Origin of the sequence: Pedobacter sp. Leaf170, assembly GCF_920984665.1 — a bacterium.
Classification (GTDB): Bacteria; Bacteroidota; Bacteroidia; order Sphingobacteriales; family Sphingobacteriaceae; genus Pedobacter.
Genome location: NZ_CAKLBP010000009.1, coordinates 57,672 through 112,958, shown reverse-complemented (window position 1 = coordinate 112,958; position 55,287 = coordinate 57,672). Strand labels below are relative to the sequence as shown.

At 34.6% G+C, this 55,287-nt stretch carries 53 protein-coding genes (1 of these 53 cut by a window edge); 26 read left to right on the top strand and 27 right to left on the bottom strand.

Translation table 11 applies throughout. The features are described 5' to 3' along the window. Positions 1–87: 87 nt before the first annotated feature. Both LUA90_RS18390 and LUA90_RS18385 read left to right on the top strand, forming a co-directional pair. Positions 88–489: a DUF5615 family PIN-like protein gene (locus tag LUA90_RS18390; RefSeq protein WP_370635374.1), complete on the top strand. Its 402-nt coding sequence runs from the start codon at positions 88–90 to the stop codon at positions 487–489. 1 nt (position 490) lies between these two features. Then, positions 491–1,390 carry a DUF72 domain-containing protein gene (locus tag LUA90_RS18385; RefSeq protein WP_231492056.1) on the top strand — a complete coding sequence of 300 codons (900 nt, stop codon included), beginning with the start codon at positions 491–493 and terminating at the stop codon, positions 1,388–1,390. Positions 1,391–1,470: 80 nt separating this feature from the next. Here the strand turns inward: LUA90_RS18385 and LUA90_RS18380 are convergent, their stop codons facing one another. Further along, positions 1,471–1,968, bottom strand: a complete 498-nt coding sequence (locus LUA90_RS18380; protein WP_231492055.1) for a DUF1579 domain-containing protein — start codon at positions 1,966–1,968, stop codon at positions 1,471–1,473. 82 nt (positions 1,969–2,050) lie between these two features. Between LUA90_RS18380 and LUA90_RS18375 the strand changes: the two genes are divergently transcribed. The 5 genes from LUA90_RS18375 (at position 2,051) to LUA90_RS18355 (ending at position 8,748) form a co-directional block, all read left to right on the top strand. Continuing rightward, on the top strand, positions 2,051–2,764 hold the full coding sequence (locus LUA90_RS18375) for a 3'-5' exonuclease (RefSeq protein WP_231492054.1): 714 nt from the start codon (positions 2,051–2,053) through the stop codon (positions 2,762–2,764). Then, positions 2,764–4,467 (top strand): ABC transporter ATP-binding protein, encoded by a 1,704-nt coding sequence (locus LUA90_RS18370; RefSeq protein WP_231492053.1) that lies wholly within the window; start codon positions 2,764–2,766, stop codon positions 4,465–4,467. Before LUA90_RS18375 ends, LUA90_RS18370 begins: the two co-directional genes overlap by 1 nt. Continuing rightward, positions 4,448–5,506 carry an exo-alpha-sialidase gene (locus LUA90_RS18365; RefSeq protein ID WP_231492052.1) on the top strand — a complete coding sequence of 353 codons (1,059 nt, stop codon included), beginning with the start codon at positions 4,448–4,450 and terminating at the stop codon, positions 5,504–5,506. The genes LUA90_RS18370 and LUA90_RS18365 overlap by 20 nt, the downstream gene beginning before the upstream one ends. 93 nt (positions 5,507–5,599) lie before the next feature. Then, positions 5,600–7,732 (top strand): ribonuclease R, encoded by a 2,133-nt coding sequence (gene rnr, locus LUA90_RS18360; RefSeq protein WP_231492051.1) that lies wholly within the window; start codon positions 5,600–5,602, stop codon positions 7,730–7,732. A gap of 41 nt (positions 7,733–7,773) precedes the next feature. Beyond that, a complete protein-coding gene (locus tag LUA90_RS18355; protein WP_231492049.1) occupies positions 7,774–8,748 on the top strand; it encodes a polyprenyl synthetase family protein in 975 nt (324 codons plus the stop codon). A 121-nt stretch (positions 8,749–8,869) separates the two neighbouring features. Here LUA90_RS18355 and rpmA read toward each other — a convergent pair whose 3' ends face one another. The 4 genes from rpmA to LUA90_RS18335 all read right to left on the bottom strand — a co-directional run bounded on the left by rpmA (position 8,870) and on the right by LUA90_RS18335 (position 11,972). Beyond that, the gene (gene rpmA / locus LUA90_RS18350; RefSeq protein ID WP_231492047.1) at positions 8,870–9,280 is read right to left on the bottom strand and encodes a 50S ribosomal protein L27; all 411 of its coding nucleotides are present in this window, start codon (positions 9,278–9,280) and stop codon (positions 8,870–8,872) included. A gap of 53 nt (positions 9,281–9,333) precedes the next feature. Continuing rightward, positions 9,334–9,645: a 50S ribosomal protein L21 gene (rplU, locus tag LUA90_RS18345; RefSeq protein WP_010601215.1), complete on the bottom strand. Its 312-nt coding sequence runs from the start codon at positions 9,643–9,645 to the stop codon at positions 9,334–9,336. Between the two features lie 389 nt (positions 9,646–10,034). Beyond that, the gene (locus LUA90_RS18340; RefSeq protein WP_231459829.1) at positions 10,035–10,484 is read right to left on the bottom strand and encodes a hypothetical protein; all 450 of its coding nucleotides are present in this window, start codon (positions 10,482–10,484) and stop codon (positions 10,035–10,037) included. A 111-nt stretch (positions 10,485–10,595) separates the two neighbouring features. Then, positions 10,596–11,972, bottom strand: coding sequence for a dicarboxylate/amino acid:cation symporter (locus LUA90_RS18335; protein ID WP_231492045.1), 1,377 nt, complete (start codon positions 11,970–11,972; stop codon positions 10,596–10,598). A gap of 162 nt (positions 11,973–12,134) precedes the next feature. Between LUA90_RS18335 and LUA90_RS18330 the strand changes: the two genes are divergently transcribed. Genes LUA90_RS18330 through LUA90_RS18320 form a run of 3 tightly spaced genes read left to right on the top strand, consistent with a single transcriptional unit; the run spans position 12,135 to position 13,815 of the window. Next, the gene (locus LUA90_RS18330; protein WP_056872501.1) at positions 12,135–12,632 is read left to right on the top strand and encodes an RNA polymerase sigma factor; all 498 of its coding nucleotides are present in this window, start codon (positions 12,135–12,137) and stop codon (positions 12,630–12,632) included. Next, on the top strand, positions 12,619–13,212 hold the full coding sequence (locus LUA90_RS18325; RefSeq protein ID WP_231492044.1) for a hypothetical protein: 594 nt from the start codon (positions 12,619–12,621) through the stop codon (positions 13,210–13,212). The genes LUA90_RS18330 and LUA90_RS18325 overlap by 14 nt, the downstream gene beginning before the upstream one ends. A gap of 36 nt (positions 13,213–13,248) precedes the next feature. Beyond that, a complete protein-coding gene (locus LUA90_RS18320) occupies positions 13,249–13,815 on the top strand; it encodes a DUF922 domain-containing protein (protein ID WP_231492042.1) in 567 nt (188 codons plus the stop codon). On the opposite strand, the gene LUA90_RS18315 is transcribed toward LUA90_RS18320, so the two are convergent. The 6 genes from LUA90_RS18315 to LUA90_RS18290 all read right to left on the bottom strand — a co-directional run bounded on the left by LUA90_RS18315 (position 13,804) and on the right by LUA90_RS18290 (position 21,029). Further along, entirely contained in the window at positions 13,804–14,175 is a 372-nt protein-coding gene (locus LUA90_RS18315; protein WP_231492039.1) for a diacylglycerol kinase, read from the bottom strand. The genes LUA90_RS18320 and LUA90_RS18315 overlap by 12 nt on opposite strands. Positions 14,176–14,179: 4 nt before the next feature. Further along, the gene (locus tag LUA90_RS18310) at positions 14,180–14,785 is read right to left on the bottom strand and encodes a PliI family lysozyme inhibitor of I-type lysozyme (RefSeq protein WP_231492037.1); all 606 of its coding nucleotides are present in this window, start codon (positions 14,783–14,785) and stop codon (positions 14,180–14,182) included. A 63-nt stretch (positions 14,786–14,848) separates the two neighbouring features. Then, a complete protein-coding gene (locus LUA90_RS18305) occupies positions 14,849–16,759 on the bottom strand; it encodes a beta-N-acetylhexosaminidase (protein ID WP_231492035.1) in 1,911 nt (636 codons plus the stop codon). A gap of 344 nt (positions 16,760–17,103) precedes the next feature. Next, a complete protein-coding gene (trxB, locus tag LUA90_RS18300) occupies positions 17,104–18,060 on the bottom strand; it encodes a thioredoxin-disulfide reductase (RefSeq protein ID WP_231492034.1) in 957 nt (318 codons plus the stop codon). Between the two features lie 127 nt (positions 18,061–18,187). Beyond that, positions 18,188–19,348 (bottom strand): dipeptidase, encoded by a 1,161-nt coding sequence (locus LUA90_RS18295; protein WP_231492033.1) that lies wholly within the window; start codon positions 19,346–19,348, stop codon positions 18,188–18,190. Positions 19,349–19,400: 52 nt separating this feature from the next. Next, positions 19,401–21,029, bottom strand: a complete 1,629-nt coding sequence (locus tag LUA90_RS18290) for an acyl-CoA carboxylase subunit beta (RefSeq protein ID WP_231492031.1) — start codon at positions 21,027–21,029, stop codon at positions 19,401–19,403. Positions 21,030–21,316: 287 nt separating this feature from the next. Here LUA90_RS18290 and LUA90_RS18285 point away from each other — a divergent pair, with 287 nt between their 5' ends. Beyond that, positions 21,317–21,760 carry a DUF2721 domain-containing protein gene (locus LUA90_RS18285; RefSeq protein ID WP_231459839.1) on the top strand — a complete coding sequence of 148 codons (444 nt, stop codon included), beginning with the start codon at positions 21,317–21,319 and terminating at the stop codon, positions 21,758–21,760. A gap of 47 nt (positions 21,761–21,807) precedes the next feature. Here the strand turns inward: LUA90_RS18285 and LUA90_RS18280 are convergent, their stop codons facing one another. The 4 genes from LUA90_RS18280 to guaB form a co-directional block, all read right to left on the bottom strand. Next, positions 21,808–22,272 (bottom strand): MaoC family dehydratase, encoded by a 465-nt coding sequence (locus LUA90_RS18280; protein WP_231459840.1) that lies wholly within the window; start codon positions 22,270–22,272, stop codon positions 21,808–21,810. A 50-nt stretch (positions 22,273–22,322) separates the two neighbouring features. After that, entirely contained in the window at positions 22,323–22,916 is a 594-nt protein-coding gene (locus LUA90_RS18275) for a TIGR00730 family Rossman fold protein (RefSeq protein ID WP_231492028.1), read from the bottom strand. 182 nt (positions 22,917–23,098) lie between these two features. Then, positions 23,099–25,675: a TonB-dependent receptor gene (locus tag LUA90_RS18270; RefSeq protein WP_231492027.1), complete on the bottom strand. Its 2,577-nt coding sequence runs from the start codon at positions 25,673–25,675 to the stop codon at positions 23,099–23,101. A gap of 880 nt (positions 25,676–26,555) precedes the next feature. Beyond that, entirely contained in the window at positions 26,556–28,025 is a 1,470-nt protein-coding gene (gene guaB / locus LUA90_RS18265) for an IMP dehydrogenase (protein ID WP_231459843.1), read from the bottom strand. A 183-nt stretch (positions 28,026–28,208) separates the two neighbouring features. On the opposite strand from guaB, the gene LUA90_RS18260 reads away from it, so the two are divergent. Beyond that, positions 28,209–28,490, top strand: a complete 282-nt coding sequence (locus LUA90_RS18260; protein WP_231492025.1) for a pyrimidine/purine nucleoside phosphorylase — start codon at positions 28,209–28,211, stop codon at positions 28,488–28,490. Between the two features lie 74 nt (positions 28,491–28,564). Here LUA90_RS18260 and LUA90_RS18255 read toward each other — a convergent pair whose 3' ends face one another. Then, positions 28,565–29,836: a pitrilysin family protein gene (locus LUA90_RS18255; protein WP_231492022.1), complete on the bottom strand. Its 1,272-nt coding sequence runs from the start codon at positions 29,834–29,836 to the stop codon at positions 28,565–28,567. Further along, complete coding sequence (locus LUA90_RS18250) at positions 29,829–31,073, bottom strand: pitrilysin family protein (RefSeq protein WP_231492020.1); 1,245 nt, start codon at positions 31,071–31,073, stop codon at positions 29,829–29,831. Before LUA90_RS18250 ends, LUA90_RS18255 begins: the two co-directional genes overlap by 8 nt. A gap of 169 nt (positions 31,074–31,242) precedes the next feature. Between LUA90_RS18250 and LUA90_RS18245 the strand changes: the two genes are divergently transcribed. From LUA90_RS18245 to LUA90_RS18235, 3 genes are read left to right on the top strand one after another with little or no spacing between them, the layout of a single operon-like run. After that, positions 31,243–31,872 (top strand): hypothetical protein, encoded by a 630-nt coding sequence (locus tag LUA90_RS18245; protein WP_231492017.1) that lies wholly within the window; start codon positions 31,243–31,245, stop codon positions 31,870–31,872. Position 31,873: 1 nt separating this feature from the next. Then, a complete protein-coding gene (locus LUA90_RS18240) occupies positions 31,874–32,542 on the top strand; it encodes a hypothetical protein (protein ID WP_231492015.1) in 669 nt (222 codons plus the stop codon). Between the two features lie 59 nt (positions 32,543–32,601). Further along, positions 32,602–33,726, top strand: coding sequence for a CofH family radical SAM protein (locus tag LUA90_RS18235; protein WP_231492012.1), 1,125 nt, complete (start codon positions 32,602–32,604; stop codon positions 33,724–33,726). Between the two features lie 319 nt (positions 33,727–34,045). Here the strand turns inward: LUA90_RS18235 and LUA90_RS18230 are convergent, their stop codons facing one another. Both LUA90_RS18230 and LUA90_RS18225 read right to left on the bottom strand, forming a co-directional pair. Continuing rightward, entirely contained in the window at positions 34,046–34,903 is an 858-nt protein-coding gene (locus tag LUA90_RS18230; RefSeq protein WP_231492010.1) for a ferritin-like domain-containing protein, read from the bottom strand. An 18-nt stretch (positions 34,904–34,921) separates the two neighbouring features. Continuing rightward, positions 34,922–35,638 (bottom strand): ferritin-like domain-containing protein, encoded by a 717-nt coding sequence (locus LUA90_RS18225; protein WP_231459851.1) that lies wholly within the window; start codon positions 35,636–35,638, stop codon positions 34,922–34,924. A gap of 128 nt (positions 35,639–35,766) precedes the next feature. Between LUA90_RS18225 and LUA90_RS18220 the strand changes: the two genes are divergently transcribed. The 5 genes from LUA90_RS18220 (at position 35,767) to LUA90_RS18200 (ending at position 41,807) form a co-directional block, all read left to right on the top strand. Next, on the top strand, positions 35,767–36,552 hold the full coding sequence (locus LUA90_RS18220; protein ID WP_231492008.1) for a LytTR family DNA-binding domain-containing protein: 786 nt from the start codon (positions 35,767–35,769) through the stop codon (positions 36,550–36,552). Further along, positions 36,539–39,517 (top strand): sensor histidine kinase, encoded by a 2,979-nt coding sequence (locus LUA90_RS18215; RefSeq protein WP_231492006.1) that lies wholly within the window; start codon positions 36,539–36,541, stop codon positions 39,515–39,517. Before LUA90_RS18220 ends, LUA90_RS18215 begins: the two co-directional genes overlap by 14 nt. Before the next feature lie 253 nt (positions 39,518–39,770). Next, on the top strand, positions 39,771–40,337 hold the full coding sequence (gene scpB / locus LUA90_RS18210; RefSeq protein ID WP_231492004.1) for an SMC-Scp complex subunit ScpB: 567 nt from the start codon (positions 39,771–39,773) through the stop codon (positions 40,335–40,337). An 87-nt stretch (positions 40,338–40,424) separates the two neighbouring features. Further along, the gene (locus LUA90_RS18205) at positions 40,425–40,616 is read left to right on the top strand and encodes a hypothetical protein (protein ID WP_231459855.1); all 192 of its coding nucleotides are present in this window, start codon (positions 40,425–40,427) and stop codon (positions 40,614–40,616) included. Positions 40,617–40,688: 72 nt separating this feature from the next. Then, on the top strand, positions 40,689–41,807 hold the full coding sequence (locus tag LUA90_RS18200; protein WP_231492002.1) for a GNAT family N-acetyltransferase: 1,119 nt from the start codon (positions 40,689–40,691) through the stop codon (positions 41,805–41,807). A gap of 102 nt (positions 41,808–41,909) precedes the next feature. Here LUA90_RS18200 and LUA90_RS18195 read toward each other — a convergent pair whose 3' ends face one another. From LUA90_RS18195 to LUA90_RS18170, 6 genes are all read right to left on the bottom strand, one after another. Beyond that, positions 41,910–42,230 (bottom strand): helix-turn-helix domain-containing protein, encoded by a 321-nt coding sequence (locus LUA90_RS18195; RefSeq protein WP_231492001.1) that lies wholly within the window; start codon positions 42,228–42,230, stop codon positions 41,910–41,912. Further along, positions 42,230–43,582: a UDP-N-acetylmuramate--L-alanine ligase gene (gene murC / locus LUA90_RS18190; RefSeq protein ID WP_231491999.1), complete on the bottom strand. Its 1,353-nt coding sequence runs from the start codon at positions 43,580–43,582 to the stop codon at positions 42,230–42,232. Before murC ends, LUA90_RS18195 begins: the two co-directional genes overlap by 1 nt. A gap of 76 nt (positions 43,583–43,658) precedes the next feature. Beyond that, positions 43,659–44,498, bottom strand: a complete 840-nt coding sequence (gene prmA / locus LUA90_RS18185) for a 50S ribosomal protein L11 methyltransferase (RefSeq protein WP_231491998.1) — start codon at positions 44,496–44,498, stop codon at positions 43,659–43,661. Further along, on the bottom strand, positions 44,499–45,260 hold the full coding sequence (gene tpiA / locus LUA90_RS18180) for a triose-phosphate isomerase (RefSeq protein WP_231491997.1): 762 nt from the start codon (positions 45,258–45,260) through the stop codon (positions 44,499–44,501). A 38-nt stretch (positions 45,261–45,298) separates the two neighbouring features. Beyond that, a complete protein-coding gene (locus tag LUA90_RS18175) occupies positions 45,299–46,471 on the bottom strand; it encodes a putative sugar nucleotidyl transferase (protein ID WP_231491996.1) in 1,173 nt (390 codons plus the stop codon). A gap of 72 nt (positions 46,472–46,543) precedes the next feature. Next, entirely contained in the window at positions 46,544–46,792 is a 249-nt protein-coding gene (locus tag LUA90_RS18170; protein WP_025142617.1) for a type B 50S ribosomal protein L31, read from the bottom strand. 384 nt (positions 46,793–47,176) lie between these two features. Here LUA90_RS18170 and LUA90_RS18165 point away from each other — a divergent pair, with 384 nt between their 5' ends. Then, positions 47,177–48,808, top strand: coding sequence for an ABC-F family ATP-binding cassette domain-containing protein (locus LUA90_RS18165; RefSeq protein ID WP_231491995.1), 1,632 nt, complete (start codon positions 47,177–47,179; stop codon positions 48,806–48,808). A 401-nt stretch (positions 48,809–49,209) separates the two neighbouring features. Here LUA90_RS18165 and LUA90_RS18160 read toward each other — a convergent pair whose 3' ends face one another. Next, positions 49,210–49,485, bottom strand: a complete 276-nt coding sequence (locus LUA90_RS18160; protein ID WP_231491994.1) for a hypothetical protein — start codon at positions 49,483–49,485, stop codon at positions 49,210–49,212. A 292-nt stretch (positions 49,486–49,777) separates the two neighbouring features. Further along, the gene (mce, locus tag LUA90_RS18155; protein ID WP_231459864.1) at positions 49,778–50,185 is read right to left on the bottom strand and encodes a methylmalonyl-CoA epimerase; all 408 of its coding nucleotides are present in this window, start codon (positions 50,183–50,185) and stop codon (positions 49,778–49,780) included. A gap of 119 nt (positions 50,186–50,304) precedes the next feature. On the opposite strand from mce, the gene LUA90_RS18150 reads away from it, so the two are divergent. The 5 genes from LUA90_RS18150 to LUA90_RS18130 form a co-directional block, all read left to right on the top strand. Beyond that, complete coding sequence (locus tag LUA90_RS18150) at positions 50,305–51,516, top strand: IscS subfamily cysteine desulfurase (protein WP_231491993.1); 1,212 nt, start codon at positions 50,305–50,307, stop codon at positions 51,514–51,516. A gap of 150 nt (positions 51,517–51,666) precedes the next feature. Further along, complete coding sequence (gene iscU / locus LUA90_RS18145; RefSeq protein WP_025142622.1) at positions 51,667–52,080, top strand: Fe-S cluster assembly scaffold IscU; 414 nt, start codon at positions 51,667–51,669, stop codon at positions 52,078–52,080. 100 nt (positions 52,081–52,180) lie between these two features. Then, a complete protein-coding gene (locus tag LUA90_RS18140) occupies positions 52,181–52,507 on the top strand; it encodes an iron-sulfur cluster assembly accessory protein (RefSeq protein WP_025142623.1) in 327 nt (108 codons plus the stop codon). Between the two features lie 274 nt (positions 52,508–52,781). Then, positions 52,782–54,698: a long-chain fatty acid--CoA ligase gene (locus tag LUA90_RS18135; protein ID WP_231491992.1), complete on the top strand. Its 1,917-nt coding sequence runs from the start codon at positions 52,782–52,784 to the stop codon at positions 54,696–54,698. A gap of 145 nt (positions 54,699–54,843) precedes the next feature. Then, positions 54,844–55,287, top strand: the 5' portion of a protein-coding gene (locus LUA90_RS18130) for a MaoC family dehydratase (protein WP_231491991.1). Its footprint extends 15 nt past the window's final position; the window shows 444 of its 459 coding nt (coding positions 1–444); it begins with the start codon at positions 54,844–54,846; its stop codon lies beyond the right edge, outside the window.

The window sequence follows — 55,287 nt, the reverse complement described above, 5'->3', positions numbered from 1 at the left end:
AATCTGGGATTCCGTAAACTTGATTCTTTTCATATTGCCAATTAAAATTAATAGTTTTTCTAATAGCCTCGCTGCGCTCGGTCTAGAATTCTACTTTTAAATGGTCTGAATTTTGGGAAGTGCACAAATACATTTACGAATGATTGGGAGTTTTGGTTAGATGAAAATATCTCACCGATTATCGCTAAATGGTTAATGGATGAAATCAATATCAAATGTGTTTCATTTCATTTTTTAAAATTGAATAAGACGTCAGACATTGAAGTTTATAATATTGCCAGAAGCAAAGCGAAAGTTATTATTATATCAAAAGATTTAGACTTTCGTGAACTTGTTTCCTGGAAAGGAGTTCCCCCAAAATTAGTTTTTCTTGAATTTGGAAATTGTTCAAATAAGTTGCTTTATGAAAAACTTAAATATAAAATTTATGATGCAATAGAACTACTTATCTATGGAGATTTGGATATATTTGAAATAAATAAAGATTAACATGCAATTCGGTAAAGTAGACGACCCATCAATTATAGATTTCAAACTTCCTGCGGATGCTACTGAAACAGAAGCTATCCTTAAAGCAAATAAATCAAAACAAAACTTTCAGGCCTTTATTGGTTGCGCTAAGTGGAATAAAGCAGATTTAAAAGGCTTTTATCCAAAGGGAACAAAAGATGAATTAACCTATTACTCTACTCAATTTAATTCGATTGAATTAAATGCAACCTTTTATGGAATGCCTAGTAGTGAGCAGGTAATTACTTGGACTCAAAAAACACCAGAAAACTTTAAATTCTTCCCTAAATTAACAAACACAATTAGCCACTTTAAAAGGTTAATTAACGTTAAAGAGCCCGTAGAACAATATTGTGATGCCATTAGCAACTTTGAAGAAAAGTTAGGAATGGCTTTCCTGCAATTGCATGATAATTTCAAACCTAAAGATTTTGACCGTTTGAAAATTGTAATTGAAGAATTTCCAAAGGTTATCCCTTTAGGTGTAGAAGTTAGAAATGGAGAATGGTTTTCAAATCCCAAAATTGCTGAAGAATTTGAAAAATTATTCGAAGATAATGGCATTACCAATATCATTGTAGATACGGCCGGACGCAGAGATATGTTACACATGCGTTTAACAACACCTACCGCTTTTGTTCGTTACGTAGGCGCTAACCACGAGAGTGATTACGCAAGGTTGGATGAGTGGGTTGAGCGTATAGTTAAATGGAAAAAGCAAGGCTTACAAAACCTATACTTTTTTGTACACCAGAATGTAGAGTTGGCTTCACCATTACTATCAGCTTATTTTATAGAAAAACTGAACAAAGCTATTGGAACTGATTTAAAAGTCCCGGTAATGGGAAATGGTACCACACCAAATCCAACTCTTTTTTAAACCAGCTGTCTTAATGAGCTTGCCGAAGATTTAGTTAGAATATTTCGACAAGCTCAAATACGACAAACGATTGAAGGAGTTTAAATTCTCTTTAATATCGTTTCTGTTGCTTTTGCTTCTTCACCCTCTGGTGAAATATTATAAGCAGAGAGTATAATTTCATCTTTGCTTATTATCTCTAACGCAGTTCTCCAGCCCCAAAGCTTTTCACCATATTCCGGGTTGCCATAGGTACCTAAAACAGAAAAACCCTTTTCAGTTGCATTTCCGCTTGAAAGCATTATTTGTGTGCCCATGTGGAAACTATCTATCCAGCTTGCTGTAAATTTTTGATAAGGTATATCAAAACCGATTATCATTTTGCCTGTAAATGGTTTCCCGTCAAGGCTTCCATCATAATCATAAGAAATAAATCTGTTTTCTAACAAAGCGGTAATTTTTCCAGTAGTGGTTGATTCGTCTGCAAGCACATCTTTCTCAAACCAGGTTTTCGTTTGTCCTTGCCATTCGCCAATTAAGTTTTTTAAAATCCTATGCGAACCATCTTCAAGTGATATTTCAAATTTACTTTTTGCCATAACCAAACTTAAAAAATTATTGTATCAATTTATCGAACTCAATAATTGTTTTTTGATAATTATTATTTCGCTATCTTGTTGTATGTTAAAGACATTGGACCTTAATCAAATTATGGTTATCGATATCGAAACCGTTCCTCAGTATGCACATTACAGCGATGTTCCACAGCACTTACAAGATCTTTGGGAACAAAAAACACTTTACCAACGCTCGGCAGAGCAAAGCCCTGAAGATTTTTACGAGAAAGCAGGAATTATGGCCGAGTTTGGCAAAATTGTATGTGTTAGTTTAGGCATATTTTATACGCAAGATAAAAAGCAGCACTTACGGATTAAATCATTTTATGGACATGATGAATTAGATCTTTTAAAAGATTTTAGTATGCTTTTACAAAAGCAACCTGCCTCGCTAATGTTCTGTGCTCATAATGGTAAAGAATTCGATTTTCCATACTTATGCAGAAGGTTTTTAATTAATGGTCTCGACATTCCAAAACAATTAGAGTTATCGGGTAAGAAACCTTGGGAAGTGAATCATATTGACACGATGGAATTGTGGAAATTTGGCGACTACAAGCATTACACTTCTTTAAATTTGCTGGCGGCAATTTTAAATGTACCAACACCAAAGGATGATATTGATGGCAGCATGGTTAGACAAGTTTATTATGAAGAGCAAAACCTACCGAGAATTGTAACTTATTGCCAAAAAGATGTGATTACAACCGCACAGGTTTTATTAAAATTAAAAGGTGTTGAGGAAATTTCGGCAGAAAACATTACCATTGTAACCTGATGCTAAACGTAAGTAATTTAAAAATTGATTTTTATAACAGAGACGAAAAATCGTGGTTTGATGCGGTTAAAACTATAAGTTTTAAGGTTAAAGAAGGAACGGTTTTAGGTATTGTTGGTGAATCTGGTTCGGGCAAATCTGTAACCTCTTTTTCGATTATGCGTTTGCACGATGAACGCTCTACAAAAATATCAGGGGAAATTGACTTTGAAGCCACCAGCCTATTAAATTTGAGTTCAAATGAAATCCGTCAAATCAGAGGTAATCAGATTTCGATGATATTTCAAGAACCTATGACTTCCCTGAATCCGGTTTTTACTTGTGGAGAACAGGTTGCAGAAGCCATCATTCTTCATCAAAAAACAAATAAGAAAACCGCAAGAGAAAGAACGATTGCACTTTTTAATGAGGTTCAATTGCCTCGTCCGGAAAAAATATTTGACAGCTATCCACACCAAATTTCTGGCGGACAGAAACAACGCGTAATGATTGCTATGGCTTTAAGTTGCAATCCAAAACTTTTAATTGCTGATGAACCAACTACTGCTTTAGACGTTACGGTTCAAAAAACAATTCTGCAGCTGTTATTAAAATTAAAAGAAGAGAGAAATATGGCAATGATATTTATTTCGCACGATTTAGGTGTAATAAATGAAATTGCTGATGAGGTTGCTGTAATGTATAAAGGTGAAATTGTAGAACAAGGTGCTGCAAAATCTATATTCGAAAACCCACAACATCCCTACACAAAAGGCTTACTGGCTTGTCGGCCCACGCCTGCTTTACAATTAAAAAAATTACCTGTAGTTGCTGATTTCTTAACCGGAGAAGTTAAAGATGCTAATGCCCATTTAAATGCAGAAAATCAAATTACAGATAAAGAAATTTCGAGCCGAAGGGCGGCTCTGTATGCCCAACCTCCTTTATTAAAAGTTGAAAAACTTTGCACGTGGTATCCAATTAATAATGGTTTTTTCTCTAAAACCAAAGAATATGTTAAGGCTGTCGATTCAATTAGTTTTGATGTTTTTCCAGGTGAAACTTTAGGCTTAGTTGGAGAGTCTGGTTGTGGTAAAACTACATTGGGCAGAACCATTTTAAGACTAATCGAACCAACATCAGGGAATATTTATTTTGAAAGTAATGACATCACAACTATCGACAGAATATCTCTAAGAAAACTTCGTAGAAATGTACAAATCATTTTTCAAGATCCTTATGCTTCATTAAATCCTAAACTTACTGTTGGCCAATCTATTTTAGAGCCGCTAATTGTACATAAGCTACATAATAATGATGCGGAAAGGAAGCAAAAAGTTGTTGAATTATTACTCAAAGTAGGATTAAAAGAAGAGCATTATGACCGATATCCACACGAATTTAGTGGCGGCCAAAGGCAAAGAGTGGTTATAGCAAGAGCATTGGCTTTACAACCTAAATTTATTATATGCGATGAGTCTGTTTCTGCTTTAGATGTATCTGTACAGGCACAGGTTTTAAATTTATTAAAAGATTTACAAAGCGAATTTGGTTTAACCTATATTTTCATTTCTCATGATTTAGCCGTGGTAAAACATATTTCAGATCGTATTTTGGTTATGAATAAAGGCAAAATTGAAGAAGAGGGTTTTGCTGAAGATATTTTCTTCGCACCTAAAGCAGATTACACAAAAAAATTAATTGATGCCATTCCCGGGAATTAAAAAACTTCGACTTATATTAATTATTGGATTGTTTTGCATTGAATATTTTCAGGCTAATGCACAGAGAAATAGTGTTCAAATTATCTTATCAAAATACATTTTTGAAAATGCTCCTTTTGATGCTTGCCATGCATCTACCCTTGTGGAGATAGATAAAAATTCAATTATAAGTGCCTGGTTTGGTGGTAAGTACGAAGGCAGCAATGATGTTTCCATTTGGTCATCTGTTAGCAAAGATGGCAATTGGAGTGCGCCAATTGAGATTGCAAATGGTATTCAAAATGATAGCTTGCGTTTTCCATGTTGGAATCCGGTATTATTTAAAGCCAAAAATGGTATTTTGTATCTTCATTATAAAGTTGGTCCAAATCCAAGAGCATGGTGGGCAGAATTTAAAACATCAAAAGATAATGGCAAAACATGGTCGAAAGCTAAGAAACTGCCTGAAGGTTTTTTAGGTCCGATAAAAAATAAACCCATTCAAATTGCTAATGGAGACATTCTATATCCATCGAGTACAGAAAGTCTGGATGAAAAAAAATGGCTGATTCATATCGAAAAAACAGATGCAAATGCCCGAAACTGGAGAAAAATAGTTATCGATTGCGATACTTTTGGTGTAATTCAACCTTCAATATTAACCTATCCAGGCGGTAAACTTCAGCTTTTATGCAGAAGCAGGCAAAACGTTATTATTGAAAGCTGGTCTGCAGATAACGGTGAAAGCTGGACGAAATTAAAACCAACAAATTTACCCAATCCAAATTCTGGTAGCGATGCGGTTACTTTAACAGACGGCAGGCAGCTCTTAATTTACAATCCGCTAGAATCTGGTAAAAACTGGTGGGAAGGCCGCTCAGTTTTAAAATTAGCCATTTCTAAAGATGGAAAAAGCTGGACAAATATTTACACATTAGAAGAACATCCCAAGGGAGAATATAGTTACCCAGCAATTATTGAGGCAAAGGATGGAACTATTCATCTCAGCTATACATCTTTAAGAAAAAAAATAAAGTATGTTAAATTGAGATTGAATTAATGAATGGATATAACATCATCAATCTGACATTTTACATCTATAAACCGCCTCTTTTGCATCTTTTCTGTATCTTCGGTAAAATACAATTAGCATATGGCAAAGAAAAAATCTGCAAATATAAAATTAGTTCTGAATCAACTGGTTAGCGATGTTTTCGAAAAAAACAGCAATCAACTCCTAAATTATAAACAGGTTTCTGCCAAATTAAATTTAACCGATCAAGAATCAAGAGAAACCATTCTCGAAATTTTAAAAGAAGGCAAAAGCGCAGGCATTTATCTGGAACCTGAAAAAGGAAAATTTAAACTTAAAGACCTGCAAAGCTTTATCATTGGTACTGTAGATATGACTGCCGATGGTTCTGCCTATATTGTTCCTGAAGATGAATTTGAAAAAGACGTTTACGTTGCACCGCGTAAATTAAAAAATGCGCTGCATGGCGATAAAGTTAAAGTTTATGTTTTTGCGAAGAAGAATGGCAGAAAAAATGATGGTGAGGTTATCGAAATCATTAAAAGAGCAAAATCAGATTTTACAGGCGTAATAAAAATATCGGATAGGTTTGCATTTGTAATTGCAGATGACAAGAAAATGCTTCATGATATTTTTGTTCCGTTGAGTGATATTTTAGGTGCGAAAAATGGTCAAAGGGTTTTAGTTAGCTTAACGGATTGGCCTGAAGGTGCAAAAAATCCAATCGGTACGGTTAAGCATGTACTTGGCGACCAAGGTGAGAATAATACCGAAATGAATGCTATTCTTGCACAATATGGTTTTCCCCTATCATTTCCTCCACAGGTAGAAAAAGAAGCCAACGCTATTCCTGAAGAAATTCCTTCAGCAGAAATTGCCAAAAGAAAAGATTACAGAAACGTATTAACTTTTACAATTGACCCTGCTGACGCTAAAGATTTTGATGATGCCATTTCTTACCAAAAATTACCAAATGGGAATTATGAAATTGGTGTGCACATAGCCGATGTTTCTTATTATGTTGAGCAAGGAAGCGAATTAGATAAGGAAGCTTATAGCAGAGCAACTTCGGTTTACTTGGTTGATAGAGTTATCCCAATGTTACCTGAACGTCTAAGCAATGGTGTTTGTTCGCTTCGCCCCAATGAAGATAAACTTTGCTTTGCAGCTGTTTTTGAGTTAGATGAACAGGCAAATATTCAATCTGAATGGTATGGCAGAACCGTAATACATTCTGATAGAAGGTTTAGTTACGAAGAAGCACAAGAAGTTATCGAAAATAAAGCTGGAGATTTTGCTGAAGAAATTTTAAAATTAAATGAGCTTGCATATATTTTAAGAGATAGAAAATTTAAAGATGGTGCCATCAGTTTTGAGAGCACTGAAGTTAAATTTAAACTTGATGAAAATGGCAAGCCTATCGGAGTTTATGTAAAAGAACGAAAAGATGCACATAAGCTGATTGAGGATTATATGCTTTTGGCAAACAGAAAAGTAGCAGAATTTATTTCAAAAAAAGTTAAAGGTAAAAACAAACTCACCTTTGTTTATCGCGTTCACGACTCACCAAACATGGAAACGCTGAATACTTTTGCCAACTTCGCATCCCGTTTCGGTTATAAAATTAATACAAAATCTGATAAAGAAATTGCCAAATCTTTAAACCATTTAATGGCCGATGTTGAAGGTAAGAAAGAGCAGAACATATTAACTTCATTAGCCATTCGCTCAATGGCTAAAGCTATTTACACCACAAAGAAAACCAGTCATTACGGTTTGGCTTTTGAATATTATACGCATTTCACTTCCCCAATCCGTAGATATCCCGATGTTATGGTACATCGTTTATTGCAAACTTATTTAGATGAAGGAAAATCTGCAGATGTAGAATTTTATGAAGTTGCGAGTGCACATTCATCAGCTATGGAAAAAAGAGCTGCTGAGGCAGAAAGGGCATCAATAAAATATAAACAGGCTGAATATTTAGAAGAAAACATCGGCACAGCTTACAAAGGTGTTATTTCTGGTGTTACAGAATGGGGGATGTATGTAGAAATTGAAGAAAATAAATGCGAAGGTATGATTAGGCTTCGCGATATATCTGATGATTTTTATGTATTAGATGAGAAAAACTATTGCATCATAGGTCAGCGCAAAAAGAAAAAGTACCAGTTGGGAGATGAAGTAATGATTAGAGTGAAGAAAGTAGATTTAGCAAAACGCCAGATTGACTTCAGTTTGATTCAGGATTAATAAAATTAAAAATTTCAGACTAATCCGTTAGTAAAAATAAAATGCACAATACAGTAGAATTACAGCAAATTTTAGAAACAGCAATACAAAACCTAAAATATCCTGAAAGCCCCAAACAACTTTACGAACCAATAACATATATAATCAATTTAGGGGGCAAAAGAATCCGCCCTCTGCTGGTTTTAATGGCAACGGAGTTATTTGGCGAAGATGCTAATAAATCTATCCATGCGGCTATGGCAGTAGAGGTTTTTCATAATTTTACACTGGTGCATGATGACATTATGGATAATGCACCCCTACGCAGAGGCCAGGCTACCGTTCACGAAAAATGGAGCACAAATGTTGCTATTTTAAGTGGCGATGTTATGATGGTTGAAGCCAATAAAAATCTTGCAAAAGTAAATCCAATTTTTCTTAAAGATGTTCTGGATACTTTTAATGCCACAGCTCAAGGTGTTTGCGAAGGGCAAACATTAGATATGGAATTTGAAACTCGTGATGATGTAACTATCGAAGAATACATCAACATGATTCGGCTAAAAACCGCTGTTTTATTGGGTGGTGCACTAAAATTAGGTGCCATAATTGCAAATGCATCTAAGCAAGATGCAGACTTAATCTATAATTTTGGCGAAAATATAGGTATCGCTTTTCAATTGCAGGATGATATTTTAGATGTTTATGCTGATCCTGATAAATTCGGAAAACAAGTAGGCGGAGATATCATTGCCAACAAAAAAACTTTTTTACTTTTAAAAGCTTTGGAATTGGCAGATAATAATAATTCAAATACATTACAAGATTGGATTTCTAAAGAAAACTTTGATAGCAGAGAAAAAATTGAAGCCGTAACAAATATTTATAATTCATTAGATATACCAAATGTTGCGAAACAAGCAATGGAGGGCTATTTGAGCAAAGCACTATCATACATGGAGCAAATAAGTGTGGCAGACAAGCAAAAAGAAGCCATTATGAGCTTAACAATGAGCCTAATGGCCAGGCAATACTAAGCATTGTATTATAAAAATATCGCTAAATTAGAGTTTAGCGATATTTTTTTGTCTTAAAATTTACTAGAACAAAAAAAACCATTCTGGAATTCAGAATGGTTTTTTTTATCAATAGTACTAATTATTCTGCAGTTGCAGCTTCTTCAGTAGCTTCGTCTTTTTTAACAGCTTTTTTTGCTGGTGCTTTTTTAGCCGGTGCTTCTGCAACAACTTCAACAGCAGCAGCTTCTTTCTTTGCAGCTGGTTTCTTAGCTAATGCAGCTTCAATTTCTGCATCAGTGATAGGAAGAATAGATACATAAGATTTGTTATCTTGTTTCTTTCTAAAAACTACAGTACCATCTACTAAAGCAAATAATGTATGATCTTTACCTAAACCAACATTTTTATCTGGATGGTGTTTTGTTCCGCGTTGACGTACTAAAATGTTTCCAGCGATAGCTAACTGACCACCGAAAATTTTAATACCTAAACGCTTACTATGCGATTCACGTCCGTTTTTCGAACTACCGGCTCCTTTTTTGTGTGCCATTTTCTTATATTTTGTAACCCGCCAAAAAAGCGAATTATTAGGTTAACAATTAATTATAGAGTGATGTCAGAAATCTGAATCTTGGTGAAAAACTGGCGGTGACCATTTTTCTTTTTGTAACCTTTTCTACGTTTTTTGTGGAAAACGATTACTTTATCACCTTTTAAATGAGATACGATAGTAGCTGAAACTTTAGCACCTTTAACCGCAGGAGCACCTACAGTGATTGCACCACCATTATCAACCAACAATACATTATCAAATTCAATACTAGCGCCTTCATCTCCTTGTAATCTGTGTACAAAAAGGTGCTGGTCTTTAGCAACTTTAAATTGCTGCCCTGCTATATTTACTATTGCGTACATTGTTTAAATATTAGTTTTATAATTTTTATTTAACGAGGTGCAAATATAGAATAAATTCATTTAACACACAAACAGATATAGAAAATATTTAATAAAAATCTTTTACAGATGCAGTCCTCTTAGTTTTAAGTTCAGATAATTCCTAATCGTTATAATTTGAAAAGCAATAAAAGTACAATTTAGCTTACCTCTGCCCTGCCATTCGCTTTACTTGCCTCATAAAAAGAATTCGGCTGCGTGCTCGCTGCTGTCAGGTTTAATTTACGCAGGTTGGTAGTTCTATTATGGTTAGCGCTATGCAAATTGGGTCACACAAGTACAAAAACAAAAAGCCTAAATAAAATAACTAATTGTATTTTATTTAGGCTTTTAAGTAAGATTGAAAATATCTACTTACCGCTGCGTCTTTCTGCTTGGTTAATGGTTTCCTCTAAAATCTTTCTCATTTGCATTGCTGCATCTAAAAGTTTAGGATTACCATCAAAATCACCATAAACAACTACGTGTTTACTCTTTTCTTTATACTTAAAAAACATATCATAACGTGGCACCGACATCGATTTAGTGCTTTTCTTACCAATTGTATCCGGAAAATTCCATAACCCCAATTCGTTTGCTTTGCTGTGTATATATAAAATATCATCGCCCTTTAAGCCAACTTTTTTTACAATAACAGAATCGCGACTGTTTACGTAACGATAAGAACTATCAGCCGAATTGTATTCATTTTCCAATGTATCTTTTATCCCCCATTTGTAATCCAAAGAAACAAAATCCTTTTTTCTAAACGGAGCATTCTGAATGATTGGTTTGTAATATATGTAACAATAAATTATCATTGGTACAATGATGGTTAACGCTAAGAATATCTTTTTCCCTCTACTTGACACTTTTTTTTAATTATTGAATGAATGAATTTTTTAATGATTAATTTAAGATGAAGCGCAAAATTATGCGTCTTTTAACTCTCCCTCCCACTTGCTTACCACAGCAGTGGCAATACTATTACCTACAACGTTCGTAGCCGAACGGCCCATATCTAATAACGGATCGATACCGATTAATAACGCTAAGCCAGCCTCAGGAATATTGAAACTTGCGATTGTACCTGCAATAACCACTAATGATGCTCTTGGAACACCTGCAATACCCTTACTGGTTAACATCAAGATTAACAACATCGAAATTTGTTGCTCAAAACCTAAGTGAATGCCATAAGCTTGTGCAATAAACAAGGAAGCAAATGTCATGTACATCATCGAACCATCAAGGTTAAAAGAATATCCAAGTGGCAAAACAAAACTTACAATTTTATCTTTACAGCCGAAACGCTCTAGAAGCATCATGGTTTTTGGATAAGCAGCTTCGCTACTTGCGGTACTAAAAGCTAAAATAGCCGGCTCTTTCATATCATTAACAAGTTTAAAAACTCGCTTTTTGAGGATAAGAAAGCCCAGAAATATTAAAATACACCATAAAATGGCCAATCCAAAGTAGAATTCACCTATAAAAATGGCGTAGGTATTTAAAACAGATAGACCTTGTTTAGCCACGATGGCTGTCATAGCGCCAAAAACCGCTAAGGGTGCAAAATTCATTACATAGCCGGTCATTTTTAAGATAACATGTGCAATTGCATCAAAAGCTTTGATTACCACCTGACCCAAATCGCCTATGGCCGCTGTAGCAACACCAAAAAATAGGGAGAAAACAACAATTTGAAGAATTTCATTTGTTGCCATTGATTCGGCTATACTTTTAGGAAAAACGTGTGCAATAAAATCTTTTACACTCATTGCCGTTTTTTGAATTCCGGTATTCACTAACTGATCTGGAAGTGTCAGTTTCATGTGTTTTCCGGGTTCGAAAATGTTAACGAGGATTAACCCCAAAACAAGCGACATAAGCGACATAGCTACAAACCAACCTAATGTTTTACCTCCGATTCGGCCTACTGCTTTTATATCACCAACTTTTGCAACGCCAACAACTAATGTAGTAAACACTAAAGGCGCAACAATCATTTTAATTAATCTTAAAAAGATGTCACTTAGCAATGTAAAGTATTCAAGTTTTTTCTCGCGAATTTCTTCGTTTTCTTTCTTGATTTTAGCATTTACCTTTCTATCGGTTTTAAGTTGTGCAAAAACTGCAGTTGTGGTATCTGTAGATTTTGCAATACTAACCTCAATGCTTTTCACTTTAGCATCAGCATTTAGGATATTTTGGTTATAAACATCTATAGAGTTTACGTTTAGAATATATCCTAAAGCAATACCTGCTACCAGCGCTACAAAAATGAAAATTGTGAGTCTGTTTTTCTTCATAAAATAATAAAGTTAGTGGCTTTGTTAATTTGGTAAAACTACGATATTTACAGCGTGTAACAAATTCTCATTTTTCAACGATATTAAAATCTGTAGTTTTTTGTACCTCGGCTGTAACAAAAATTGAAATCAGCTATCTAAAACGCAATTACAACCCATTAAATGGAACAAAAAGACAAGTTATTTAAGCAGATCTTCGATTCAAATTCCAAAAAAATATTCCATTTGTGCTATGGTTATACAGGTGATACAGATGCCGCTAATGATCTCTTACAGGAAACTTTTTTAAAGGTTTGGCAAAACTTAGATAAATTCAGAAACAAATCGCTCATCTCTACCTGGATATACAGAATTGCAGTAAATACTTGTTTAACTTATTTACGCTCAGAAAAAAGACAGGCAAAAGACGAATTAACGGAGAATATTATTGAAAATAAAATCGAAGAATTCTCTGAAAAAAATGAGCAGGTGGCACTTTTGTACACATGTATCTCAAAACTTGAAGAAAACGATCGTTTGATTATAACTATGGTATTAGATGAATTACCATACCATGAAATAGCAGATATTTCGGGCATAAGTGAAGGAAATTTAAGAGTAAAAATTCATCGTATTAAACAAAAATTAACAGAATTATATAATCAGTATGCAAGCGTTTGATCAATTACAGGAGTTGTGGCAAAAGCATGATGTAGAACTTAAAGTTTCTGCAGATGAGATGTTACAACAGGCAAAGAAAGAGGTGAATGGATTAAAGCTAAAATCTGCTTTAAATATTTTGGGCATGCTTGCATCATTTATTGCAATTGCAGCACTATGGATATTTTTCCATTTCGAATCGTGGACTACACATGTTGGTATCAGCATAACCATTGTTGCCATTGGCGTTTATACCCTTATACTTTACCGCGATTACAGGTTAATTTCTAAAACAGACTTTACAGTTCATCCGAACGAATATTTAAACAACTTAAAAACCTATCAACTAAACCGTTACAAACTTTACAATTCTCTTTATTGGTTTTATACGGTAGCACTTTCATTAGGTATTTTATTTTATTTTATTGAGATTTTAGCCTATTTAAGTATCATACAAAAAACGTTGGCCATTGCATTAACTGCACTCTGGATTATCTTTTGTTCAACAATTTTGAGAAAGGCCGTTATTAAACGCGAAAAGGAAAGAATATCATTACTGATTGAAAAATTTGAAAGAATAAGTATGCAAATTTCTGAATAGAAATTATTAGGCACGGTTTTTTCAAGGAATTTTATTATGAAAAGCTTTGCTCTATTTTTATTAGTTACCGTTTCAATTTTTGCACTTTCGTTTAAGCAAGACTTTACTGAGCCTATTCAATTAAATTTTGAAACTCATTTTAAAGGCAAGCCTGATGAAAATTCTCCATATTTTGCGCTTACTGCCATGACCTGGAAGTACAGTTATGAATCTACTATTTACAGAAACCGAGTAGCCATTAATTTAAAAAATGAAGTTTCTGTTGATAAAAGCCGCTCGTGGGTTAAGTGGGATAAAATAAAAAATGAAGAAATTAAAGCCAGCTTGTTGCACCACGAGCAAGGGCATGTTAATATACATTACATTTTATTGTTAGAATCTGATAGAGTATTAAAAAACAGAACCTATTCAGTAAAAAATTATAAAAATCAAATTTCTGATTTAGCCAATCAAATAAGTCGCTACTTTGATACCATGCAACGCAATTACGATGAAGAAACCGAACACGGGAGTAACCATAAAATGCAGGCTCGTTGGGATAAAATTATTGATGATAAAATTGCAGAATCAAAGGCTGCAATGGTAGCTGAATCAGGAAAATAATTTCGGCAAGAATATAATCGCTCCAATAAAAATCGCCACTATAGCAGCTACCAAAACTGCGCCGGCAGCCAAATCTTTAACAACTTTTATTTTTGGATTTATTTCTGTAGATACAACATCTGCAAGTTTTTCTATTGCAGTATTTATAATTTCGGCAACAAACACCAATGCTATTACAATTAAAACTGCTATCCATTCTATTGCTGAAATTTTAAGCCAAACTGATAATAATATAGCAAAAATAGCCCCGATAGCGTGAATCCTGGCATTATGTTCTCTTGCAAAAAAAAGGGCTAAACCATTAAAAGCATATCCAAAACTCTTAACTCTATCTTTTATCGAAAATTTTTTATCGTTCAAAATTTTAAGGTTTATTTTCTACAGTGGAGAAACTATTTCCCCTTAGTTTATATTGATAAGTTTTAGTAATTGTTTTGGTTGTATCTTGAGCATCTTCCACTGGAAATGAGCGGTACAATTCGCCACCTTTAACAAAAATTTTATCGTTGCCTTTATATCCTTTTTTCTGATTAGATGTTAATGATGGAAAATTAATTTTGTTAAAGCTTCCACCAGCGTATTCAAAAACATTTAAATCTAAAGCAGTTTTATTTTTTAAAATTTGAACATAAATTTCAGGGTTACCATCATTATCTAAATCCATATTCCAGGCGTCGTTTACAATGCCATTGCGTTCTACAGATAATGAACGATAATCTTTTTTAAGAGAATCAGACATTAAAATCTGATAACCTCCGATAGAATCTTTGCCTTTTCCCCAACTAAAAACTTCAAAATTAAGTCCGGGTTTAACTTCTATATCTGTATAAAAAGGAAATGGATTTTTCCTTACAACTGGCGTTTCAACTGCAACTTCCTTTGTTTTTTCAGGTTCGGTAGTGCATGCAAAGCAAAACAGCATCCCTGCTAAAAGCAAAAGATGCTGTTTTGTTAAAGTTCTTATTTTCATTTCTTTTCGGACTTTGGTTCTAAAAACCAAATTAAGAAAATAAGATTTTCAAAGCAAGATAATTTATTTCTTTGCTTCTGCTTTTACAACAGGTGCACCATTATCTAAAATTGTTTCTGTTGTAACACTTCTTTTGCCACTTGGGGCAATAACAATAGTTTTCAAAGTTCTTTTTTCACCTTGTGGAACTTTTACCGAAATGGGTTTTGTGTATAAAAATGCATTTTCCGAAGGACGAGATTCATCTAATGAATAATAAATTTTACCTCCTTTAATCGGTACTTTCAAATCAATGGTAAAATCGCCTCCGCTTAATGGTTTTTCGCTCTGACCAATTGGTGTTGGCACCCATAAATTCCAACCTTTTTTATCCAATTGAGCTAAATGTGTTGGCAAACGTTCTTCAGTAAAATTTTTTAAGTCCTTACGCTCAACTGGCGACCATGCAATTTCAGATAAAGCCAACAAACGTGGAAAGGCATGATTTTCGGCTTTTTCTGGAGTTTTAATATATTCAGACCACATATTTGCCTGAACCCCTTTGATATATTTCCTTTGCTCGGCTGTTAACACTTTTGGAATAGGATCATAAGCATATATTTTTTGGTACGGTGCATAACCACCAATAGTTACAGGTTCATCTGGCGAATTTGATTGTTTATGGTCGATGTATAAACCCATCGAACCCGGCGTCATAATCACATCGTGATTTTGTTGAGCAGCTGCAATACCTCCATCTTCACCTCTCCAACTCATAACCGTAGCGTTTGGTGCTAAACCTCCTTCTAAAATCTCATCCCAACCAATTATAGAGCGACCTTTGCTATTCACATGTTTTTCTATCGTTTGGATAAAATAACTTTGCAATTCGTGCTCATCTTTTAAACCTTTTTGTTTCATTAAAGCCTGGCAAAAAGGTGATTCTTTCCAATAGGTTTTAGGCGCTTCATCGCCACCAATATGAATGTATTTTGAAGGAAAAATAGCAATAACTTCATCTAAAACATTATTTAAAAATGTAAATGTATTTTCAGATGGAACAAAAATATCATCGAAAACACCCCAGGTTTGTTGTACCTGTTTACCTTTTCTGCTTCCAGACCAAGGAGTTTTATCGCTTATAAAAGTATCTCTATCAGGAAAACAGCTCAATTCTGGGTAAGCTGCAATTGCTGCAGATGCATGCCCGGGTAATTCTATTTCTGGTACAACGGTGATAAATCTTTCTAATGCGTAGCGAACAATTTCTTTAGCTTCATCTTGAGTGTAGAAACCTTTAACTTCTGTTAAATAATTGCCATTGCCTGGATAATGACCGATAATTGTTCCGTTTCTTGACGACGCAACAGCAGTAAGTTTGGGATATTTTTTAATCTCTAACCTCCAACCCTGGTCGTCAGTTAAATGCCAGTGAAAGGTGTTGATTTTATAATAAGCTAATTGGTCGATGTATTTTTTAATGAAAGATATTGGGAAATAATGGCGGCTTACATCAAGCATGGTTCCACGGTAGCTAAAGCGAGGGTAATCGTTAATGGTTACTGCCGGAATACTAATTGCAGCTGTGCCTTTAGCTGGCATCATTTGCATAAAAGATTGTACAGCGTAAAATAATCCCGCTCCTTTACCTACCAACTTGATTTGATTGGGTGTTACGATAATATTGTAACCTTCTGCAGGAAGTTTATCTGCACCTACAGAAGTTAAGACTATTGATTTTTGACTTGGCTGAGCAACCTTTGCCTCTCTTAAAGCAAAACCAGCATTACTAACAATAAATGCATTAAGCAAATCGGCAGATTTAGCGCCATCAATACTTTGATTAACTAAAATAGCTGTTTTATCTAAAGTAAAACTTCCACTACTTTTTGTAATAGAAACCGGAGCTGGTATAATACCCAAATTTGGATCTGACTGAGCCAAAACTGATGTACTGATTAACAGGCCAGTGAAAATCGAAAATACTTTGTTCATAATAGAGATTAGGTTTTTTGTTAGGTTTTACCAAGATATAGATTAAACAAAGATTATAAATAACACATTTTTGTTACATTAAAAATCAAACGTTTGTTTTGCTATACTATTGATGCTAAAATAATGAATGGACTAAATTAACCCAAAACCTCCTGTTTGTGGTTAAATAAACCGGATTGAAGTGATATCCTTTTTGATGCAGCATTGTTAATTTCTGCCGGTACAATAACAAAAAGATTTAACGCAAAGCCGGACTGAAATAAGCTATGAAAAAGAAAATTGCTTTACAAAAAAAGAGAAACCTTTGCTGATTTCTCCTTTTAAAAATATTTTATTAAAAAACTTTATGCTTCTACAGGATGCTCTTTAGCAGCAAGATACCTTTCGGCATCTAAAGCGGCCATACAACCAGAACCCGCAGCCGTAACCGCCTGGCGGTAATACATATCTTGTACATCCCCACAAGCAAAAACGCCTTCGATATTGGTTAAAGTTGAACCAGGTTTAGTAGATAAATAACCGGTTTCGTCCATATCCAACTGACCTTTAAAAATATCAGTATTTGGTTTGTGTCCGATGGCAACGAAAAAACCCTCGACCGGAATTTCGGAAGTGATATTTGTTTTATTATCAATAACTTTTACAGCGGTAACATTCTTGCCGTTACCTAAAATCTCTTGTGTTTCGGTATTATAATGAACTATAATGTTTGGTGTAGCTAAAACACGGCTAACCATCGCTTTCGAAGCTCTGAATTCGTCTCTACGAACCAATAAATGAACGGTTTTACAAAGTTTAGCTAAGTACGTTGCCTCCTCTGCAGCGGTATCTCCAGCACCAACAATTGCAACATCTTGGCCTTTAAAGAAGAAACCATCGCAAACAGCACATGCTGAAACCCCAAATCCGTTATATTGTTGCTCGCTTGGTAAACCCAACCATTTTGCGGTTGCACCAGTTGCAATAATTACGGTATCAGCTGTAATGGTTTTAATTTCATCAACTACAATTTTATGTGGGGTTGATGAAAAATCAACCGAACTAACGTAACCAAAACGAATATCTGTACCGAAACGTTCTGCTTGTTTACGGAAATCTTCCATCATTTCTGGTCCCATTATACCTTGCGGATAGCCTGGGAAATTTTCAACATCAGTTGTTTGTGTTAACTGACCACCAGCTTGCATTCCGGTGTACATAACAGGTTTTAAATCTGCTCTGGCTGCGTAAATTGCCGCAGTATAGCCTGCCGGACCAGAACCAATAATTAAACACTGAACGTGTTCGTTTTTTTGTGACATTATATCGTGTGTTTGAAATTCAATAATCGAAGCGCAAATTTAACGCTTTATATAATTGTTGGCAAGTGCGCATTGTCAACATAGTTTACTTATTAACAACTGAAAATTTTCTAAAGCATTATTTAAACTAACTGCCTTTATTCTCCCTAATCAATCTTATTACATTTTCACCAAGAATTTTCTTTATATCAGCCTCCGAATAACCATTTTGTAATAATGCTTTGGTAATTTTAGGATAATCAGCAACGCTATTCATTCCTAGCGGAAAAGATTCTGCACCGTCGAAATCTGCCCCCAAACCAACATGGTTAATTCCAATTAGTTTAACTATATGGTTGATATGCTTTACCAATAAGGAAATTGTCGGACGAATTTCATCAGCTTCTTTTTTGTGTTTTGCAATTAAAGTATCGATAGCGATACTTCGCCCAAATTTTGATGATAAGGTTTTAAGTTCTGCATCATACTTTGCTAAAAAGGCCTTTTGTTTACTTTTATAAGTTGAATCTAAAAATCCGCTGTAAAAATTTACGCTAATAACACCGCCGTTTTTACCAATTGCTTTTATTTGATTATCTGTTAGATTTCTTGGTACGGGATTTAATACGTAAACACAACTATGCGATGCAATGACAGGCTTTTTGGTGACCGCTAATGCATCAAAAAAAGTTTTTTCACCAACATGAGATAAATCGACCAAAACACCAAGTTTGTTCAGTCGCATTACCACTTGTTTTCCAAAATCATTCAATCCGGCATTTTCAGGCTTTACTTTTCCCGATTTTTCTTCGGCTGCAGAGCTAGACCATGATGTACTATTGTTCCAGGTTAGTGTAAGGTAAGCCATGCCGCGTTTTGCTAAACTATCTAAATAATCTAAACGGTTATTTATCATGTGTCCGCCTTCTACACCAATCATTGCAGCTAACTTTTTGTCGTGTACTGCCTTTTCCAAATCAGTAGCGGTTCTTACTAATTTTATCCTATCGGGATATCTTTTTATCAAGCTATAAAGGGAATCAATTTGGCGATTGGCGATGGCATAATCTCCGGTTTCATCACACCAAACAGAAAAAAACTGAACATCTAAACCGCCTCTTTTAGCCCTTATTAAATCGAAATTACCGGTTGACTGGAGTTTGCCGATATCAATTCCAGACATAATTTGATTGTACAAAATATCGCCATGCGTATCAATTACAATCGCCTCCTGATGAATCTTGTTTGCATTTTGGGCAAATACATAGTTTTCAACAAGCAAAAAGAACAAGAGTATAAAATACTTCATCAATTAATATTTAATTTAAACCAAATTTAGGCAAAAGAACTGGTGGAAATTTTTAGGTTTGAATTATACCTACATTGAACCTCTTTTTAATTGGAGATTGATTGGCAGCTTCAATACCCATAGAAATAACCTTTCTGGTTTCTAAAGGATCAATAATTCCATCAACCCAGAGTCTGGAGGCAGCATAATATGGAGTGGTTTGACTTTCATATCTATCGGTAATCTCTTTCAATAATTCTGCTTCTTTCTCGGGTGTAATAACCTCGCCTTTGGCTTTTAATGATGCTTCCTGAATTTGCAATAGTGTTTTTGCAGCTTGTGCACCACCCATTACCGCAATTTTTGCGGTTGGCCATGCATAAATTAATCTCGGGTCGTAAGCTTTACCACACATGGCATAATTACCTGCACCATAAGAATTACCGATAACAATTGTAAACTTTGGCACTACAGAATTTGCAACAGCGTTGACCATTTTGGCACCATCTTTAATAATTCCGCCATGTTCAGAACGGCTTCCAACCATAAAACCGGTAACATCCTGTAGAAATACCAATGGAATTTTCTTTTGATTGCAGTTCATGATAAAACGGGAAGCTTTATCTGCGCTATCAGAATAAATAACGCCTCCAAATTGCAATTCACCTTTTTTAGATTTTACAACCTTTCTCTGGTTTGCAACAATTCCAACTGCCCAACCATCAATTCTTGCCAAGCCACATACAATACTTTGTCCATAGCCTTGTTTATACTCTTCAAACTCAGAATCATCTACCAATCGGTTAATAATATCCATTATTTCGTATTGCTTATCTCTAGTTTCAGGAATAATACCGAATAACTCTTCTTCCTTATCCTTAGGTTTTGATGGTTTAACTCTATCGAAACCGGCATTTTCAGGAGCGCCCAATTTGCTCATTATATTTCTGATGCTATCCAGGCAAGCCTCATCATTTGGATGCTTATAATCGGTAACTCCAGAAATTTCACAATGCGTTGTCGCCCCGCCCAACGTTTCGTTATCAACTTCCTCTCCTATTGCAGATTTAACAAGATAAGAACCCGCTAAAAATACAGACCCGGTTTTATCAACAATCATCGCCTCATCGCTCATAATTGGTAAATAAGCGCCACCTGCAACACAGGCGCCCATAATTGCAGAAATTTGTACAATTCCTTCAGAAGACATGATAGCATTGTTGCGAAACATTCTTCCAAAATGCTCCTTATCTGGAAAAATCTCATCCTGCATAAGCAGATAAACACCTGCACTATCCACTAAATAAATTACCGGCAAACGGTTTTCCATTGCAATTTCCTGTGCCCTAAGGTTCTTTTTTGCAGTCATCGGAAACCAGGCTCCGGCCTTTACTGTTGCATCATTTGCTACAATCATACACTGCCTTCCACTAACGTAACCGATACCGCAAACCACTCCCGCAGATGGACAACCACCTTGTTCAGCATACATTCCATCGGCTGTAAAAGCACCAACTTCTAAAAAATCAGAGCCTTTATCAATTAAATAATTTATACGTTCTCTTGCTAAAAGTTTGCCTTTTTCCTTTTGCTTGGCAGCATTTTTTTCGCCACCACCCTGATAGATTTTTTTAAGCTTAACCTTTAATTCGTAAACTAATTGCTTGTTTACATCTTCATTCTTATTGAATTCGATATTCATGGCAGCAATTTAAATTTATTTTTACAAAAAGCATTGCGACTGATTTGGTTTCTGGTCTACAATGAATTTTAATCGAACGTTAAGAAAATAGATGGCACAAAGGTTTGAAGGTATAACTCAGAAACAGTTATTATCACTTTGTGATATACTGCGAGCACACTGTTTAATTGCGAAATTTAAAAAAGCATACTAACTTGCTTTGCGTTCCTTGCGAAGAACTTAGTGTCGTTTGAGGTTAAATCAACAGAATATCCTTTTAAAATAATATTTTTGAATAAATCTAGAGAATGGAATTAACCATAAATATCCCTGCATTATTATTTCCGGCAATAAGCTTAATTATGCTGGCCTACACAAATCGATTTTTAGCCTTAGCCAGTTTGGTGAGAAGTTTAAAATCCAAATATGAATCTGAGAATAAAAATATCGCCTTGCATAAGCAAATTGCAAACCTTCGCTATAGATTAAAATTGATAAAAAACATGCAGGCATTTGGCGTTTTAAGTTTTGCGAGTTGCCTGTTTTGTATGTTCTTTATTTACCTTCAATCAAACACAATAGCAGAAATTTTATTTGCGCTAAGTTTAATTTTCTTCATGATTTCTCTGATTATTTCTCTTGTAGAAATTCAGATTAGCACAAAAGCTTTAGAACTTGAGTTAAGCGGATTGGAAGAGCTGGAAGATGAATCGCTCAGCGGATTTATTAAAAAGAAATTTAATAAAGATTAAAAACTGCAAGGATAAAATTTAGTATTCCTTGCAGTAAAAAGAAAATATTATTCTGTTATAAAATGATATAAGAATACAACTTCTCCGGTAAACGCAGGCTTCTTTTGGCCTTCAATTTCCATTTCTATACCCATGTGCACTTTTGTAACACCACGCAAATTTACAATCGATGCTAGTTTAGCTTTAAGTCTGATTTGGCTATCTACAATTACGGGTTGGGCAAAGCGCAAACTTTCTATACCATAATTTATCTCCATTTTTAAATTACGGATTTCAACAATTTCTTTCCACAAATAAGGAATTAAGGCAAGCGTTAAATAACCATGAGCAATGGTTGCTTTAAACGGGCCTTCGTTTTTTGCTCTTTCTTCGTCCGTATGTATCCACTGGTGATCCAAAGTAGCATCGGCAAATTTGTTTATTTGTTCTTGTGTAATTCTATGCCATGAAGACACACCTAATTCTTTACCTAAATGTTGCTCAAATTCTGCGTGAGAAGAAATAATTTGCATTGTTTTATTTTGTTTTATAGCCTTTGATAAACAAAAGCGGTTAATGTTTTTTATATAAGATTTCGTTCTTTAAACCACACTTCATCCGGCGTAGCCGAGAAATTATCCATTTTATCGATTAGAGTTTTAGCACTTTGCTCATTAAATACTAAATCGCGGTTAGCAGGCTTTAAAAAACGATGCTGAACCATAACTTCCATTTGCGCAAATAACGGATCGTAAAATCCATTAACATTTAAAACTCCAATAGGTTTATTGTGCAAACCAAGTTGTAACCAGGTTAACACTTCAAAAAATTCTTCAAGTGTACCAAAGCCTCCGGGCAAAATAACAAAACCATCACTTAAATCGGCCATTTTTTGTTTACGCTGATGCATGTTTTCTGTCAGAATCATTTCCGTAACGCCCTTATGCCCAACTTCTTTATCCATTAAAAACTGAGGAATAACACCGGTTACTTCACCACCTAATTCAAGAACATCATTGGCTAAAACACCCATCACACCAACACTTCCACCACCGTAAACTAATTTTATTTTCTGTTGAACCAAACTTTGCGCAAGTTCTTTAATTGCCCCTCTTAAGCTTTCATCACCATTAAAATTTGAACCACAATACACACAAAGTGCTTTTATTTTATTCATCTGTAAAAATTTATCGAAGTTAAGATTTTCTATCTGCCTAATAAATTTTAATTCTGCACAAAACTGTTACAGTTATAATTTCAGCTGTTTTAAGGCCTAATACAGTAGCTTATTTCAAAATAAAGGCATCGATAAAATCGATGCCTACTTAACCAAATATAAAAAGAGAAAAGAATATTCATTTAAAAATTAAAGCGCAAAGTTGCTCCGTAAGTTCTTGGGTCTCCGAGTACACCAGCGTATAAGCCAGAATTACCCGCAGCCGCTTGCAATTGCTCATAATAATTTTTGTTCCCGATGTTTCTACTCCAAACAAAGAATGAGAATTTATCAGACCTGAATCCTAAACGAGCATTAAACAAAGAATATCCGGCAACATTAAGCACACTTGAAGGCGTTGCATTTGATGAATAATCCGAACGATAACTCACATCGCCTGCAACGAAATATCTTCCTGATTGAGTTGTTAAATTCCCAGCTGTACTTAATTCTGCCCCGCCAGATACATTCCATTTAGAAATACCTGGTAATCGGCCGCCAGAAGCATCTTTAAATGCTACTTGTGTTGATACACCATTTATAATTTCTGTATGTCCGGTTTCTTCTAAAGGTAGCGGTGCATTTGTAAACGTTACATATTTGCCATCTAAATAAGATAAAGCTGCATTTAAAGATAAAAATCTTTCTAACTGATAAGTTCCATCAATTTCCAAACCTTTAACATTTACTTTCTCAGCGTTAGCTAAATAACCCCTGTTAACCCCTAATTGTGGCGATTGTACATTGGTTTGATAATCTTTAATATCGGTATTAAAAGCCGTAACATTTAGTATAGCACCTTTAAATGGTTTTGTTTTCACACCCAATTCATAATGCTCTACATATTCGGGCTTTACAACTGCTAAACTCAAATCTGCCTGGCCATTTGCTGTAGTTGGTAAACCACCAACATTAACACCAACGGGTTTATAGGCGGTAGAGAAAGTTCCATAAACATTTAATTTAGTTGTTGGTCTGTATGAAACTGTAAGGTTGCCAGATAAATTATTATTTGATGTATTGGTATTGAATTGCTGATTACTGTAAACGGCAGCTTTTAGCGCTAATAAAGCCGCATCTGTAGTTTGTAAACCGCCATAGGTATTTCTATCATAATTTACATCTTTCTTATCATAAGTAAATCTTAACCCGGGCAACACGTGTAAATGTTCTAAAACTTCCCAATCTATCTGACCAAAAACAGCAGCACTTAAAGATTTTATAGTTGAGTTTGTTTTAATACCAAAGCCATCTAATAAACCTGGTGTAGCGTACAAAGCCTGCGCACCGGTATTAGCAGTCTGCACAAATCTCCATTGGTCTTTGCCAGTTTCTTCAGTTTGATTTAAACCTTGCAAATTTTGCCCTAGTGCAAAAACCCCAATTACACCACTTAACTTATCGGTAATGTTTCCTGCATATCTAATTTCTTGCGAATACTGATCGTGACGAGAATTTCCCTGAGATTTTGTAAGCGCTGCAACTTCCGAGAAATCCCTATCATTTGTTGGGTCCCAGTTCCAAAATCTCCAGGCTGTTGTAGATGTTAACGTACCACCTCCAATCTTATAATCAACATTTACAGATAAACCACCAATCGATTGATTATGTCGCCATGGCGTATTTGTATTTATTTCTCTAGAAAAAGGATCTATTTTAGGTTGTTGATAACCTAAATCAGAGATGATTCTGGCATACTGACGATAAGCACTCCTTTCTGTTTGCGCTACACCGGCAATAACCAATGGATAACCTGCCGGGTGTTGAACGCTTACATCTCCACTTAATAAAATCTGCAATCTATCTGATGGCGTAAAATATAATTGCCCTTTAAACCCAAGGTTGTTTTGACCGCTATACTTGCGCTCTTCTCTGGTATTCCATATTGTACCATCGCGTTGCGTACCGGAAATAGATAATTTTGCAGAAAGATTTTTAGTTAAGCCACCAGTAATAGATGCTTTGGCTTGCATAAAATTATAATTACCAACACTAATTTCAGCTTTTGCAGATGGTGTTTGACTTGGTTTTGTGGTGGTAATATTAAAGGCGCCGGCTGTTGTGTTTTTACCAAATAAAGTTCCTTGCGGACCACGAATAACTTCAATTCTTTCGATATCAAGAAAATCTGTTGAGGTTGCCGCCGGACGGGCATGATAAACACCATCTACATAAAAACCCACTCCCGGGTCAATTCCATCATTTGTTAATCCAAATGTGGAACCCAAACCGCGAATGTTTAAGGTTGTATTACGAGCGTTTGACGCATATAATTGAACGGATGGAACAAGTTCTTTTAATCGGTTAACGTTAAATGCGCCAGCATTTTCTGCCGCTTGTCCGCCAATAACGGTAATTGGAATCGGCACATCTTGCAAAACCTCCGAGCGTCTTCTTGAAGTAACCACAATTTCGTCCAGCTGTGTATCCTCAACCAAAACAAGTTCAACCGTATCCTGAACTTTTAAAATTTGAAAATCCTGAGGTTTATAACCTACTGAACTAACCTGGATGTAGAAAGGTGGGTCTTGCTTTGCATCAATCGTAAAAATCCCAAATTCGTTTGCTTTTGATGTTAGGTTTGTACCGCGTACTTTAATTGTTGCGTTTGGGATAATTGAGCCGTTTGCTGCTTTTATTTTTCCTGAAATGGGATTTTGAGCGAATGTATAACTTGAATAAAATAGTATTGAAAAGAATATAAAAATGCTTTTTTTCATGATTAGTTTATGGTGTTTGGATTAGATATTATTATGTATTGAGCGCCGTTAGGAATGTTTTTACATTATTGTTTTTACAGCAACAACAGCTTGATTGTGAGTAATTTTTAAAAGCCTTCATAAATTATTATATAAAATCTATAGATTTAGTAGGCAAATATATTAAAAAAATGCTTTTGCCAAATTTTATTTTGTAATAATTATTATAAATTATTGTCTGCGACATTTAATTTGCTGCAGAAACTGACGCTAATCAGTAATTAATCGTTTTTGCCACGGAGACACGGATTGACACGGAAGTATTTTGTCTTTGCCACAGATTAGCAGATTTAGAATTTTTATCTTTTATTAATAGAAAGAAAATCCGGTTTTCTAAAAATTTTAGAAAAGCGATATCCCTAGCTATGTTTAAGTTAATCGGGCTTTACGCTAAATCTTTTAAAATACTTCTGTCATACTGAGGAACGAAGTATCTGTTTCATCGGAGTGAGATTCTTCGTGCCTCAGAATGACAGCGTGAATGAAGCTGTTGCAATTTTTAAAAGGATATCGCTTCAATCCCGTTTAGATGGCACGGCAGGTGCAACTATTTACAGTTGCAGGGCGTTTTAGAACAAGCCGTTAATTTTAAACCTGACAGCAGCGAGCATCCCGAATTTCTCGGGATAAAGCGAATGGCAGGACTGAATGAACCGATATTACAGGGCATTCATTTCCAAAAAAAAATAAAATTTATTCTAAAGTAAAAAACGAGGCTATCGTTACTGATACCTCGTTTTTGTTTTTTTAAGCTATTTAAAAGATTTAGCTACGCTGAGTATTTCGTGGTTCTCCACTGCGGTCGAAATGACGAATTAACAGAAAGCTTTTACCTTTAAGCCTATCTCGTATAATTAGGAGCTTCTTTAGTGATGGTGATATCATGAGGATGACTCTCTCGCATACCCGCAGCTGTAATTTGAACAAACTGTGCTTCTTGTAAAGCTTCGATATTTGCAGCTCCGCAGTAACCCATACTTGCACGTAAACCGCCAATGTATTGGTACATAACCTCGGCTAAAGTTCCTTTAAATGGTACGCGACCAACAATTCCCTCCGGAACTAACTTTTTAATATCATCTTCAACATCCTGGAAATAACGGTCTTTAGAACCCTGTTCCATTGCTTCGATTGAACCCATACCGCGGTAAGATTTAAACTTACGACCTTCGTAAATGATGGTTTCACCTGGAGATTCTTCAACACCTGCAAATAACGAACCTGCCATCACTGTACTTGCACCAGAAGCAATTGCTTTAGCAATATCACCGGTGTGTTTAATTCCACCATCGGCAATAACCGGAACACCTGTACCTTTTAATGCTTTGGCACATTCGTAAACCGCATATAATTGTGGAACGCCAACACCTGCAATAATTCTGGTGGTACAAATAGAACCCGGACCAATACCAACTTTAACAGCATCAGCTCCTGCATCAGCTAAAAATTTTGCTGCTGCACCGGTTGCAATATTTCCAACAATAACCTGTAAATCAGGGTATTTTGCTTTAACTTCTTTTAATTTATCAACTACACCTTTTGAATGTCCATGAGCGGTATCAATTGTAATTACATCAACACCTGCGTTTACTAAAGCATCAACTCTTTGCAAGGTATCAGCCGTTACGCCAACAGCAGCACCAACACGTAAACGTCCACGCTCATCTTTACAAGCAGCCGGATAATTTTTCACTTTAGAGATATCCTTAAAAGTAATTAAGCCACTTAAAAAGCCATCTTTACTAACTACAGGTAATTTTTCAATTTTATGATTTTGAAGAATTTCTTCAGCTTGAACAAGGTTTGTTCCTTCTGGTGCTGTGATTAAGTTTTCTTTAGTCATTACCTCAGCGATTGGTCTTGCCATATTTTTTTGGAAACGCAAATCGCGGTTAGTAATAATTCCAACTAACTTATTATCGCTGCTAACCACCGGAATACCGCCTATTTTATGCTCTTTCATAATTTTGAAAGCATCTGCAACAACTGCAGTTTCCAATAAAGTTACCGGATCTTGAATCATTCCACTTTCAGAGCGCTTAACCTTACGTACCTCATTGGCCTGCCTTTCGATGGTCATGTTTTTATGCAACATACCAATTCCACCATTTTGAGCTATTGCGATGGCAAGTTCAGCTTCTGTTACTGTATCCATTGCAGCGGATATTAATGGAACGTTAAGCTTAATTTTTTTAGTTAAGAAAGTGGCAGTATTTACATCGCGAGGCAGAATTTCAGAATAAGCGGGTACTAAAAGTACGTCGTCGTAAGTTAAACCTGTAGCAATAAATTTTGAGGAATCGAGTTGCATAGAAAATAAATTAGGATTTATTATATGCGGGGCAAAGATACAAAAATTACAGCAAAATAAAAGTTACAAAGCAAAATTACTTAAATATTAGGCTTGGCTGACAAATGATTTTGTTGATGGAGATTCTTCTTTTTATAACAGATTAACTATTATAGATTATTCAAAAAATTCGTTAAATAAATTATGATAACAGAAAATCAATATTTTGATGGCAATGTGAAATCTTTAGGCTTTCAAACTGCTGAAGGCAAGGCGACCATAGGCATTATAAATCCAGGTGAATATGAATTTGGAACTTCTCAGAAAGAAATAATGAATGTAATTGAAGGTCAATTATCAGCTTTGCTGCCGAATGAAAATAACTGGAAAATATACAAAGCAGGAAGTAGTTTTGAAGTAAAAGCAAACGCTTCGTTTAAGGTTAAAACCGACATCCAAACGGCTTATCTTTGTGTTTATAAATAAAATATGTCATATTGAGCTTGTCGAAAAGTTATGAAGCATTTCGACAAGCTCAATATGACAGAATTCAATTTTATCTACTTCTTCCCTACCACAACTTCGGTAAAGCTTTCGGTAGTTAAATATTTATTGGCCAGCGCTAATAAATCTGTGGCGGTAATGGCTTTAACTTTTGAAATGTAATTTTCGTAATAACTGTAAGTTAAGCCAGAGAAATGAATATTTTTAAATTTATCAGCATGAGAAAAAACATTTTCTAAGCTTCCTAATAAAGAACCAAGCATGTAATTTTTAACTAAACTTAATTCTTCTTCACCAATTTCCTCAGCCTTTAACAAATCAATTTCTTTATAAATTTCCTTCAATGCATCGGCACAAACATCGGCGCCAACTTCTGTACCGATAAAGAAATAACCAGAATTATGAAGCGATACAATTCCTGAACCGATTCCGTAAGTGTAACCCTTATCTTCACGAATATTTGTCATTAATCGAGAGCCGAAATATCCACCTAAAACAGTATTTAAAATTTGAACGCCGGCAAAATCTTCATGCTTTCTATTGATTGAAAGTTGCCCGATTCTGATGGCCGATTGTAAAGATTCTGCTTTCTCTTTATAAACGATCTTTCTCTCGGGCGTTTTAAAGCTAAAGCTGTTTTTAATTACATTTCCATCAGCCCAATGTTGTCCAAATTCGGAATTGAGTAAATCGAAACCCTCATCGCTAAATTTACCAGCAACAACAATGGTACAATTATTCGGAGAATAAGCATTCTTAAAATACTCCACCAAATCATCTCTTTTTAATGCATCGTAATGTTTTAACTGGATATCAACACCGTAGGCGGTAGCTCCAAATAATGCATGCGAAAACTCTTTTCGAGAAAGCACATCATTCTTCTGAAGATTTACCTGTAATTTTTGCTTCTGATTTTGAATATATATATCTAATTCTTTTTGTGGAAACTGACTATCAGACAGAACATCTTTTACAATTGGCAATACCGATTTAAGATGTTTATTTAAAGTATACAGTGTTACTACAGATTGGTCTTGATTATATTCAGTTTGGAAAAAAGCACCATAGAAGTCAATTTTTTCGGCAATTTCTTTAGCCGTAAGCTTGTTTGTACCGTTATTAAGCATTGCACTTACTGCAATTGCCTGCAATGGTTTTTCTGCATTCCAATTTACGTTATTGAATATAAATTCGATACGAACCAAATCCTGCTCGCCAGAAAAAACAGTAAATACAGGTACATTATTATTTAAAACATGCTTTACCGGTTGAATAAATTCAATTTTGTTTACCTGTTTAAAATCAGGTGCTTGAGTACGATTAAGCATGTTCTTCTGTTAAGTAATATAATGTTGATGATGAGTTTTTGTTAAATGTACTGTTTGATATCCTTTGAATGTCTTCAGCTTGAACTTGTAAGTATTTTGACGCTTCCTGATTTAAAATATCTGCATCGCCTAATAGTTCGTAATAAGCTAAATTCATAGCCTTATCCAGCAAATTCATTTCAGAAAAAACCAAAACTGATTCTACCTTATTTTTAACTTTAGTTAATTCTGTTTCACCAACTGGTTCGTTTTTTATTTTTTCAAGTTCTGCCCAAATAGCCGCTTCTGCCCTTTCTACAGAAACACCTTCAACCAGTTTTCCTTCAACAATAAACAAACCCGGATCTAAACTACTGGAAATATACGCGTTAATATCACTAAACAATTGTTGCTCTTTAAGTAAACTATTGTGTAAACGCGATGATTTACCACCTGAAAGAATATCTGAGAGCAAATCAAAAGCATAATAATCTTTATCCAACCTACCCGGCATTTTAAAGGCTACATAAATGGCATTTAAAGGTACCGAAGCCTTAACCGTTTCTGCCCTTGCTTCTGTTTGTTTATCTTCCTGAATTAAATCACGTTCGTATCTATCTCCAGATGGAATGGGCTCAAACCATTTCTCGGCCATTTTTTTTACATCTGCTGTTTTAACATTACCGCCAACCACAAGAATTGCATTTGAAGGGTTGTAATGTTTTTTAAAGAAGGCTTTAACATCATCCATTTTTGCATTTTCGATATGCGAAAGCTCCTTACCAATTGTAGCCCAACGGTATGAATGTTTTTTGTACGCCAGCGGGCGAAGTTTTAACCAAACATCGCCATACGGCTGATTCAAATAACGTTGTTTAAATTCTTCGCTAACAACATTAATTTGAGTTTCCAAACTCTTCTCCGAAAAAGCCAAACTCAGCATTCTATCGCTTTCCAGCCAAAAAGCAGTTTCAATATTTTCTGCAGGTAAAGTGATGTAATAGTTTGTGATGTCGTTACTTGTAAAAGCATTATTTTCGCCGCCAACTCTTTGTAAAGGCTCATCGTAACTCGGAATATTTACCGAACCGCCAAACATTAAATGTTCAAATAAATGTGCAAAACCAGTTTGTTCGGGGTTTTCGTCGCGAGCACCCACATCATATAAAATATTTAAAACTGCCATTGGAGTTGTTGGATCTTCGTGAACCAAAACTTTTAATCCATTGGCTAGTGTAAAGCGATTAAAATCTACCATAAGCAACAAAGATAATTGAATTGTTGAATTGCTAAATTGTTTAATTATCTAAATGAAAGTATAGTATCAAATTTTACACAGTATTAATCAAGTTAAAAGCAATCAGGCTTTTTTTGGTTTTGATTGTATTGAAAATTAATTAATTTTATTAGCAACATTATAAAAAAATATGCTTACATACGGTATAATATCGCTAGTCTTAGTTTCAGTCAGTCTTTTTCTACTAAATTTTAAGAGGGAAAGTCTTTGGAGAAAGAACAATAATGAAACATTTAGTTTTGTAATTTCACTTATTTCTACCTTCACAGGATTATTCATTGCGCTCGCAGTAAATACTTTTCTTGATAACATCAATAAGAAAAACAATCTGGTCAAACTACTAAATACAACCAATTTAGCAATCGAAAATTGCCAGATGAAAACTAAGGGCATGTACTTGAATACTTCAAATTCTGGAGTAAATTTAACCGAAACGCTAAAAAAAACGCCTGTTGAATTGCCAAAACTATATCCGCAGTTGGAAAATAATGATTTAGTAAATGATTATTTTAGTGCTAATGCTTTTCAAGCCTACATTGTTTGCATTGATAATATGGAAACCTTCGTTAAAAATTTAGCTAATGTAGAGCAAACAAATAATGGAACAAAAATTGAAGTGCTTAACAGTTACTTAAAGTATTTGGAATTTGCAAAGCGCATTAATAATTTAGAAATTGAAAGGCTTGATGGAAAAATAACTGATGAGCAAGAAACAAATTCATTAAAAAAAATAGTTGACCAATTTACAACATCGAAATAACATGAAATATATTATTGCACTTTGCTTTATATCATTCGGCTTAACTGCATGTAATACTTCCACAAAAGAAGAAAAAATTGATTTCACTAAATCATACGAATCTGCTGCCTTGGCACTTACAGATGCGCAATTAGCCTATGATGCTGCTTTATTAAGTAATGATACGGCCAGAATATCTGCTGCGAAACAACAATTGGAAACAGCTAAAACCACTTACCTGAATAGCAAAACCTACTATACATCACACGGAGGGATAGTTAATAAAGATTACGAGCAATTACTTGCCAAAACAAATACATCTTTGGGTAAGCCTGCTAATGACACCACTAAAGTTGCCATTTCAAATACTGAAGTTATTACACCAAGTGGTATAGAAAATACGCCAATAGCAGTTGCTACTAAGAAATTTATCGATAGCAGTAGAGTTAATGCCACTAAAAAAGTGAAGCAGGTATCTGATGCTGTGGTTACTGGCGAGAGAACGGTTAAACAGGTATCTGATGCTGTTGCAACCGGAGGAACTACAGTTAAGAAAAGTGTTGAGGCGGCTAATGAAAACTTTACAAAAGTTAGTGATAGTGCGAAAAAGCGTATAGAAGAATTAAAAAAGCAAGGAAATGATATCCGGAACTTATTTAAAAAGAAACCGGATACTATCAAAAATAATTAAAGGTTATTTTTTTATAAAACTGTGATTATAGTACTATATATTTCAAGTATTTTTGCTTCATGCAAACTGCCGATTTATTACAACGAGCATTACACTTCGATTTTTTAAGCCTTGAAGAAGGTGTACATTTATATCATCATGCAGATACAGCATCGCTGATGTTTGTTGCGAACGAACTAAGAAAAATTCAAGTTCCGAGCGGCAAAGTTACCTGGCAAATAGACCGCAATGTAAACACTACCAATGTTTGTATTGCAAACTGTAAATTCTGCAACTTTTTCCGTCGCCCGGGCCATGATGAAAGTTACATTACGGATATTGAAACTTACAAAGTAAAAATCGAAGAAACTTTTCGTTTAGGCGGCGACCAATTATTATTACAAGGCGGTCATCATCCCGATTTAGGTTTAGCCTTTTACGCTGATTTATTCAAAAAATTAAAAGAATTATATCCTGATTTAAAACTTCATGCTTTAGGTCCGCCGGAGATTGCTCACGTTGCTAAACTTGAAGGATTAAGCCATACAGAAGTTTTGAGAACATTGAAAGAAGCCGGAATGGATTCACTTCCAGGTGCTGGTGCAGAAATTTTGAATGACAGGGTAAGAAGGTTAATATCAAAGGGTAAATGTGGCGGGCAAGAATGGCTCGATGTGATGCGTGCTTGCCATCAATTGGATATTACTACTTCTGCAACGATGATGTTTGGACATGTTGAAACCATTGAAGAACGTTTTGAACATCTGGTATGGATTAGACAAGTTCAAAGTGAAAAACCTGCTGATGCAAATGGATTTCTAGCCTTTATTCCATGGCCATTTCAAGATGATGGAACTTTATTAAAGCGTTTAAGAGGCATTACTAACGATGTTACTGCTGATGAATATATCCGCATGATTGCTTTAAGCCGGATTATGCTTCCTAATATTAAAAACATTCAGGCAAGTTGGTTAACCGTTGGAAAAACAACAGCACAGCTTTGTTTGCATGCGGGCGCCAACGATTTTGGTTCGATTATGATTGAAGAAAATGTTGTGTCTGCTGCAGGAGCGCCGCATCGTTTTACAGCGAACGGAATTCAGCAATCTATTAAAGCAGCTGGTTTTGAACCTCAATTACGTGGACAAAAATATAACTACCGAGATTTACCAGAACATTTAGAAGAACAGGTGATAACCTACTAATAACAACTGCTATGGTTGTTCGAAAGGTTTTAACATCACTTGCTAAATAACCCAGGTTTTTAGCAATATTTTGAGTGAATTAAACCTTATTGTAGCGGCATCCTTTTTTGCTTTTTCTGCAAAAAAGATATAGCGTAAAGAAGGGCTGCCGAAAATTGAAACGCTAAACTTGCTTTTCAAAAAAAAAAACATTTTATAACATCGTTAAACTCAAAGTAAATTGTGCAAATTATTTAGCACAAAAAAAGGGAAACAGAACCCAGTTCTGCCTCCCTACCTTAAACTAAACATTACCTAATCAATAATGTAGATTCTTGTTTTACGTTAATTTGGAACCAGTTCTGATGAACAAATTAGCGATATTTTTTACGGCAGCACCGGTTAAAAACTCATCAAAAGATTCTGCAGCTGCAGCTTTTGTAACACCTGTTGCAATACCTGTAATTTCTACGTTAGCTTGGATTGTGTTGTTTTCACCTGCATAAACCGCATCTACAGCAGCAATTCCGGTATCGTTAGAAACACCACCAGCACCTAAGCTAATCCATGGTTTTAAAGCCACACCTAAAGCAGCAGCAGTCATTTGGCGTAAGTGAGCCGCGTGACGAGCTTCTACAGAGTGAATTTGCAATGCAGTAGTTAATACTGGCATGCCTTTTAAAACAGGCGCCTGACCTTTGTAAGCCCTAACACCTGTATCTTCAAAAGCTGTAGCAACTTTTAAGAAAGTTTGGTAGTTAGTGAAAACATCTCCAAAAGCACCACCAGCAGTAAAATCAAAGTTTGCTTCAGTTAAAGCAATTGGAGTAGCATTTGCAGCAGTAATTGCGCCTTTTAATAAATTAACGTGTGCTAATTCGTGCGTACGGATAGTGGTAATTGCACCTGTTGCTGCACCTGCAGGAATTAAGCCTGTTGATAATAATGCACGATTGTAAAAATTGTATTCTAAATGCTCTAAAGCCAATGCAAAGTTTAATACTTCTACTACACTGCTTGGGTTAGATTGACCATAAGCTTTTTGGAACATTGAACCCAATGCTAATGGTAAAGCAGCCAATGAGATTTTTTTACCTGCATTGAAAAAACTTTTCATTGCAGCTCTGCGAGGATTTAATCTTTCGTAGATCTCTCCATCAACTTTTTCAATTTCGTCTAATATATTTAAGATATTCATGATTTCTGAGTTTAAAGATTAAAGGTTGATAACGTTAATTTTGGTTTTGATGAATGGACCAGCCAATGCTAAAACTTTATCTGGAGTTAATGCCCCGTCTAAACCATTTGCATCTGAAGCACCAAAAGCAGTAAGTGTGCCTAAATCTGCGAATGTACCGTTAGAAATTTGGTCTCTAACATAAGCAGCGTGACGAGCTTCAACGGAAACGATTTGTCCGGCAATAACTAAATAAGCTGCATTAGTTAATCTTACACCAGCACCATTGTATGCTGCAACACCTAAATCTTCGAAAGTTTTTGCTGTAGCGAGTACACTTGCACCGCTATTAAAATCTACAGATGAGAAGTTAACTTCTAAACTGCCAATAGCTGCTGTGCCTAAAGCTTTTTTGAAAAACTCTCTGTGTGCAATTTCATGAAATTGAACATCTTGAAAATATGCTTTTTGAGCTGCTGTGAAACCTGAAGGGTTTGAATTTGCAACCTGAATGTAGAAAGCGGCTTCTAATTGTTCTAAAGCATAAGCATAATTTAATACACCAAAATCGTCTTTAAAATCTAAAGTAGCACCATCCATTGTAAAATTGCGATCTTTTTTACAGCCTGCAGCAATTAAAGCTATACCAGCTGCACTTGCACCTGCATACTGTAGAAACGACCTACGGCCTACTCTACTTTTTAACAAACTTTCTTCTTGAAGTTCATCTTGTGTTTGTAGTTCATTGTTTTTCATATCTTTTTGTGTTTAGGGATATAATATGTTCTAGTTTGGTGATATATACGTGACATTTGATTGCCCGGTTTTTTGATTTTACATTTTTTTTTATTGGCCGATTTTGATACATTCACGAACCTATAAATATGACAGTACTAAAAGCCATTATTGTTGATGATGAAGAGTTTGCACGTTCATCACTTTTTTTTCTGCTGCAACAAAATTGTCCGGATGTAGAAATTACCGGCATTGCCCGTTCTGTAGCTGAGGCTAAAGATATTTTGGCTCACCATTCTATTGATTTAATCTTTTTGGATATAGCCATGCCCGGTGGAAATGGTTTTGAATTAATTCCGGATGCGCAATTGCACAACGCAGCAGTAATTTTTACAACCGCTTATGACCAGTATGCGTTAAAAGCAATTAAGGCAAATGCCCTTGATTACTTGTTAAAGCCTATTGATATTGATGAACTTAAAACTGCCGTAGAAAAAGTTGCATTGCACACTAAATTGCATCAGGCTAGCGATAATAAAGATGAGCGCATTACCAATTTAGCATCTAGCCTATCTAATAGAAATGAAATTAGAAAACTCACTTTGCCTTACGGCCAGGGTTTTAAAATGGTTGATATCGACGACATTATATATATCGAAGCAGATAGCAATTACTCCGTTTTTCACTTAAGCAACCACGATAAAATTACAGTTTCGAAGGTTTTAAGAGAATTTGAAGAAATATTACCATCAGAACAGTTTGTACGTATACATAAATCAAGCATTATAAATCTTAACCATTTAAAAGAATATAATTCTAAAAATGGTTTACAAGCTTACCTTAAAAACGGCCAAAGCATAAATGTATCCAGAAGAAGGGCAAGTGACTTTTTTGAAAGAATAAAACATTTCACAAAATCTAATGGAGAACATTAGGCAGACCATAGCAAGCGATTTTGAAAAAAGTTTTTTTAAAACGGTATTAGTTTCTGTATGCCTTATTTTTTTGCTTCTCTCCTGCGCCTGCTTTGCACAAACAACTTATTTGCCTCACTATACTTCTAAAAACGGTTTAGCAAGTAATAATTGTTATTATATCCATCAAGATAAAAAAGGTTTTATTTGGATAGCAACAGATGCAGGCTTAAGTAGATTTGATGGCACAAATTTTCAAAACTTTACCATTGAAGATGGCTTGCCTGATACACAAATACTTCAAATTAAAGAAGATAGACAAGATAAACTCTGGTTCTTAGCCTTAAATGGGCAGCTTAGCTATTTAAAAGATGGTAAATTTTACAATGGCAACAACAGCGAACTTTTAAAAAAACTGAATTTTAACACAGTTATTGTTTCTTTTCTAGAAGATAAAAAAGGAAGAATATGGCTTGGAACAAATTCAAACCTGATTGTATTATGGGATGGAAAATCTATCAGCAAGTTTGTGTCGCCAAATATAAACCAGCAGTTTACCAACGCCTTCTTACATGAAGATGAGGTTGGCAATATATATGCCTACAGCGATGAAAGTACACAGAAATTTAATGGTAATTCTTTTTCGCTGATAAGCAATAACGTTAATCCGTTATCTTATATGGCAGCATTTAATGCACCCGACAGGTCTTTATATTATTTGGATGGTTTTGGATTAAATCAATTTCAAAAAGGTAAAATAAATTCGATAATAAGGATACCTGATAATTTGCTTAAAAATATGTCGGGTTATTTTTATTACGATGCAAAAGAGCAGGAAGTTTGGTTGGCCAGTAATAATGGAGCACTGGCGCTGAGTAAAAGCGGTAAAACTGTAATGTATTTGCAGGGTATTTCTATTAATCAATCGATAAAAGATAATAGCAATAATATGTGGTTTGCAACAAACCAAGGTATTTACATGTTGCCAAACATTAACTCAAGATTATCCATTATTGATGCCGAATCCGGCTTGAGTAGTAATGTAATTAAAAGCATTGCAAAAGATTCGAAAAACAGGTTATGGTTAGGTACCGATGATGCTGTAATCGATATTTTAAACATTAGCAATTTCGAAATCGATGAAGTTGGAATGGATGATTACAAAAAATATAAAACCATTAAACAAATAACTTACGATCCGAAAAATCAATCGGTATACTTTGCTTCTGATTATGGTTTAGGTGTTTTTAGAAACATTTACAAAACCAAAGATGATGTTAAATACCTGAAAGAAACCAATAATTCGATGTTTGTGATTAAACATTTTAGCTTAAGTGAACGAGACAATCATTTGGCTATTGCATTATCATCTGGCGTGGTTTTTTTATCCGATAGAATAAATCAATTAGAGTTTAATTCATTAAAATATAAAGAAAAAGAAGACTTCTTTAAAAACCGGTCATACCACGTATTTTATGATAAAAATGGAAGTTTATGGTTTTCAAACATCAACGGATTATTCGAATTTAATAAGGTCAGCCTTATACATCACTACAGAAATAATACACTTTTAACTAAAAGAATTAATGATATACAACAATTACCAGATGGAACTTTAGTTTTAGCAACTGATGGTTATGGTGTTCTTTTCTATAAAAATAACAAGATTGTAAAGCAGCTCACCCAAAAAGATGGTTTAACAAATGATATATGCACAAAGTTATTTATTAAAAGCAAAGAAATTTGGGTGCTCACAAATAAGGGCGTTAATAAGATTTCAAATTATCAGCAATCTGATGTAACCAATTTTGATTATGGAAAGGATTTATTAACTGAAGATGTTAACAGTTTGTACATTGATGATAGCACCGCTTATTTTGCAACCAATAAGGGTTTAATCTTATTTAAGTACAACAACAAGAATTTACCCAGAAATCTACCTAAGGTTTACATCACCTCGATTATAAAGGATAAGGAAAGATTATCAATTGATAAAGATAATTTTGTATTTGAAAGTGGCAATAACACAATCCTTTTTACTTTCGGTGCGGTAGATTTTACAACAAGTGATATTACATACCGATATCGTTTAAATGAAACATCCAGTTGGGTAGAAACCCGAACAAGAAGACTTGATTTTTCGGCACTACAACCAGGAGATTACAATTTTGAAGTGAGCGCTAAAAGCCAAAATAACGCATGGGGACCATCGGCTAAAATTTCATTTACCATTAAAGCGCACTTTTGGCAAAGCTTCTGGTTCTTATCATTAATTATTCTGCTTGTTGGTTATATATTTTATCGCCTCGCGGTGTACATTACCCGCAGACAAAAAGATAAAGAACAAGAACAATTATTGCTTAAAAACAGGATTTTGATGTTAGAGCAACAGGCATTGCAGGCGATGATGAATCCTCATTTCGTATTTAACGTAATGAATTCTATACAACATTACATCAATACACAAAATACAACTTCAGCAAATAAAGTGTTAACAGGTTTTGCCAGGTTAATTCGTAAAAACCTCGAAATTTGTACCAAAAGCTATATCACAATAGAAGAAGAATTAGAATACCTTAATCTTTATCTCAAGTTAGAAAAAAACAGATTTGGGGATAAACTCCAATATATTATAAATGTTGATGATAATATAGATAAAGATGAAACTTTAATTCCATCTATGCTGCTACAACCTTACGTAGAAAATGCGATTTGGCATGGCATAATGCCCAAAGAAACTGGTGGAGAAATTCAAATTAACATTAAAATTGAGAAGGAAAACACTTTAAATATCGAAATTATTGATGATGGCGTTGGTATAGAAAATTCTTTAAAGGCTAAAAAAGATAAACACATTAGTAAAGGCATGCAGCTTACCAAAGAAAGATTAAATCTTTTAGGTCAGATTGAAGCAAAACCTATACAATTAAAAGTATATCAAAACACTACAAATGGCACTTCTGTATTCATTTCAATACCATTATAAACAATATTTACCGTTTACTCAATTATTAATACCACTCACTAAATAAGAATAACGTTGTATGCTGTTTAGCCTTAAACTTGTATTAGAAATAAACGATAGTGTTTATCAAAGACGTTCTTATAGAATTGATATAGATATTTAATAACCTAACCTAAAACTATATCTTAATTCAGGTTTCATTTGTGTGTTAAAAGCGGTCTTGTTTTTTAAAAGCGAGACCGCTTTTTTTTAGCCAAAAATTTTATTTTTGTTTATGTCTCTAAACAATCTTGCAAAGCACATAGAAGCATTAATTTTTTCATCTGTGCAAAGCATAAGCATTCAAGAAATTATCATTGCACTTAATGGGGTTTTTAATGAAGAATTTTCTGAACAATTAATTGAAAAGGAAGTAAAAATACTCCAGACTAAATACGATAACGCTGATAATGTTTTAGAATTGGTAAGCTTAAATAATGGCTTTCAGTTCTTAACGAAAAAAGATTATCACGAAACCGTAAATCAATTACAACTTCATCGTTCTAAAAAGAAGCTTAGCCAGGCCGCTATGGAAACTTTGGCCATAATTGCTTACCGCCAGCCAATAACAAAGTTAGAGATTGAGCAAATTCGTGGTGTAAATTCAGATTACTCTGTGCAAAGACTATTGGAGAAAGAATTAATTAGCATGGAAGGTAAAGCCGAAACACCAGGAAGGCCAATCCTTTATAAAACCAGTGGTACTTTTATGGATTATTTTGGATTAAATAATATATCGCAATTGCCACAACTAAAAGACATAAGCAAAGAAGAAAATGCTATTGGTACACCAATTGATTAATATTTTTAATTTGTTTAAAAACAGCTTGTTATAAAAAAAAGTTTTTTCGTATTTTTATACTATAAAAGCAATTTTTATTTTTGTGATATGAAAGCGCCAAAGAAACTCCCCACTAAGCCAACTACCAAAAAACAGGTAGATGAAGATGATGATCTTGAAGATGACGACACCGTAAGCACTGGAAAGAAATCACAAGATGAAGATGATGCCGATTTTGACATTCCGCTAGATGATCTCGATAATTTTGATAATTTCGATGATGAAGATGACGATTTTTAATTTCTAAATAATATATATTTGAAAAAGCATCCTACCGCTTGGTTGGATGCTTTTTATTTTTAAAACTACCTCATGCAAATAATATCAGTAAATAATTCATCAACAAAACAAGATTTTTTAAAAGTTCCGAAATTATTATACAAGGAAGATAAAAATTGGATTTGCCCTTTGGATAGCGAAGTTGAAAATGTTTTTGAACCTGCAAAAAACAACTTTTTTAACCATGGTAAATGTACAAGATGGATTTTAAAGGATAAAGACGGAAATTTGACAGGCCGAATAGCTGCATTTATAAATGATAAAAAAGCGCATAATTACTACCAGCCAACAGGCGGAATTGGTTTTTTTGAATCTATTGATAATCAGGAAGCTGCATTTTTATTGTTTGATACTGCAAAAAACTGGCTTACTGAAAATGGAATGAAAGCCATGGATGGACCGATTAATTTTGGCGAAAACGATTCGTTTTGGGGTTTGCTTGTAGAAGGCTTTACTCCCCCATCTTTTGGTATGAATTATAATTTTCCATACTATCAAAAGCTTTTTGATGCGTACGGCTTTAAAACTGAGTATGAACAATTAACCAACCATATAAATTTAACAATTCCGTTTCCTGAACGTTTCACCAAAATTGCAAATTGGGTGCGTAATAAACCTGGCTATACATTTGAGTATTTCGACAAGAAAAATTCTGAAAAGTATATAGATGATTTAATGGAAATTTATAACGATGGCTGGCAAAATTTCGAAAACTTTGTTCCGATAAAAAAAGAAACTTTACAAGAAAGTTTTAAAAGTATGGAACCCATTATGGATGAAAAACTAATTCAATTTGCATACTTTAATGGCGAACCGGCATCATTTGTTGTGCTTATACCCGATGCAAACCAAATGATTAAAGGTTTTGATGGAAAGCTCGGCTTAATTGAAAAACTAAAGTTTGCCTACCGTCGTTGGGTTGGCGTATCCAGAATGAGGGCAATTGTTATGGGTACAAAACCAAAATTCCAGAAACATGGCTTAGAGTCGGTTTTATTTATAAGATTAGGCGAATATGTTCTGCCTAAAAACCAGTATAAAGAATTGGAATTAAGCTGGGTTGGTGATTTTAACGAACAAATGATTTCCATACATAAAGCTACAGGCGCAACCTTTGGAAAAAAACATTTAACGATGAGAAAGGTGTTTTAAGCAAAAAAAATTCATTACCAGGCACTAAGCAATCTTAAGGCTAAAGTTTCAAGATTTTAGCGAATGTTGTGAGATTGCTTTGTGCCTCGTCATGACAAAAAGCTAAATCCCCAATTTATCATAAAGCTCAATAACCTTTTTCCGAAGTTTATTGAGCTCTTCTTCTTTATCTAAAAGTTGTTGTTTTAAATCCAAAAGGTCTTCATTCGTTTCAGATTCATCTAGCATCCCGGTAATTAAGGCTGCAGGCGGAACTTTAAATAAGTTTGCAATTTGTATTAATCTCGAAATGTTTAAATCAGTTTGTCCGGTTTCTATTTTACAGAATGCCGGTGTAGAAATATCAAGATGTTTCGCAGCATCGGCCTGACTTAAACCTAAATCAACCCTCCGCTTCTTGATATTGTCCCCAACATTTTTCATTATCTTTTTAAAGATGCAGCTAATTCTGGCAAGTCAAAACCTGCATAATTACCAGAACTCATCATCAATAGATTTGCATTACTATAATTTAAACCCAACAAATAAGCCTTTAATTCCTTTGCATCATTAAAAAACTTTAGATTAGGATTTGCAAAAGCTTCGCGAACATCTTCTTCAGAAAATGGTTCCATTCTCTTTTGCTCAAAGCTTTTTAAATCAATAAATACAATTGCATCATCAGCGTTATCCATCGAACCTGCATATTCTTTTAGAAAGTCTTTATTCAAACTACTGAAAGTGTGCAATTCTATACAAGCAACAAGTTTTCTATCTGTAAATTGGGTTTTAACAGCATCAATTGTAGCTTTTAATTTAGATGGAGAATGAGCGAAATCTTTATAAACATTAGTTAAATCATCAGAGGAAATGACTTCCAAACGCTTTGCTGCACCTGTAAATGAAGAAATCGCTTCATTAAACATTTTAGCATCAATATCGAGTTCATTGCAAACTAACTTTGCTGCATTTAAATTCATTAAATTATGGTCGCCAAAAATCTTTAGCGCAGTACGTTCTGGTAGTAAATAGGTTATTCCATTAACAATTTCATGTTCGGGAATTGCATATGCATTTTTTTTAACATCAGCTTTTGAATGCTCAACGATTTCATTTAAGTCTTTATCAGCCTTGCAATAAATTAATGAACCTCCAGCTTCAATCGTATTGATAAATTTATCAAACTGTTCGGTGTAATCTGCATACGTTGGGAAAACATTGATATGATCCCAGGCTATACCACTTATTACCGCCACATTGGCATGGTAAAGGTGAAATTTCGGACGCCTGTCAATTGGTGATGAAAGATATTCATCTCCTTCAATTATCATAACCGGAGCATCTTCTGTTACTTTAACCATGGTTTCAAAACCTGCAAGTTGTGCACCAACCAGATAATCAAAATCACGTTTGTAAAAATTCAAAACATGCAAAATCATGCTGGTAATGGTCGTTTTACCATGACTGCCACCTATTACAACTCTTAATTTATTTTTGCTTTGCTCGTAAATATATTCAGGATATGAATAGATTTTTAGGCCCAGTTCCTGCGCCTTTATTAATTCTGGATTATCAATTCTGGCATGCATGCCCAAAATTACTGCATCTAAATAATGAGATATCCTTTCAGGATTCCAGCCCATTTCTTCGGGAAGCAGATTATATTTATCTAACCTTGATTTTGCAGGTTCAAAAATTACATCATCCGAACCGCTAATCTGGTAACCTTTTTTATGTAAGGCAATTGCTAAATTGTGCATGGCACTTCCGCCAATTGCGATAAAATGTATGCGCATATTTTAATTATTGAATTTTGAATGAGTGAATTTTGGAATGAATGCTGCTCACCTCATCCGATTCACATCATACATTTTACTTTTTTTCAAACTGAGCCGCAACCCAATCGCCATTTTGTTTATGGTCTAAATATTTTATACCGTATTTAGCACATTCGGCAGTAATCATGCTTAAATCCGGGTCTAAAAAAAATCCACTAAAAAAGATTTTACCTTGTGATTTTAACACTTCTGCATATCTCCCAATTTGATCTAAAAGAATATTTCGGTTGATATTGGCTAAAATAATATCATAGCTATCATCAGGAATAACTTCTTTACTGCCACAAATTGCCAATAAATTAGTAACCTGATTTAGGTTAGCATTTTCTATCGTACTTTCATAACAAACGTTGTCGTAATCTATAGCCGTTAACTTTTCTGCACCAAGTTTTGCTGCTAAAATTGCAAGAATTGCCGTACCGCAACCCATGTCCAACACATTTTTTCCCTTAAAATCATTTGTTAAAATATACTGCATCATCATAGTTGTAGTTTGATGATGACCTGTACCAAAAGACATTTTTGGGTCGATTATAATTTCGTAAGGATATGATGGCTGAGGTTCGTGAAATGTTGCTCTTACATAGCAAACATCATCAATAATCAATGGACTAAAATTTTTCTCCCACTCGGCATTCCAATTTTCATCTGCAACATCTTCTAAAATGTATTCAGCCTGAAAATCATCAGCGTAATTATCGAGCAGGTTTTTCAATTCCTGCTCGATAAAATTTTCTTTAATTACAAAAGCGGTAAAACCTGCCTCACTATCCTCAAAAGTATCAAAGCCTAAATCTGCCAAATCGCTTATTAGCAAATCCTGTTGATAATCTTCTATGCTTTTGAACTTAAAAATTGCTTTAATGTATTGCATTTAGCTATTTAATGCTTTAATAATGTCCATAAAATCGCGTGATTTTAATGAAGCGCCTCCAATTAAACCACCATCTATATCTTTTTGAGAGAATAAACTTACCGCATTACCTGGATTGCAACTACCGCCATATAAAATTGTAGTATCATCAGCGATGTTAAAGCCATAGTTTGCCTCAATTTCTGAGCGGATAAATGCGTGAATATCCTGCGCTTGCTCTGGAGAAGCTGTTAAACCCGTACCAATTGCCCAAACCGGTTCGTAAGCAATTACAATTTTAGAAAAATCAGTATCGCTTAAGCTAAAAACGCCTTCTACTAATTGTTTCTTCAAAACCTCATAATAACTTCCGTTGTTGCGCTCGTCTAAAGTTTCGCCAATACAAAAAATTGGAGTTAAGCCATTTGCTAATGCAACTTTAGTTTTCTCAGCAAGTAATTCATTGCTTTCAGCAAAATATTGTCTGCGTTCTGAGTGACCTAAAATAACATACTCTGCACCAACAGATTTCACCATTTTGGCAGAAGTTTCGCCAGTATAAGCACCGCTTTCTTTATCGCTAATGTTTTGAGCACCAATTTTAACATCGTTGCCGCCAAGTTTCGTTAAAGAATTTAAATGAATAAATGGAGCACAAATAATAGCCAATTGTTCGCCTTTACGTTCATCTTTAACCATATTTACAATCTCACTAAATAACGAAACACCTTCGTTATAGTCTAAATTCATTTTCCAGTTGCCTGCTACTATTTGTTTTCTCATTATATTTTAGTTTTGATTATTTAAAGTTCAAGATAATTTTAAAAATTTCTATGTGCTGCCGTCATCTCATAAACCTTGCTTAAGATTTCCTTTTCAGCATCATTAAAGATTACATTTTTCCTGCCAAACACCTTCTCTGTTGTTTCAAACATTTTATTAAGTTTATAGCTTTCGAAACCATCTGCCCCGCCCCAGCTAAAATCGGCAATATGGTTAGGAGGTAAACCGCCACCAAAAATATTTGCGCTAACGCCAACAATTGTACCTGTATTAAACATGGTATTGATACCAGATTTAGCATGATCGGCCATGATTAAACCGCAAAATTGCAAGTTCGTATTACGCATTTTTTTGCTTTCGTAATCATAGAGTTTTACTTCAGCGTAATTATTTTTTAAGTTAGAGTTATTGGTATCTGCACCTATGTTACACCATTCACCCAATACCGAATTTCCTAAATATCCGTCATGCCCCTTGGCAGAATTACCCCAAATTACGGAATTGTTAATTTCACCACCTGCTCTGCTATTCGGCCCTATAGTTGTACCTGAGTAGATTTTAGCACCCATTTTAATAGATGAATTTTCACAAAGCGCAAAAGAACCTCTAATTAAACTTCCTTCCCAAATTTCAGCATTTTTACCAACATAAATTGGTCCGTAGCCGCTATTTAAAACGCTACATTCAGCTTTTGCACCTTCTTCGAAAAAGATATCGTTGCCCAACAATTGGTTTGTACTGCTAATTTTAGCTGATCTGCGTCCCTTAGTTAAAAGTTCAAAATCCTTCCTTATCTCAGCAGGGTTGTTTGCAAAAATCTCTTCGGGATAAGTAATCTTAACAACTTTAGTATTGTATTCTATCGGTTTTAGCTGCTGCTTAACCTGTTCTAAGACTAAATGTTGACCTGCTTTGTAAGCTAAAATATGATGCTCGTGTTTGAGATACTCCCCTAATTTAAGTCCGGAAATCGCACTAAGCAATTCGTTATCAGGACAAACAGAGCCATTAATAAATAGCGTTCCACCATTTTTGGAAGGATATTTTACCGAAAGGTAGTATTGTGTATTAAAACCAAAATCTGCATTTAAGTATTTTGCCCATTTCTCTGCTATAGTTAAAATTCCTACACGCAAATCGGCGACAGGCCTTGTAAAAGTGAGAGGACGTAATGAATCCCAACTGGAATCATCAAAAAGATTGATTATCATAAGTCACAAAAATAAAAAAAGTCCCGATGCTTTTGGCAAAGGGACTTCAAAAAATGCTTTGTACAGCTAAAATTATTTTTTAGCGTAACGGTTTTTGAATTTATCGATACGTCCTGCAGTATCAACCAATTTCATTTTACCAGTATAAAAAGGGTGAGAAGTGTGAGAAATCTCTAATTTATAAAGAGGGTACTCATTACCATCTTCCCATTTAATAGTTTCTTTAGTATCTACGCAAGATTTTGTTAAAAAAGCATATTCGTTAGACATGTCTTTGAAAACAACTGGTCTGTAGCTAGTAGGGTGCAAATCTTTTTTCATCGTGTTTTATTTTCTTTTAATTGTAATGAAGCTATCTCGCTTGCGCTTCGATGGTTTCATTTGAATATTATTTTAGTTATCTGTGTGAAACTTTCAATTACAATTTTGCAATTTGCTGGCAAAAACGCTTATGTCAATTTCTATTACTCTTTTTTATCTCTATTTTAGAGGTTGCAAATATCCAAATTTTATTTCTGATAAACAAGTGTATGAAATAAATATTTTAATATTATTTACTTACCACTTCAAAATGCAGCTAACTAATTAATTAATGCATTTATACAGCACACCTTGCCAAAAATTTTAGCGAAGTTACAATCATTTCCATTAATCAGTAAAGCTATCTTTCATTATCTTTGCCGCTCAATTTAAAAGCGTAAAACATTGATCGACGTAAATAACCTTTCTGTATCTTTTGGCGGCACTACACTTTTTAGTGGCGTATCTTTCTCTATAAATGAAAATGATAAAATTGCCTTAATGGGCAAAAATGGGGCAGGTAAATCTACCTTGTTAAAAATTATTGCCGGTGCTGGCCAGGCCACAACGGGGAATGTTTCTGGTCCGAAAGATGCAGTTATAGCCTATTTACCACAACATTTACTTACAAAAGATAATGTAACCGTTTTCGAAGAAACTTCAAAAGCTTTTAGCGAAGCTTACCACATGCGTGATGAATTGGAACGTTTGAACGAGCAATTGAACATTCGTACCGATTATGAAACCGACGATTATATGAAGTTAATAGAGCAGGTTTCGGAATTGAGCGAAAAATTTTACTCGATGGAAGAGGTAAATTATGATGCTGAAGTTGAAAAGGTTTTAAAAGGACTTGGCTTTTTACGTAGCGATTTTACACGCCCAACTTCTGAATTTTCTGGCGGATGGCGCATGCGTATAGAATTGGCAAAAATTTTATTAAAAAAGCCTGATTTGATATTATTAGATGAGCCAACCAACCACATGGATATTGAAAGTATTCAATGGCTTGAAGATTTTCTAATAAATTCTGCAAAGGCAGTAATTGTAATTTCACACGATCGTGCTTTTGTAGATAACATTACCAATCGTACAATTGAAGTAACAATGGGACGCATTTACGATTACAAAGCTAAGTACACACATTATTTACAATTGCGTAAAGAACGTCGCGAACACCAGCTTAAAGCTTATGAAGAACAACAACGTTTTATAGCTGATAACCAAGAATTTATAGACAGATTTAAAGGTACTTATTCTAAAACCTTACAAGTGCAATCGAGGGTTAAAATGCTCGAAAAACTTGAAGTAATTGAAATTGATGAAGTAGATAATTCTGCTTTGCGCTTAAAATTTCCGCCTTCTCCAAGGTCAGGCAACTATCCATTTATGGTTGAAGATTTAACCAAAGCCTATGGCAACCATGTCGTTTTCCAAAAGGCACACATGGTTATAGAACGCGGACAAAAAGTTGCTTTTGTGGGTAAAAACGGTGAAGGAAAATCGACTATGATTAAAGCACTTATGGGCGAAATTGATTTTGAAGGTGATTTAAAAGTCGGTCATAATGTAAAAATCGGTTATTTCGCTCAAAATCAAGCTTCATTATTAGATGAAGATTTAACTGTTTTTGATACGATAGACCAAATCCCAACCACAGAAAACAGGTTTAAAACTAAAGATTTACTAGGCGCTTTTATGTTTAGCGGCGATGATACCACGAAAAAAGTTAAAGTACTTTCTGGTGGGGAAAAAACACGATTGGCTATGATAAAACTTTTACTGGAGCCGGTTAACGTATTAATTCTCGATGAGCCCACCAACCACCTTGATATGAAAACTAAAGACATTATTAAAGATGCTTTAAAAGATTTTGATGGCACTTTAATTCTTGTTTCTCACGATAGAGATTTCTTGGATGGTTTGGCAGAAAAGGTTTTCGAATTTGGAAATAAGCGTGTTCGCGAACATTTTGAAGACATTAAAGGCTTTCTTGCACATAAAAAAATGGATAGTTTAAAGGAAATTGAAAAATAGTTTTTCAATTCGTCACCCCCATTATGCTTAATATATTTCAGCATCTTAAAGATTTGTAAAGCAAATTTTGCACTTCAAATTAATGTTAGTCAGGCTTTCCGTTAAATCTTTTTAGCGGAAATTTTGTGCTACACAAATATGTATTCAACTAAAAAGGATACCACTCCAATCCTGTTTAGTTGGCAAATATTCTGCAAAGAACTAAAATATCCAAACCGAAATCCCTAGGTAGTGCTTAATTGCAAGGCAATAAGCAATATCTGCTTTAAATATTGATTATCCGAAATTTTAAGAGCAGGCTTTGCCCTAAAACGACGGCCAGATTAGAGCAATATTGTAATTCTTATTTTCAATCGGCATTTACCTTACCATAAACGAATACTTTAAACCTGCAGAGCTTATTACTTACTATATTTTTTCCAGGTTTCTACTTTTGCTTTTTGCCTTGCAATGTAAGCATCAGCAATTACTTCGGCAGAGCTCTTACCTTCGGTAGTTTCCAACAATTCCTTGAGCTTGTGTTGGTCAACATCGGCTTTATAAAGAATTTGAATAAGCTTCGGGAAATCGTTATCAACTAAATATGCAAAAGCGTCAACCATGGCATCACGAAGTTGATTTTCTGTTAGATTTTCATTAATATCGAAATCTTTGCTGATAATTTTAATAAGCGACAATGAACAAGGGTTTTTGGGATTAACGGATTTTAAGATTATGATTTACTATTTAGCGCAAAGCGATGAAACACAAAATTAAGGTAAATAAACCTGATAGAAACGAGCATCCCGAATTTCTCGGGATAAAGTGTATAGCAGGACTAAAGAAGCGATGAAAAGCAGAACCAAACATTTTCAAGTTACAAAATAGCTTAAAGATTCCCACATTGGCGAGCATAACGAGATTGAAAAAAAAGTCATCATCCATTCTCCATCATCATTTTACATCATCCATCTTACATCATTCCATCTTTTAAACCCATTTTATTTCCTGACAAAGCTCTATTAAAACCCCATTAGTATCTTTTGGATGTACAAAGCAAACCATTTTATTGTCTGCACCCTTTTTTGGTGTTTCATTTAAAAGCGTAAAACCATTAGCCTGAAGCCGCTCCATTTCTTCTAAAATATTATCGACAGCGAAAGCAATATGGTGAATGCCCTCCCCTTTTTTAGCCAGAAATTTTGCAATTGCACTATCATCAGAAGTCGCTTCCAGGAGTTCTACTTTATTTTCTCCAGATTTAAAAAACGCTGTGTTTACGTATTCTGAAGCCACTGTTTCAGTTTTATAGCAGGATGTATTTAGCAAAAGCTCGTAAAGTGGAACGGATTTACTTAGGTTATTTACGGCTATGCCAATATGTTCTATCTTGTTCATCGTTTTAAAAGGTTGGTTAAATGTAAAAATGCATGTTTTCTTTATAACCTCATAGGCATTATTTATAATTGTTCGGAAAGTTTTTTTGTATCTTTGTAATTATAATTAAGAGAATAGAGATGAAACAGCCGATATATTTAGATAATAACGCAACAACACCTTTAGACCCAAGAGTGTTAGAGGCGATGCTACCTTACTTTACTGAGAAATTTGGAAACGCCGCTAGCCGTAACCACGCTTTTGGATGGGTGGCTGAAGAAGGGGTAGATTATGCTCGTGAGCAAGTGGCCAAATTAATCGGCTGTACTGAAAAAGAAATCATTTTTACATCGGGCGCAACTGAGGCAGATAATTTAGCCATTAAAGGTGTGTTTGAGATGTATAAAGAAAAAGGTAACCACATTATAACTGCGGTTACTGAACATAAAGCCGTTTTAGATACTTGTAAACATTTAGAAAAAAATGGTGCTAGAGTAACTTATTTAGGCGTAAAAGAAGACGGTTTAATTGACCTTGCTGAATTAGAAGCGGCGATGACACTTGAGACGATTTTAGTTTCTATAATGTATGGAAACAACGAAATCGGTGTTATCCAGCCAGTTAAAGAAATTTCTGCAATTGCACATAAACATGGTGCTTTATTTATGACTGATGCTACGCAGGCAGTTGGTAAAATTCCGGTTGATGTAAACACTGATGGTATTGATTTAATGGCTTTTTCGGCGCATAAAATGTATGGTCCGAAAGGTGTAGGTGCACTTTACGTACGTAGAAAAAACCCCAGGGTTAAAGTTACTTCACAAATGGATGGTGGCGGCCACGAGCGTGGAATGCGCTCTGGTACATTAAACGTTCCGGGCATTGTTGGTTTAGGTAAAGCTTGCGAACTTTGTCGTTTAGAAATGGAAAGCGAATCTGTTCGTTTATCAGGATTACGCGACCGTTTAGAATCTACTTTAAGCAAAATGGAAGAAAGTTATGTTAACGGTAATGTAGAACATCGTTTACCACACGTAGCTAATATCTCTTTCAAATATGTTGAAGGTGAAGGTTTGATGATGGCCATGAGCGATTTAGCAGTATCATCTGGTTCTGCTTGTACTTCTGCTTCTTTAGAACCGTCATACGTTTTAAAAAGCTTAGGTTTATCTGATGATTTGGCACATTCTTCTATCCGTTACGGTTTAGGTAGATTTACAACCGAAGAAGATATTGACCACGCCATCGCAATTACTGAGAAGGCAGTTAATCACTTAAGAGAACTTTCTCCACTTTGGGAAATGTTTAAAGAAGGTATTGACTTGAGTAAAATTGAGTGGGCAGAACATTAATTTGCTGCGCAAATTAATGTGTTAAAAGTTGTACGTTATAAGTTTTAAGTCTGGAAGTATAAGTATAAAGCGATTAGACTTAGCACAGATAACAGGCAACAGAAAACTAATAAATAAAATCACCTTCGCAGAAGGCAAAAAAATAAAAACATGGCATATTCAGAAAAAGTAATTGACCATTACAATAACCCACGTAACGTAGGTACTTTAAATAAAGACAGTAAATTTGTAGGAACAGGCTTGGTTGGCGCACCTGAGTGTGGCGACGTAATGCGTTTGCAAATTGAAGTTGGCGAAGATAACGTAATTACTGATGCTAAATTTAAAACATTTGGTTGCGGTTCGGCAATTGCATCTTCATCTTTAGCTACAGAATGGTTAAAAGGGAAAACAATTGATGAGGCTTTATCTATCGACAACATGGATATTGTTGAAGAATTGGCTTTACCACCGGTTAAAATTCACTGCTCGGTGTTGGCAGAAGATGCAATTAAATCAGCTATTAACGATTACCGCGTTAAAAATGGCTTAGAGGCAATTGTATTAGAGAAATCTCACCACTAGGAATTAGTAGCAAGACAGAAGTATCAAGCATCAAGTTTATATTTTTAAACTTTGATTTTCGATAGTCAGTCTTGATACTTGATACTAAATACTCGATACTATGATTACAATAACAGATAAAGCAAAAGAAAAAATCACCCACTTAATGCAGGATTCAGAAATGGGTTCTGATTACTTTTTACGCGTTTCAGTAAAAGGTGGTGGTTGTTCTGGTTTATCATATAATTTAGATTTTGATAACGAAGAACAAAAAGGTGATCAGTTTTTTGAAGATAGAGGAATTAAAATCGCTTTAGATATGAAATCATTCCTTTATTTAGCTGGTACAGAATTAGATTTTACTGACGGATTAAATGGTAAAGGTTTCAATTTTATCAACCCAAATGCTAGTCGCAGTTGCGGTTGCGGTGAAAGTTTTTCTGTTTAAAATTTTATATAAATTATTTAAAAAAGGCTTCGGAATTTCCGAAGCCTTTTTGCGTTTTAGGTTATTTTGATTTTCAACAGATATATTGAAATTTAAAATAATTGTTATAATCTAAATAGGAATGTCGTCATTGCGAGGCACGAAGCAATCTCTAGCTAAATCTGCGTTATTCATTTAAATTTGCTGGAAATTAACAACACTAATACTTCAATTTGTAATTTTAAACCAAAAAGCATTATTATTGTTAATTATAACGAACACCAAATAGAGAGCAATGCCATTAATTAACGAATTTTCTACCGTCCCTACCCTTTTGAGAAATGTTGTAAAAAACATTCACAAGCCTGAAGAAACTTTTTTGATTCACAAACAAGGTGCAGAATGGACAGAAATTTCATTTGAAGATACGCTTAAAAGAGCTGATGCCGTATCTGCTTACTTCCTGGAAAAAGGAATTAAAAAAGGCGATTGTTTGGGTTTAATGATAGAAAACTCTCCCGAATATGTGTATTACGACCAAGGAATACAGCAAATCGGGGCCATTAATGTATCTATATATCCAACTCTGTCAGAGCAGGAAGTAGCCTATATTATTAATGATTCCGGCATCAAATCGATACTTGTTGGCAATAACTTTTTATACAGAAAAGTTTTAAAAGTTGCAGGAAACTGTAAACAATTAAAATATATCATTCCAGCTTTTAAAGATTTTGAAAAGGTTACTATTCCGGCTGATGTAAATGTAGAGGTTATTGCATTTTCTGATATACTTACGCTAAAACACCAAATTACTGCAGCAGAAAAAGCAGAAATAGAACAATGTAGAAAACAGGTTTTGCCCACAGATGTATCATCATTAATATATACTTCGGGTACAACAGGAACGCCAAAAGGCGTTATGTTAACGCATTACAATTTTGTAAAAAATGTTGAAGTTTGTTTACAGCAAATTCCGGTTATTGATAAAACTGAAACATTTTTATCTTTTTTACCTTTATCTCACGTTTTCGAACGCACAGCAACCTATCATGTATGTTGTACGCAAGGCTGTAAAATTGCATTTGCACAGAGTTTAGAACTGCTAGCAAAAAATATGGGTGAGGTTCGCCCTACAGTGATGAGTTGCGTACCAAGACTATTAGAGCGTATACACGATAAAGCCATAAAATCCGGAACATCAGCAGGCGGAACAAAAGCAAAGATTTTTACCTGGGCTTTAGAAACCGGCAAAAACTATCGCGTTGAGAAAGAAGCTGGAAAAAATCCTGGATTAATATTATCAACAAAAAAAGCTATTGCAGAAAAACTTGTTTTTAGTAAAATTAAAGAGAAAACCGGTGGAAGATTAAAATTTATGATTTCTGGCGGTGCTGCATTGCCTAAAAACGTTGGCGAATTTTTTGGCGATTTAGGCATCAAAATATTAGAAGGTTTTGGTTTAACAGAAACATCGCCGGTGATGTCTGTAACTGAATATCATCGTCAGGTTTATGGCACTGTTGGCCGTGTAATTCCGGGTATTGAAGTTGGAATTCAGGATGTTGATACAAAGAAAATCATTAACATTCAAACCCATAATACATTTAATGAAGATTTTGAATGTGAAGAAGGTGAAGTAATTGTTCGTGGCCATTGCGTTATGAAGGGTTATTTTAACAAACCAGCAGAAACTGCTGAAGCCATTGATAAAGACATGTGGTTTCATACCGGAGATATTGGCCGTTTTTACAAAGGTAATTTGCAAATTACCGACCGTTTAAAAAACATGATTGTAAATGCTTATGGCAAAAACGTTTATCCTACGCCGGTAGAGAATATCTATTTAAAAAGCCCAAAAATTGACCAGTTATTTTTAATTGGCGATAAGCGGGAATTTATCACGGCCATCATTATTCCTAACAGAGAAACCCTCGAAGAAACCTTTAAACTTAAACCTTCGTTTTTTGAAGATGCGAATCCGTTTATCCAGGAAAAAGAAATTATTGATTGGATGGAACAGGATATCAAAAAAATATCTAACGAATTAGCAAAATTTGAGCGAATTAAAAATTTTAAGATAAAACGTAATCCATTCAGTATTGATGAAGGAGAAATTACGCCTACAATGAAAGTTAAACGCCGGGTTGTTGAAAAGAAATATATTAATGTGATTGATGAAATGTACGAAGAGAACGTTGAAGCCGAATCATAATGAATATAGGTAAATAATAAAATCTTTTCAACATTTATCGAGCTTCATAATTCAAATATCCAGCTAATTCAACTCAATTCGAATTACAAATATTAATAATTATTAAAATTGCATAATCCCATAAAAATGGGTCGAAATTAAATCTATGGTAATAATTAACAGTTTTGAAGAGTACGAATCATTCCTTGGTAAAGAAATTGGTTCATCGGAATGGCATAAAATAGAACAAAAACAAGTTGATGATTTTGCAAATGCCACATTAGATTTTCAATGGATTCACACCGATCCGGAAAGGGCAAAAACTGAAAGTCCATTTGGTTCCACAATCGCTCATGGATATTTAACTTTATCGCTTATCCCGTATTTATGGAAACAAATAGCAGATATTCAAAATGTTAAAATGGAAGTGAATTATGGTATCGAGAAATTTAAATTTAACAGGCCTGTATTAGTAAATGATGAAGTGCAATTAAGAGCTAAACTAATCGCCATTTGCGATTTAAGAGGAATTACTAAGGTTGTTATCGAGGCCAATCTCGATATTAAAGGTCAGGCTAAAACAGCATACACCGGAAATGTAGTTTTTCTA

Bases quoted from the DNA above. Each gene is read 5' to 3' on its own strand.
- LUA90_RS18385 (WP_231492056.1), top strand. From the start codon at position 491: ATGCAATTCGGTAAAGTAGACGACCCATCAATTATAGATTTCAAACTT.
- LUA90_RS18380 (WP_231492055.1), bottom strand. From the start codon at position 1,968: ATGGCAAAAAGTAAATTTGAAATATCACTTGAAGATGGTTCGCATAGG.
- LUA90_RS18375 (WP_231492054.1), top strand. From the start codon at position 2,051: ATGTTAAAGACATTGGACCTTAATCAAATTATGGTTATCGATATCGAA.
- LUA90_RS18370 (WP_231492053.1), top strand. From the start codon at position 2,764: ATGCTAAACGTAAGTAATTTAAAAATTGATTTTTATAACAGAGACGAA.
- LUA90_RS18365 (WP_231492052.1), top strand. From the start codon at position 4,448: ATGCCATTCCCGGGAATTAAAAAACTTCGACTTATATTAATTATTGGA.
- rnr (WP_231492051.1), top strand. From the start codon at position 5,600: ATGGCAAAGAAAAAATCTGCAAATATAAAATTAGTTCTGAATCAACTG.
- LUA90_RS18355 (WP_231492049.1), top strand. From the start codon at position 7,774: ATGCACAATACAGTAGAATTACAGCAAATTTTAGAAACAGCAATACAA.
- rpmA (WP_231492047.1), bottom strand. From the start codon at position 9,280: ATGGCACACAAAAAAGGAGCCGGTAGTTCGAAAAACGGACGTGAATCG.
- rplU (WP_010601215.1), bottom strand. From the start codon at position 9,645: ATGTACGCAATAGTAAATATAGCAGGGCAGCAATTTAAAGTTGCTAAA.
- LUA90_RS18340 (WP_231459829.1), bottom strand. From the start codon at position 10,484: ATGATAATTTATTGTTACATATATTACAAACCAATCATTCAGAATGCT.
- LUA90_RS18335 (WP_231492045.1), bottom strand. From the start codon at position 11,972: ATGAAGAAAAACAGACTCACAATTTTCATTTTTGTAGCGCTGGTAGCA.
- LUA90_RS18330 (WP_056872501.1), top strand. From the start codon at position 12,135: ATGGAACAAAAAGACAAGTTATTTAAGCAGATCTTCGATTCAAATTCC.
- LUA90_RS18325 (WP_231492044.1), top strand. From the start codon at position 12,619: ATGCAAGCGTTTGATCAATTACAGGAGTTGTGGCAAAAGCATGATGTA.
- LUA90_RS18320 (WP_231492042.1), top strand. From the start codon at position 13,249: ATGAAAAGCTTTGCTCTATTTTTATTAGTTACCGTTTCAATTTTTGCA.
- LUA90_RS18310 (WP_231492037.1), bottom strand. From the start codon at position 14,785: ATGAAAATAAGAACTTTAACAAAACAGCATCTTTTGCTTTTAGCAGGG.
- LUA90_RS18305 (WP_231492035.1), bottom strand. From the start codon at position 16,759: ATGAACAAAGTATTTTCGATTTTCACTGGCCTGTTAATCAGTACATCA.
- trxB (WP_231492034.1), bottom strand. From the start codon at position 18,060: ATGTCACAAAAAAACGAACACGTTCAGTGTTTAATTATTGGTTCTGGT.
- LUA90_RS18295 (WP_231492033.1), bottom strand. From the start codon at position 19,348: ATGAAGTATTTTATACTCTTGTTCTTTTTGCTTGTTGAAAACTATGTA.
- LUA90_RS18290 (WP_231492031.1), bottom strand. From the start codon at position 21,029: ATGAATATCGAATTCAATAAGAATGAAGATGTAAACAAGCAATTAGTT.
- LUA90_RS18285 (WP_231459839.1), top strand. From the start codon at position 21,317: ATGGAATTAACCATAAATATCCCTGCATTATTATTTCCGGCAATAAGC.
- LUA90_RS18280 (WP_231459840.1), bottom strand. From the start codon at position 22,272: ATGCAAATTATTTCTTCTCACGCAGAATTTGAGCAACATTTAGGTAAA.
- LUA90_RS18275 (WP_231492028.1), bottom strand. From the start codon at position 22,916: ATGAATAAAATAAAAGCACTTTGTGTGTATTGTGGTTCAAATTTTAAT.
- LUA90_RS18270 (WP_231492027.1), bottom strand. From the start codon at position 25,675: ATGAAAAAAAGCATTTTTATATTCTTTTCAATACTATTTTATTCAAGT.
- guaB (WP_231459843.1), bottom strand. From the start codon at position 28,025: ATGCAACTCGATTCCTCAAAATTTATTGCTACAGGTTTAACTTACGAC.
- LUA90_RS18260 (WP_231492025.1), top strand. From the start codon at position 28,209: ATGATAACAGAAAATCAATATTTTGATGGCAATGTGAAATCTTTAGGC.
- LUA90_RS18255 (WP_231492022.1), bottom strand. From the start codon at position 29,836: ATGCTTAATCGTACTCAAGCACCTGATTTTAAACAGGTAAACAAAATT.
- LUA90_RS18250 (WP_231492020.1), bottom strand. From the start codon at position 31,073: ATGGTAGATTTTAATCGCTTTACACTAGCCAATGGATTAAAAGTTTTG.
- LUA90_RS18245 (WP_231492017.1), top strand. From the start codon at position 31,243: ATGCTTACATACGGTATAATATCGCTAGTCTTAGTTTCAGTCAGTCTT.
- LUA90_RS18240 (WP_231492015.1), top strand. From the start codon at position 31,874: ATGAAATATATTATTGCACTTTGCTTTATATCATTCGGCTTAACTGCA.
- LUA90_RS18235 (WP_231492012.1), top strand. From the start codon at position 32,602: ATGCAAACTGCCGATTTATTACAACGAGCATTACACTTCGATTTTTTA.
- LUA90_RS18230 (WP_231492010.1), bottom strand. From the start codon at position 34,903: ATGAATATCTTAAATATATTAGACGAAATTGAAAAAGTTGATGGAGAG.
- LUA90_RS18225 (WP_231459851.1), bottom strand. From the start codon at position 35,638: ATGAAAAACAATGAACTACAAACACAAGATGAACTTCAAGAAGAAAGT.
- LUA90_RS18220 (WP_231492008.1), top strand. From the start codon at position 35,767: ATGACAGTACTAAAAGCCATTATTGTTGATGATGAAGAGTTTGCACGT.
- LUA90_RS18215 (WP_231492006.1), top strand. From the start codon at position 36,539: ATGGAGAACATTAGGCAGACCATAGCAAGCGATTTTGAAAAAAGTTTT.
- scpB (WP_231492004.1), top strand. From the start codon at position 39,771: ATGTCTCTAAACAATCTTGCAAAGCACATAGAAGCATTAATTTTTTCA.
- LUA90_RS18205 (WP_231459855.1), top strand. From the start codon at position 40,425: ATGAAAGCGCCAAAGAAACTCCCCACTAAGCCAACTACCAAAAAACAG.
- LUA90_RS18200 (WP_231492002.1), top strand. From the start codon at position 40,689: ATGCAAATAATATCAGTAAATAATTCATCAACAAAACAAGATTTTTTA.
- LUA90_RS18195 (WP_231492001.1), bottom strand. From the start codon at position 42,230: ATGAAAAATGTTGGGGACAATATCAAGAAGCGGAGGGTTGATTTAGGT.
- murC (WP_231491999.1), bottom strand. From the start codon at position 43,582: ATGCGCATACATTTTATCGCAATTGGCGGAAGTGCCATGCACAATTTA.
- prmA (WP_231491998.1), bottom strand. From the start codon at position 44,498: ATGCAATACATTAAAGCAATTTTTAAGTTCAAAAGCATAGAAGATTAT.
- tpiA (WP_231491997.1), bottom strand. From the start codon at position 45,260: ATGAGAAAACAAATAGTAGCAGGCAACTGGAAAATGAATTTAGACTAT.
- LUA90_RS18175 (WP_231491996.1), bottom strand. From the start codon at position 46,471: ATGATAATCAATCTTTTTGATGATTCCAGTTGGGATTCATTACGTCCT.
- LUA90_RS18170 (WP_025142617.1), bottom strand. From the start codon at position 46,792: ATGAAAAAAGATTTGCACCCTACTAGCTACAGACCAGTTGTTTTCAAA.
- mce (WP_231459864.1), bottom strand. From the start codon at position 50,185: ATGAACAAGATAGAACATATTGGCATAGCCGTAAATAACCTAAGTAAA.
- LUA90_RS18150 (WP_231491993.1), top strand. From the start codon at position 50,305: ATGAAACAGCCGATATATTTAGATAATAACGCAACAACACCTTTAGAC.
- iscU (WP_025142622.1), top strand. From the start codon at position 51,667: ATGGCATATTCAGAAAAAGTAATTGACCATTACAATAACCCACGTAAC.
- LUA90_RS18140 (WP_025142623.1), top strand. From the start codon at position 52,181: ATGATTACAATAACAGATAAAGCAAAAGAAAAAATCACCCACTTAATG.
- LUA90_RS18135 (WP_231491992.1), top strand. From the start codon at position 52,782: ATGCCATTAATTAACGAATTTTCTACCGTCCCTACCCTTTTGAGAAAT.